Annotated in this window: 52 protein-coding genes and 1 tRNA gene (1 of these 53 only partly in view); 38 read left to right on the top strand and 15 right to left on the bottom strand. The window is 47.6% G+C overall.

The genetic code is table 11. The features are described from left to right. Positions 1-220: 220 nt before the first annotated feature. Positions 221-664 (top strand): hypothetical protein, encoded by a 444-nt coding sequence (locus ACO6VG_RS22050; protein ID WP_422475685.1) that lies wholly within the window; start codon positions 221-223, stop codon positions 662-664. A gap of 66 nt (positions 665-730) precedes the next feature. Here ACO6VG_RS22050 and ACO6VG_RS22045 read toward each other — a convergent pair whose 3' ends face one another. Then, a complete protein-coding gene (locus tag ACO6VG_RS22045; protein ID WP_422134261.1) occupies positions 731-1,261 on the bottom strand; it encodes a hypothetical protein in 531 nt (176 codons plus the stop codon). Positions 1,262-1,977: 716 nt separating this feature from the next. On the opposite strand from ACO6VG_RS22045, the gene ACO6VG_RS22040 reads away from it, so the two are divergent. Continuing rightward, positions 1,978-2,739 (top strand): DUF6309 family protein, encoded by a 762-nt coding sequence (locus ACO6VG_RS22040; RefSeq protein WP_422475683.1) that lies wholly within the window; start codon positions 1,978-1,980, stop codon positions 2,737-2,739. A gap of 71 nt (positions 2,740-2,810) precedes the next feature. Here the strand turns inward: ACO6VG_RS22040 and ACO6VG_RS22035 are convergent, their stop codons facing one another. After that, positions 2,811-3,389: a hypothetical protein gene (locus ACO6VG_RS22035; protein ID WP_422475681.1), complete on the bottom strand. Its 579-nt coding sequence runs from the start codon at positions 3,387-3,389 to the stop codon at positions 2,811-2,813. 501 nt (positions 3,390-3,890) lie between these two features. On the opposite strand from ACO6VG_RS22035, the gene ACO6VG_RS22030 reads away from it, so the two are divergent. Continuing rightward, positions 3,891-4,679 carry a hypothetical protein gene (locus ACO6VG_RS22030; RefSeq protein ID WP_422475679.1) on the top strand — a complete coding sequence of 263 codons (789 nt, stop codon included), beginning with the start codon at positions 3,891-3,893 and terminating at the stop codon, positions 4,677-4,679. Between the two features lie 129 nt (positions 4,680-4,808). On the opposite strand, the gene ACO6VG_RS22025 is transcribed toward ACO6VG_RS22030, so the two are convergent. The 8 genes from ACO6VG_RS22025 to ACO6VG_RS21990 form a co-directional block, all read right to left on the bottom strand. Then, a complete protein-coding gene (locus ACO6VG_RS22025; protein ID WP_422138315.1) occupies positions 4,809-5,669 on the bottom strand; it encodes a hypothetical protein in 861 nt (286 codons plus the stop codon). Positions 5,670-6,383: 714 nt separating this feature from the next. Continuing rightward, positions 6,384-7,559: a Wadjet anti-phage system protein JetD domain-containing protein gene (locus ACO6VG_RS22020; protein WP_422475677.1), complete on the bottom strand. Its 1,176-nt coding sequence runs from the start codon at positions 7,557-7,559 to the stop codon at positions 6,384-6,386. Then, complete coding sequence (locus tag ACO6VG_RS22015) at positions 7,543-10,959, bottom strand: ATP-binding protein (RefSeq protein WP_422475675.1); 3,417 nt, start codon at positions 10,957-10,959, stop codon at positions 7,543-7,545. Before ACO6VG_RS22015 ends, ACO6VG_RS22020 begins: the two co-directional genes overlap by 17 nt. Positions 10,960-10,962: 3 nt before the next feature. Continuing rightward, positions 10,963-11,709, bottom strand: a complete 747-nt coding sequence (locus tag ACO6VG_RS22010) for a DUF4194 domain-containing protein (RefSeq protein ID WP_422134254.1) — start codon at positions 11,707-11,709, stop codon at positions 10,963-10,965. A gap of 4 nt (positions 11,710-11,713) precedes the next feature. Beyond that, the gene (locus ACO6VG_RS22005) at positions 11,714-13,210 is read right to left on the bottom strand and encodes a DUF3375 domain-containing protein (protein ID WP_422475673.1); all 1,497 of its coding nucleotides are present in this window, start codon (positions 13,208-13,210) and stop codon (positions 11,714-11,716) included. Between the two features lie 258 nt (positions 13,211-13,468). Then, positions 13,469-13,702: a hypothetical protein gene (locus ACO6VG_RS22000; protein ID WP_422134252.1), complete on the bottom strand. Its 234-nt coding sequence runs from the start codon at positions 13,700-13,702 to the stop codon at positions 13,469-13,471. 666 nt (positions 13,703-14,368) lie between these two features. After that, the gene (locus ACO6VG_RS21995; protein WP_422475671.1) at positions 14,369-14,749 is read right to left on the bottom strand and encodes a hypothetical protein; all 381 of its coding nucleotides are present in this window, start codon (positions 14,747-14,749) and stop codon (positions 14,369-14,371) included. Next, on the bottom strand, positions 14,746-15,240 hold the full coding sequence (locus ACO6VG_RS21990; protein ID WP_422134250.1) for a hypothetical protein: 495 nt from the start codon (positions 15,238-15,240) through the stop codon (positions 14,746-14,748). Before ACO6VG_RS21990 ends, ACO6VG_RS21995 begins: the two co-directional genes overlap by 4 nt. Before the next feature lie 1,055 nt (positions 15,241-16,295). Between ACO6VG_RS21990 and ACO6VG_RS21985 the strand changes: the two genes are divergently transcribed. Next, positions 16,296-16,907 (top strand): hypothetical protein, encoded by a 612-nt coding sequence (locus tag ACO6VG_RS21985; protein WP_422134249.1) that lies wholly within the window; start codon positions 16,296-16,298, stop codon positions 16,905-16,907. Positions 16,908-17,016: 109 nt separating this feature from the next. Continuing rightward, a complete protein-coding gene (locus tag ACO6VG_RS21980; protein ID WP_422134248.1) occupies positions 17,017-17,529 on the top strand; it encodes a hypothetical protein in 513 nt (170 codons plus the stop codon). Between the two features lie 13 nt (positions 17,530-17,542). On the opposite strand, the gene ACO6VG_RS21975 is transcribed toward ACO6VG_RS21980, so the two are convergent. Then, positions 17,543-17,629, bottom strand: a tRNA-Leu gene (locus ACO6VG_RS21975). Between the two features lie 295 nt (positions 17,630-17,924). Here ACO6VG_RS21975 and queA point away from each other — a divergent pair. The 6 genes from queA to ACO6VG_RS21945 all read left to right on the top strand — a co-directional run bounded on the left by queA (position 17,925) and on the right by ACO6VG_RS21945 (position 24,391). After that, complete coding sequence (gene queA, locus ACO6VG_RS21970; protein ID WP_422134247.1) at positions 17,925-18,950, top strand: tRNA preQ1(34) S-adenosylmethionine ribosyltransferase-isomerase QueA; 1,026 nt, start codon at positions 17,925-17,927, stop codon at positions 18,948-18,950. Positions 18,951-19,090: 140 nt separating this feature from the next. Next, positions 19,091-20,203 (top strand): tRNA guanosine(34) transglycosylase Tgt, encoded by a 1,113-nt coding sequence (gene tgt, locus ACO6VG_RS21965; RefSeq protein ID WP_422137121.1) that lies wholly within the window; start codon positions 19,091-19,093, stop codon positions 20,201-20,203. Positions 20,204-20,270: 67 nt separating this feature from the next. After that, positions 20,271-20,609: a preprotein translocase subunit YajC gene (gene yajC, locus ACO6VG_RS21960; RefSeq protein WP_422134246.1), complete on the top strand. Its 339-nt coding sequence runs from the start codon at positions 20,271-20,273 to the stop codon at positions 20,607-20,609. Between the two features lie 219 nt (positions 20,610-20,828). Continuing rightward, positions 20,829-22,691: a protein translocase subunit SecD gene (secD, locus tag ACO6VG_RS21955; protein WP_422475669.1), complete on the top strand. Its 1,863-nt coding sequence runs from the start codon at positions 20,829-20,831 to the stop codon at positions 22,689-22,691. A gap of 10 nt (positions 22,692-22,701) precedes the next feature. Beyond that, positions 22,702-23,652 carry a protein translocase subunit SecF gene (gene secF, locus ACO6VG_RS21950; RefSeq protein ID WP_422134244.1) on the top strand — a complete coding sequence of 317 codons (951 nt, stop codon included), beginning with the start codon at positions 22,702-22,704 and terminating at the stop codon, positions 23,650-23,652. 199 nt (positions 23,653-23,851) lie between these two features. Beyond that, on the top strand, positions 23,852-24,391 hold the full coding sequence (locus ACO6VG_RS21945) for a hydrolase (RefSeq protein ID WP_422134243.1): 540 nt from the start codon (positions 23,852-23,854) through the stop codon (positions 24,389-24,391). A gap of 212 nt (positions 24,392-24,603) precedes the next feature. On the opposite strand, the gene ACO6VG_RS21940 is transcribed toward ACO6VG_RS21945, so the two are convergent. Further along, positions 24,604-25,419, bottom strand: a complete 816-nt coding sequence (locus ACO6VG_RS21940; protein WP_422134242.1) for an inositol monophosphatase family protein — start codon at positions 25,417-25,419, stop codon at positions 24,604-24,606. Positions 25,420-25,830: 411 nt separating this feature from the next. On the opposite strand from ACO6VG_RS21940, the gene trmJ reads away from it, so the two are divergent. The 10 genes from trmJ to iscX all read left to right on the top strand — a co-directional run bounded on the left by trmJ (position 25,831) and on the right by iscX (position 33,709). Continuing rightward, positions 25,831-26,631 carry a tRNA (cytosine(32)/uridine(32)-2'-O)-methyltransferase TrmJ gene (gene trmJ / locus ACO6VG_RS21935; RefSeq protein WP_422134241.1) on the top strand — a complete coding sequence of 267 codons (801 nt, stop codon included), beginning with the start codon at positions 25,831-25,833 and terminating at the stop codon, positions 26,629-26,631. A gap of 55 nt (positions 26,632-26,686) precedes the next feature. Further along, positions 26,687-27,493, top strand: coding sequence for a serine O-acetyltransferase (gene cysE, locus ACO6VG_RS21930; RefSeq protein ID WP_422475667.1), 807 nt, complete (start codon positions 26,687-26,689; stop codon positions 27,491-27,493). A 403-nt stretch (positions 27,494-27,896) separates the two neighbouring features. After that, entirely contained in the window at positions 27,897-28,373 is a 477-nt protein-coding gene (gene iscR, locus ACO6VG_RS21925) for a Fe-S cluster assembly transcriptional regulator IscR (protein ID WP_422134239.1), read from the top strand. 84 nt (positions 28,374-28,457) lie between these two features. Further along, the gene (locus ACO6VG_RS21920; RefSeq protein WP_422134238.1) at positions 28,458-29,672 is read left to right on the top strand and encodes an IscS subfamily cysteine desulfurase; all 1,215 of its coding nucleotides are present in this window, start codon (positions 28,458-28,460) and stop codon (positions 29,670-29,672) included. 27 nt (positions 29,673-29,699) lie between these two features. Beyond that, positions 29,700-30,086, top strand: coding sequence for a Fe-S cluster assembly scaffold IscU (iscU, locus tag ACO6VG_RS21915; RefSeq protein ID WP_422134237.1), 387 nt, complete (start codon positions 29,700-29,702; stop codon positions 30,084-30,086). A 54-nt stretch (positions 30,087-30,140) separates the two neighbouring features. Further along, complete coding sequence (iscA, locus tag ACO6VG_RS21910) at positions 30,141-30,464, top strand: iron-sulfur cluster assembly protein IscA (RefSeq protein WP_317142071.1); 324 nt, start codon at positions 30,141-30,143, stop codon at positions 30,462-30,464. Between the two features lie 207 nt (positions 30,465-30,671). After that, complete coding sequence (hscB, locus tag ACO6VG_RS21905; RefSeq protein WP_422475664.1) at positions 30,672-31,214, top strand: Fe-S protein assembly co-chaperone HscB; 543 nt, start codon at positions 30,672-30,674, stop codon at positions 31,212-31,214. A gap of 9 nt (positions 31,215-31,223) precedes the next feature. Further along, positions 31,224-33,089, top strand: a complete 1,866-nt coding sequence (gene hscA / locus ACO6VG_RS21900; protein WP_422134235.1) for a Fe-S protein assembly chaperone HscA — start codon at positions 31,224-31,226, stop codon at positions 33,087-33,089. Positions 33,090-33,092: 3 nt separating this feature from the next. Then, positions 33,093-33,431, top strand: coding sequence for an ISC system 2Fe-2S type ferredoxin (gene fdx, locus ACO6VG_RS21895; protein WP_422134234.1), 339 nt, complete (start codon positions 33,093-33,095; stop codon positions 33,429-33,431). 83 nt (positions 33,432-33,514) lie between these two features. Then, entirely contained in the window at positions 33,515-33,709 is a 195-nt protein-coding gene (iscX, locus tag ACO6VG_RS21890; protein ID WP_422413458.1) for a Fe-S cluster assembly protein IscX, read from the top strand. A gap of 43 nt (positions 33,710-33,752) precedes the next feature. On the opposite strand, the gene ACO6VG_RS21885 is transcribed toward iscX, so the two are convergent. Further along, positions 33,753-35,030: an IS4 family transposase gene (locus ACO6VG_RS21885; RefSeq protein WP_422476320.1), complete on the bottom strand. Its 1,278-nt coding sequence runs from the start codon at positions 35,028-35,030 to the stop codon at positions 33,753-33,755. 166 nt (positions 35,031-35,196) lie between these two features. Then, entirely contained in the window at positions 35,197-36,570 is a 1,374-nt protein-coding gene (locus tag ACO6VG_RS21880; RefSeq protein ID WP_422134232.1) for a serpin family protein, read from the bottom strand. Between the two features lie 317 nt (positions 36,571-36,887). Here ACO6VG_RS21880 and ndk point away from each other — a divergent pair, with 317 nt between their 5' ends. From ndk to ACO6VG_RS21820, 12 genes are all read left to right on the top strand, one after another. Next, positions 36,888-37,319 carry a nucleoside-diphosphate kinase gene (gene ndk, locus ACO6VG_RS21875; RefSeq protein WP_422134231.1) on the top strand — a complete coding sequence of 144 codons (432 nt, stop codon included), beginning with the start codon at positions 36,888-36,890 and terminating at the stop codon, positions 37,317-37,319. Positions 37,320-37,608: 289 nt separating this feature from the next. Continuing rightward, positions 37,609-38,757 carry a 23S rRNA (adenine(2503)-C(2))-methyltransferase RlmN gene (rlmN, locus tag ACO6VG_RS21870; RefSeq protein ID WP_422134230.1) on the top strand — a complete coding sequence of 383 codons (1,149 nt, stop codon included), beginning with the start codon at positions 37,609-37,611 and terminating at the stop codon, positions 38,755-38,757. A 143-nt stretch (positions 38,758-38,900) separates the two neighbouring features. Then, positions 38,901-39,659, top strand: a complete 759-nt coding sequence (pilW, locus tag ACO6VG_RS21865; RefSeq protein WP_422134229.1) for a type IV pilus biogenesis/stability protein PilW — start codon at positions 38,901-38,903, stop codon at positions 39,657-39,659. Beyond that, the gene (locus tag ACO6VG_RS21860; protein WP_422475662.1) at positions 39,649-40,623 is read left to right on the top strand and encodes a helix-turn-helix domain-containing protein; all 975 of its coding nucleotides are present in this window, start codon (positions 39,649-39,651) and stop codon (positions 40,621-40,623) included. Before pilW ends, ACO6VG_RS21860 begins: the two co-directional genes overlap by 11 nt. Positions 40,624-40,815: 192 nt before the next feature. Beyond that, a complete protein-coding gene (hisS, locus tag ACO6VG_RS21855; RefSeq protein WP_422138302.1) occupies positions 40,816-42,096 on the top strand; it encodes a histidine--tRNA ligase in 1,281 nt (426 codons plus the stop codon). A gap of 3 nt (positions 42,097-42,099) precedes the next feature. Continuing rightward, positions 42,100-42,765: a YfgM family protein gene (locus ACO6VG_RS21850; RefSeq protein WP_422413284.1), complete on the top strand. Its 666-nt coding sequence runs from the start codon at positions 42,100-42,102 to the stop codon at positions 42,763-42,765. A gap of 3 nt (positions 42,766-42,768) precedes the next feature. Continuing rightward, a complete protein-coding gene (gene bamB, locus ACO6VG_RS21845) occupies positions 42,769-43,923 on the top strand; it encodes an outer membrane protein assembly factor BamB (protein ID WP_422134225.1) in 1,155 nt (384 codons plus the stop codon). Between the two features lie 224 nt (positions 43,924-44,147). Next, positions 44,148-45,614, top strand: a complete 1,467-nt coding sequence (gene der, locus ACO6VG_RS21840) for a ribosome biogenesis GTPase Der (RefSeq protein WP_422134224.1) — start codon at positions 44,148-44,150, stop codon at positions 45,612-45,614. Between the two features lie 215 nt (positions 45,615-45,829). Beyond that, the gene (locus ACO6VG_RS21835; protein ID WP_422134223.1) at positions 45,830-46,291 is read left to right on the top strand and encodes a PaaI family thioesterase; all 462 of its coding nucleotides are present in this window, start codon (positions 45,830-45,832) and stop codon (positions 46,289-46,291) included. Continuing rightward, positions 46,288-46,737, top strand: a complete 450-nt coding sequence (locus ACO6VG_RS21830; RefSeq protein WP_422134222.1) for a PaaI family thioesterase — start codon at positions 46,288-46,290, stop codon at positions 46,735-46,737. The genes ACO6VG_RS21835 and ACO6VG_RS21830 overlap by 4 nt, the downstream gene beginning before the upstream one ends. A gap of 316 nt (positions 46,738-47,053) precedes the next feature. Continuing rightward, positions 47,054-48,061: an Asd/ArgC dimerization domain-containing protein gene (locus ACO6VG_RS21825; RefSeq protein WP_422134221.1), complete on the top strand. Its 1,008-nt coding sequence runs from the start codon at positions 47,054-47,056 to the stop codon at positions 48,059-48,061. Positions 48,062-48,462: 401 nt separating this feature from the next. Continuing rightward, a complete protein-coding gene (locus ACO6VG_RS21820; protein ID WP_422475659.1) occupies positions 48,463-50,871 on the top strand; it encodes a FimV/HubP family polar landmark protein in 2,409 nt (802 codons plus the stop codon). 271 nt (positions 50,872-51,142) lie between these two features. Here ACO6VG_RS21820 and ACO6VG_RS21815 read toward each other — a convergent pair whose 3' ends face one another. Continuing rightward, on the bottom strand, positions 51,143-52,414 hold the full coding sequence (locus ACO6VG_RS21815) for a hypothetical protein (protein ID WP_422475657.1): 1,272 nt from the start codon (positions 52,412-52,414) through the stop codon (positions 51,143-51,145). 380 nt (positions 52,415-52,794) lie between these two features. Here ACO6VG_RS21815 and truA point away from each other — a divergent pair, with 380 nt between their 5' ends. The 5 genes from truA to trpB form a co-directional block, all read left to right on the top strand. Then, positions 52,795-53,598, top strand: a complete 804-nt coding sequence (gene truA, locus ACO6VG_RS21810; protein WP_422134218.1) for a tRNA pseudouridine(38-40) synthase TruA — start codon at positions 52,795-52,797, stop codon at positions 53,596-53,598. 472 nt (positions 53,599-54,070) lie between these two features. Next, positions 54,071-55,243, top strand: a complete 1,173-nt coding sequence (locus ACO6VG_RS21805; RefSeq protein ID WP_422134217.1) for an RNA-guided endonuclease InsQ/TnpB family protein — start codon at positions 54,071-54,073, stop codon at positions 55,241-55,243. 458 nt (positions 55,244-55,701) lie between these two features. Continuing rightward, a complete protein-coding gene (locus ACO6VG_RS21800; RefSeq protein ID WP_422134216.1) occupies positions 55,702-55,836 on the top strand; it encodes a KTSC domain-containing protein in 135 nt (44 codons plus the stop codon). A gap of 269 nt (positions 55,837-56,105) precedes the next feature. Beyond that, entirely contained in the window at positions 56,106-56,717 is a 612-nt protein-coding gene (locus tag ACO6VG_RS21795; protein WP_422134215.1) for a phosphoribosylanthranilate isomerase, read from the top strand. Beyond that, a protein-coding gene (trpB, locus tag ACO6VG_RS21790; protein WP_422134214.1) for a tryptophan synthase subunit beta crosses the window boundary here: on the top strand, positions 56,714-57,671 show its 5' portion. Its footprint extends 257 nt past the window's final position; 958 of the gene's 1,215 nt are visible here — the first part of the coding sequence; the start codon lies at positions 56,714-56,716; its stop codon lies beyond the right edge, outside the window. Before ACO6VG_RS21795 ends, trpB begins: the two co-directional genes overlap by 4 nt.

The following is a 57,671-nucleotide window of genomic DNA, read 5'->3' as shown; positions in this document are numbered from 1 at the left end:
ATGCTGATCGCTCAATTGAAATCTGATTAGGCTCTACAAATGGTCAATATTCCTAACTATTTTGTTAGAAAAGGAACGAATCTGGAATGCAGCCATCTAACTATTCATTAAACCGGAGTTACGCAGATGAATTCTATGTGGAAAGTCGAATAAAGTCAGGATATTTGTCTAACTAAATTCCGAATCTGAAAATTATTGTTTTTAAGTCTTGGAGTACATAGTGGATAAACCGAGTTGTAGCTCTTCTTCCTCTCCTTACTATGGAGCACAAGAGCCTTATATCGTTGATCGCCCTGATGAGTCTAAATATCCTGATGATTCTAAATGTTTTGGAATGAAAATAGATGCAAAAACGACAAAAGTTAAGAAAAGAAAAGTAACAGAACAAGATAGACAAAAATATATTGAAGAAAGAAAAATAAAAAATAGAGTAGCAGCCGCATTGTCAAGAGGAAAGAAGGAAAAATACCTGGAAGGCTTGGAAAAAGAAGTTAAGACATTAACTCAAGAACTTAAAGAAAAGAATCAAAAAATACAATTATTATCTTGTGAATTGGAGGAGAAACATAAAAAAATTAATAGCCTTGAAGAAGAGTTAAAAAAGACTAGAGAAGAAAAGGAATATTTCAAAAATAACCTTTTTACATCTGCAAAAAATAAATAGAAAGTAAAATCAAAACCTTCTAACTGGTTTTCCTTTTGAAGGCGGCTCATAAGCTGGCTTTATGTTCTAATCAAATTCTGTGTTTCTATTTTGAGCCCAAGGCTGGGTGAATCGCGATATTGCCTCATCTAAGCCATATCGCTGGATCATATTGGAAAAAATAAAACCTATGGAAAAAGCACCAAACGCTGCTCCAAAAGTTGCCCCCAGAGTCCAACCAATTGATATTCCACTATCCAAAGTGCTGAGGGCAGCTGACATCTCAGATGATGTAGCAACAATAGATATTCCATAATCAGTGGCATGAATACCAAAACTATCTGAGGGCAATGAATTAAGAACATTAGCATCTTGAAGGAAACAGGCTCCTAAACCACCAAAAAAGCTACCCAATACTGCACCAGATAGTGTTACCGGTAAATTGTATGCTATTGCGGCCATCATCACTCGTGGAGTCAGTACATGACTAATGGGCACATCCCTCAGCACTAATAAGCGCCCTTCCTTTTTAAACACTTCTATGGCTGAACTTATGGGAACATATAGGGTATTTACTATGATCATTATTGCTAAAATGCATTTTAAATAAGTTTTCATATAAGAATTAATTATACTCTTTACCTACAACAAGTCTCAGTTTTAGCATAAAAAGTGCTTTCAGGTGAGGTCTTTGGTGACACCCACTGCAAATTTGAATCAAACGATATACGCTGCAAAATCATTCCTATGTATTTGGACTATTGTTATTCCTAATTTTTGGTTGTAACAGAGAATTTTCATGTGCAGTCGGTCGCTACGTAATTTTGTTCTATTCTCAACGTTGTCAATGCTTTGCATTTTAGGCAAGGCTGATATTCATGATATTTATATAAAGCACGGTTATAAAAATGTTCATTTATTTCATATCGTTCAATTTCCCTTCGTAAATGGTCTCATTGAATATTTAAATGTAATCTCCCACGACCTTTTGGTTCCAATGCTTGACTTTGTGGTTTCAAGTCAAACTGACCTCCGAGATCTGGAAGACTTAATCTATTTAGAAGAAGAACTTGCAACCACTTCCAGTGTTCACTCTGAAATACTTAGATGGCTTAATAAATGGTTGTTTTCTTATTAGTTTTGTTCCAGTCACGCATAATAAGCCCTCCATGAGGCTATAGCTGCGGGGCAGCCTCTGAAGGAGGCTTTATATTTTAAAAAAACAGGTAGATTAACATCGTCAATTGCAGTAACAATCTTGTCAGTTGTTTATGGAATAAATGAGAATATTTTGCATCTAAGCTATTAATAGTAAAATGAAAAGGAGATTGATTATGGATGCAATAAATTTATCTGGAATGAGTACGAATTGTCATTGCAATTCGAGTTTTTTGAAGCAGAAAGATAGCACCGAAAAACAAATCCCGAGCACTACTCGGTTGACTCAAAATAAACCGATCAGTGAATATTCAGTAGCCAAGGATTCAAAAGATTCCTTGTTTGGGGGGGCAAAAAGTGTCAGCTTTCAGGAAGTACTGGATAATTTTGAAAAAGAGCATGGACAATATGGTGATACTAACTTTATTGCCAAAAACTATATCAAGACAGCACACAGAGAAATTGTTTTACCAAATCATGGAGGTTGGCTATTCGCAGAACTTCCATTTGAAACAGCCATGAAAGTATTATTGCCAGGGCACACGCATGATGGTGAGCGAAAAACCCTTCTTCCAGAGTGTGGTCTAACAGCTAAAGATGCAGCAAATAGTTATAAAGTTTGGACTGAACAAGATAAGCATAATAATCCGTTATGCTCAGGGTCTCTAAATTATCATTTAGGAAAAGACCCTGCTGAAAAGCCAATCTTTTTAACAGTAGAGCCCATCGATATTCGTTACGATTATGGAAAAATCATAGACGATCCTAAACTTGCTGAGGGAAGATTAGTTCATCTGGATGGTTTGCATCGTTTGGTGTCATTAGCAATAAAAGATGACCCGAAAAGCACTATTCCTGCTTTTATTGCATGCAAAAAAACAGCAAAGAAAATTGATGGTTTAGGGGTAATTAGCGGAAGTGGTATCGAGAACAACTAATAAAACTTAATCTGACAAAGAATCTCAGAGGACTGCGCTTTCGGCGCAGTCCCTGAGTTCGGAATTATATTCTAAAGCTCATCTTTAAAGGGGGCATCTTTTTTCATTACAGTAAAGGGGTCATCTTTTTTCATTACAGTGCAGCTTTTATAACTCCCCTTTTTATACTCAATCATACCAATAGAATAAGTTTCATTAATTAACGGCTGAATATTTAAATTGTAAGCTGCTGTCAAAACCTTTGTAGGTAAGTCTTTATTATCAAATTCTTTAGAGTCATCTAAATCGGTTAATAGCAGCATTTTTTGTGTGCTGATTTTATCTTTTCGATCAATGGCATCTATATAAAACCATAATTTATAATACTGGTAATCAATTACTTTATTGTTAGCTTTATCAAAAATTTGCAAAGAATATTGCCCGTATTCACCCGAGCGAAATTTTTCAACAATAATACCCTCCGATAAAGGTACGTAAAAAAAATGATCTTGTGAATATTCAAGTTTGGATTGATATGTAAATAATACATTACAAAAAAAGTCAGTTTTATCTTCATGTCCTTGCCATTCTCCCATGAAAGAGGGTTCAGAGGAAAATGCAGAACAGCCAAAAAACAAAAGCGATAGTGCAGATACTTTTTTAGACAACATAATACACAAGCTCGTGTCAGTGAATTGTCAGTCTATATCCTGGAAAAACGAATATAGACATTGAGAGAATATATACGATATTTCGAGGTTGGTCTGTTATGCTTGGATTTTTTTAAACGACACTGGGTTGTTTGAAAGATGGTCTGACCAAGTAAGACAAAAAAGTCTACCTTAGAGTGTTACCAAACCTATGGATGTAGATTACGAAATGCTACTAATGCTTTCATTAGCCGCTTCGTTTTCCATCTCGATAATTACAAACATAGGTTCTATATAGTTATTGACTTTTTTGATTTTGGTTATATAAATTATTTTTATCCAGAAGAAAGGCCCGAGAGCATGAAGCGATTTATCTGGTTAGTGTCAGTCTTGTGTATATTGACACTGCCCCGTACAGTGTGTTCTGGAGATAACAGATTTTCCGATTTACTGCCTTTAACAGCATTCCAGCTCTCTCAAATGCTCCGAGTCTTTATAGAAGGAACATTACCGAGATACCTTTTGAATCTAAAACAGGTTAGAGTATGGTCGTTTAACAGGGATCACTACTCATCCGATGGCAGAGTTGACGAACAGACTGTAGATGGAGTTTTGACTGTGACTGCCAGCTTTCGAACTCCTCTGTTAGATGTTGATGTTGGTCCACAACCCCAGTCCTTAAAATCCTATGCTGTGAGTGCCATCATTAACGCCTCCTTTTTATCTATTTTGCCATTATTGACTGAGTATTTTAGAGTTCATTTTAACCCTGATAAAAATTACTATCTGGGCCGGGCCAATATTGAACGCAGCCAAGGATCAGCAGCGGACGCTGACCCTGACGATTCTGGTGATGAGTTTGATCAGAATCCTGATCTCAGCAATGATGAAGGCGAAGCTGCAGCTGCAGAAATAGATAATGGGGCCAGAGCAATCCGCCGAAAATGTGGATGTTTTGAATGTTCAAATACTGTTTGTGATCCTGTATTCGAATCTCCACAATATTGGCATGCTCATCTGCTCAGTGACAGGGAACAAGGCACTATCACCTATGAAGCCACATTCTATTATTCAGGGTTCCTTAAACCTGTCTCTATTGCAGAGTCGTGTGGAGAACCAGGCTCTAAACAAAAGGATCGAGACGAGTGGCAAAGTGAGGAAGATGACGAAGCCCTGATTACACAGACACGTCAATGTATTGATCTATATGATGAAGGTCTTGATAAAGGGCTGAGTAAGCATCTGTTTTCTAACTCTGACCCCTCATGTCAGGAAATATGTCACCCCTTTTTGATTCATGACTCCCAATAACAGAGAAAGGATTAGCGTAATTGTGTTAGCTGACAGCTAACTCAGTTAATCATGAATTTTTTCAGAACTTGCTTCGATCAGTTAAAGCCTCTTCATCACCATTGATCCAGGCACTTCAGGGCTTTAATGTTAGTTTATATAGGATGGTAGTTTTTTTGAATCTAGTTCCTGTTCTTCAAATCTGATCTGCGCTTCGTATGATTCGTACTCATCTTTAAACATCAGAGTTTGCAGAAAATAACTAAATATTTCTGTGCGATCTGATGATTTTGCTGTTCTTGAGTGGGTTAAAATATCTTTAGAAAAATCATCTAAATTCAACGATGAAATAAAATTTTCGATTTCAGACTCACTCATGTTTTGTATTAAACAACTCCAGGTTGGTGCCAACCTTACTAAACCAGCTCCCCATGCAGTAAAGCCGGTATAACAACATTCTGAATTAAAATAGAAGGCCGAGCCATCAATCAATTCACCAAATACATGCCATATGTTGTCAGCTCGTGGACCTATCCAAACATAAGAAATAACGAATTTTATGTTTTCTATTGCGATACTCACCAGAGGTTTATACTCAATCATTCCAGGCATTGGTACGCCCCTGATATGATCATTGATCTCCTGATCATCATCAAAGTCATCTTCATACTCACTAAACCAATATGTAAAAGCTCTGTAGTCATGCCAACCTTGTTCCTGGTCTTCGCACTCACGCCATAAAGCAGGAGGAATATAGTCAATATTTAAAGCATTAACTTTATCGCACAAATCGTTTTTTATATGCATACTAACGCTTTGATATACCCCAATATTAAGCGCTTCCATTAGAGATAAAAGATCTTTAGCAGAAAGATAACATAGGATTAATACCCTGATTTCATACAGGTTTAATATTCGAAGATCACCTGCATGAACCTTTGTTGTCGCATTTAAAGCTAAAGCTGTTGTAAGAATTACAAATATAAAATATGACCGTATATTAATAAGCATTATCATTATCCTTATTGAATTGAGCTTTCGAGTATAGCCTCCTAGTTAAGTGACTGGAGTAAATTCCACTCTGAAAGTCTTCAACCGACGCACCTGAGGGGCTCGGCTTGCCCTTTCGTTATGCTCTGGCATTGAAACTTCAGCTGAATAATACACTCTGATGATTTGGAATGGGTTGATCTATAATTGTTTCGTCAAACTTTAGGTTTAGTACCTTATTAGATACGTGGGTCTGTTTTATGAAAAAGCTAATTTCATGTCTATTCATTTCCGCCTTTCTTCTTACCGGTTGCAGTTCGAACAGCCCGGAAGAACAAGATTTCCAACCTTTGGTTGGATCTGATCGGGACGAGCACGGGTGCATTGGTTCTGCCGGCTATCTTTGGTGTAAGCGCACAAACAGCTGTGAGAGACCCTGGGAGCTCGCAAAAAAAGCTGGATTTGAAAACTCGGAAAAGGGCTTTTCAAACTATTGCAAACAGCCGCAAAATCAATAAATCTGAACTTGTCCGGAAATACCTGCGTTTTTCAAGATTAAGAGATACGCCACGAATAATGGTAACGTCCAGACACTCCGGCAGGTAGACCAATCTGCTGATGGTCCACCGACTTCGCCAATGAAGAGCAGAGTCAGACACTGACCAGGCAATCGAAGCTTGGCTGCGGGCCTGTCTGGGACAAATATCCTAACACAACCGGCACCCATGGTTAGTATTATTGACTTGAGGAGGATGCAAACTTTTCCTGGCTCGACAAGTGCCATTGACACAATGCCCTATGAACAATCTCCATAGGTATAAACTCCTGCTCAAGTCTCCCTTTTTCGTGGAGCCTGAGAGCTGTCAGGAATTTCTGTTCTTCATCCTTCAGTGCTGTAGAGTCTTCATTTACCGATGGGTTTGGCTCTGCAACTGCTTTATTTTCCTCGTACTGATTGAACAGCGCCTGATTCATTAAAATTGCCGAAAGCTCTGGATGATATTTGCGTGCCCTGGCCAGCATGGTCAGTCCCCAGGTGTCCATATCACCCCAGTAAGCCAGGGCTTTCGACGATAGCCAGGCAGCTTGCATCCATGACAGGTTAAGCCCTGCGCCCAGAATGGCAATGGTATTGGACAGTGCAGGTAACAGGTGCAGGCATTGTTCGTTTTCCACAATCAGGATATTGTCGGCCGGTAAAGGGGTGGTGACGAGTTCCTGATCTCTGACCCTCAGCTGTTTGAAAGGCAACAGTGCCCCATCAAGGTCTGCGATTAATAACCAATGGTGACTGTCGTCCGGAGCGTCAAGAAACTCCTCAAGCCCCAGTCTGCTTGCCAACCCATCAAACCGGATGTCCAGCAGTTGCCGGATCAGCAGGTGATTGCGCTCGAAAAATTTGGTGTCGGTATTGGCCACCCCGAGAGAGCGCAGTGGCACGCCCTGGGCAAAACCAGGTGTGAGGATCATGGCCAACCTGGCGGCTTTGATCACTTCGTCTGCCGGTTTGGCCAGCCAGCGTTTCTGGCGTACGAAGTATGGATGAAAAATCGGGTCTACCTGACTGATGATGGTCAGTAGTTGTTGATATTCATGTTTGCTGTTTTTACAACCACTTGCTTCAATCCATTCACTGGGTTTTGACAGCACCCAGTAGGCAGGAACCTCAATAGAGGCGGCAGCTCCCCGATAGTTAACCGGAGTCCACACTACTTCACCGATGTTTATTTGCCGCCATTGCTGGAAGTGCTGCCTGATTTTGTCCGGCTGCTGGTTGATGACCTGCGATGTTGGCCTGCCAATTCTGATTTTCAGGGGCCAGCTGTCCGCCATCAGCAGGCGTGTTTCCCTGATGTTGGCGTTATTCCACTGTCTGGTCAGCTCCCGAGCTATGTCATCTGTTGATTTCATGATTGGCTGGCTCATCTGTAGCAACAGGTGATTGGCTTGCGATCAGGCTTTTTTTGTTGGCGTGTTGTGCAAGGGTTTCCCAACGCATGGGCGTCAGCGTGGCTTTCATCCCTTTACGGTGAACCAGAATGGCTGATCGGGTATGTGCCCGTAGCAGGCGGATCTCTTTATTGGGTGTGACAAACAGTGGGTGAAGACCAAACTCATTGAGGGCAGAGATTATTCTGCCTGCCACTGCCTGGGAGCTTTTGGAGAAAGCTTCATCAAGTACAATTGTTCCAAATAATGGGCGAGCCGCACCTGCAGGACAGAGTGCATAGCTCAGGGAAGCGGTCAGAATGTAGCTGGCCAGGATTTCTTTTTCACCGCCACTGCCACTCTGGGAGCCTTTAAGCCGTTCAATAATGGTGTGATCCGTACGGTCGCATACTTCTACCGTGAACTGTAGCCGATAGCGGGGATCAAGCAGTGCCCGGGCCCCCAGAGTTCTACGATTGTCACTGGCCTCCCGCAGTAAACTCACCATGTTCACCAGGGCCTGGTAATGGCTTTCACCATCGTCGTCTTTCAGGGAGGCTGCCCGCAGATGGCGACGGGCCGACTCCAAAGTGCGCAGACTCTCATGGACGACGCGCTGGGGTTTTAACTGAAGATATTGCCCGGGCTTGAAATCCACCCGTTGCAGGGTACGGTTCAAGTCTTCAATGCGCTCTTCCACCTGACTGACTTCGTTATCAATAGCATTCAGCAGCTGTGTGACACCCTGATCAGAGGATTGGTTAAGGTAGTTTTTAAAACGCTTCTGTTTCTCTGGTAACGCTTCTTCGGTCAGAACTTTCAGTCGTTCGAGGTATTGAGGCATATCCATTAGCTCGGTGCCCGCTTCACTGAGGGCGCCGGTATCCTGTTTCTGGGCCTCGTTCATTTGCCGGATCAGTTTTCCTTCGGTGGTTTTTATTGTCTCCTGCAGCTCCTTAATTCGGGTCGTTGACTTGTTCTGGGCGTCTTTTTCCCGGTCGGGCAGGTCGTCAGGGTTAACTGCAGAGAGATCAGGCAGTCGTCTTGGGGCCAGTTCCATTTGCTCATTGGTCAGGCCAGGACCAATGGCCGAAAATGCTTTGCTCTTTTTCTGCTCGGCAGCGTTCAGTTGATTGTCCAGTGCACCCAGTTGTCGCCCTTTCGCATCTATTTGTGCCTGTACTTCCCTCTTTGCTGCTCTGACCTGATCCAGCTCCACTTTGGCTTTGGCGGCATCGGAATCGGGTGCTAACAGGGTGGCCAGCTGTTGCTTAAGATGGCTCAGTTGCTGTTCGTATTCCGGCAGGTTGATCTCTTCAAAGCTAATCTCTGATAGCCTGCTTAATAACTCTAGCTTTTGTTGTATCGCCTGTTTCTGCCCCTCGGCTTCTGTATATTTCTGATTGAAGTGCTTTTCTTCCTGCCGCAGTGTCTGAATTTCTGTCTCCAGACTGGCGAGACGATCGCGGTTGTCAAAGCCGGTCATCCAGTTCTCATGCAGGGAGCGTTGATCCTGCTTTTCATAGCGACCGCCGGAGCCAGACATCAAGCCCTGTTGGGTCATGGCGTGGGGGGTTATTTTTAACTGGTCCGGTGAGTCGACACAATGACGATCAATACTGGCCAGAAGCATTTTTAGTGCTTCCCGGTGAGAGTGGTCTTTAAAGTTGAGTTTGCGGGTAAAACCATCGTCATAAAACCGGGGTTGTGTATCCGGTTTCCTGGCATCCTGCAGTCGCACATGGACCCGGTTATGGCGACTGTTGATCCAGCGAAGTGCCGCTTTCATATGCTCTGAAGGGACCAGAATCCGCTCCCGATGGCTGCCAATGGCACGCTCAATCGCTCCGCGCCACGCTTTTTCTTCAGCCTTGACTTCTACCAGCTCTGCCACAAAAGGCAGGGATTCCTCTTGTAGCTGCAGTGCTTCAGCCAGATCGCTACGAAAGCTCTGCAGTGATCCCTTAATATTGGAGCCGGGTCTGGCTTTAACACTGTCGTATTCCTTACTGGCTTCTGTCAGCTGCTTTTCTCTGGATACCAGCTCAAATCCCAGTTCTTTTACTTCGTTTTCCCGTTGTTCTGCCTTTAACTGCAATTCTTGTTGCTGCTGGTCTATCTGCTGTTGGTTGGCGGTGAGTGCTTTTGCCGACAGGGTGTCATCAAGGTTGAGATTACGGGCCAGTTTCTGGTAATTGTTGGCTCGTTGACGACAATTGTCGGTCAGTCTTTCGTGCTGTTCAATTTCACGGCCTAAGGACTCGATGCTGGCCCCTCCCGCCTTCAGATAGACTTCATTTAACCGGTCTTCCTGATCCTGAAGCTGGTTATGTTGCTTCTGACCCGTTTCAATGGCGCTACGGACATCGGCTATTGATGTGTTCAATGCCTCAATCCTGGCTGTCCAGAGTTGGTGGCCTGCTATAGCAAACCAGATGGGAATAATGCCCGACAGTTCCTGCTGCTCGGATAGCTTAAGTGTCTGCTTCTGATAGTCTTTATTGAGACTCAACAAGGGCTGGAGTGAGCTCTGCTGACGGCGGGCAGTGTTCAGCTCTTCATGGATGATGGCAAGATCATCAAATTCCGTAGCCACTTCACCGGCCCGCACAAACATTGAACGGTCTTCAAGTACCAGCTCCCGGAATATCTCGTCAACGCTGTTCAGTTGTTTCAGACCTGCTGCGCGGTTCAGCAGCGGAAAGGCATTTTTACCCACTTCAAAAAAGCGCTGAATCTTATCCAGGTAAGCTCTTTTACTGTCAAACAGTTTTAGATCGGGCGTACTGCGCTCAAACTGCCTCAGTGCGCGTTTACCGCCTTCGTGCAGTCGGGTCAGCCACTCCTCCAGGGTTTGATCGTTGCGTTGGCTAAATAGCCAGAGTCTTTTCAGGTCTGTGGAAGCATTGCCTGGCACATCAATCCAGAACAGACCGCCAATCTGCACCACCTGATCGCGGTGTTCAAAGCGGGCTGCCAACCCGGTGATGGTCCTACCGGGGCGGGCGATATGGTTATTATCGCCAGAGTTGTTACCGGCACCTGTCACCCCGCGAACGTAGGAGATCAGATCCCGGTCGCTTTCGTGCCCGCCAGTGGAGGCCAGATTGTATTTGGGTTGAGCGACGATCAAGGTCATCAGGGCATCAACCAATGTGGTTTTACCACTGCCTGTTGGGCCAATAATAGCGGTGCCATTCAGGTCAAACGTAGCCTGGTTGTTTCCCTGGAACGGTCCCCAGTTATAGAGGCTCAGTTCCTTCAGAACAAAAGCGGTGTCCGGTTGATCTGTTGCTTGAAAAAGATCAATGCTTTTTGTCGGGCTATTCTTGTTTTTCGGTGGAAGAGCGTCGTCGTGTTGTGAATTGTTAAGGTCACTCATGGCTTACTGCTCTGCCTCATCACGGACAATGGTCGTGGAAACGTCATCAGACGGACTGTGTAATTGTTTGAAGTGGTTCAACAAGGTTTGTAGGCTCTCAGGATTCGCCAGATGTGTGATGATGGGTCGAATGGTTACTGTTTGCTGTTTGTCGTCTACTGAAACCAGTCCGTGGATGGAGAGTTTGTCCAGCAGATTATCCAGTCGCTTGCGTTCACGGGAGTCGCTCCCCATATCACCCAGGTAGACCTGAAGCTGGGAAAGCAGTTCTTCAATGTCAACCCGTGCATCACTGGCACCAATCCCGGCTTCTTGTTCATGGGCGATATACTGTTGTCGCAGTATGGCGATCAGGAGAGATTGTTCCATAGTAATCCGTTGTCGCCTGACCAGTGGATGTGTCCATTCATCACTGTCTGCCCCGTCTTCTTCCTGGTTTTGCCAGAGGTCGCTAACCACCAGAAATGCAAGGCCACGGATATCATCAATGGTGAGTTTCAGATCCAGAGGTTCCAGAATTTGATTGATCTGCTCCCGGGAGACGACGGACTGTTGATAGAGATTGGGTCGACGGCTGGCTTCAAGATAACCGAATTTCATCAGCTCCTGTACAGCCTTCTTTATGTTTTTAGCCGTTACTGTGGTGGAGTTTTCATGCTGCTGGCTGGTGGACTGGTCTTCTGGAACATCTGCCGGGGGCTGCTGTTTCTGCGTCCCGGAAGCAATCAGTTGGTCAAAAAAATCGCTCATAGTTTTACAGTTCCCAATTAATGGCGGACAGGGTTTCCCCTTCCAGATTAGCTTTTGGCAGATAGAATCGGAGCCAATGTCCATCGCGGTCCTGAATATCCAGTTGCTCCTCATCCTGATCGATAATCAGTTCCGCTTCCCTGGCCATGCTTAACCAGAGTGCCAGGGTTTCCAGGTCGTGCGTCGGGGGCAGGTGTTCTGCCAGCTCGGCGATGGTCATGGGGGTGCCCCGGCGCTTTAACAGGGCAATGGTCTGTTCCAGAAGGGCTTCTCTGTCCAGACCATCAAAGGCGTCCCAGAAATCATCGTCCAGTTCATTCAGATCGACGGCACCTTGAGTGAGCAATAGCTCCCGGGACTCCAGCTGCTCAAGGGATTTGAACGTCAGTCGTTCAATCAGAGGCAGTCCGGATAGGGGGATTGCCAGCGGCTTGAATGGCGCGGGGGCGCGTCGTAATTTCTGGCTCTGCCAATCCAGATTCAATGCGCTTTCCATAATGTCATTCAGCAGTTGGCCCACACGATGATGCTCGGCTGCCAGTCCGGATTTCAGAAAACCTTTCACATCCCGTTCGCTGCGGGCCCTGGCACGAATTACATATTCGGACTCCCGGACCAGGCCGGAGGTGAGCCAGCGCAGTTCAGTGGACTGCTGTTGCGTCAGGGCCTTGCGGCAGGGGGCACTGCCAAGAATACTCCGTAATTGATGCTTCATATTCTCCAGCTCAACCGAGTGGCTTAGCTGCTGATAAAAGCCGTGGAAAACCTGGCCTTCGGGTGTGTTAAGGAGATGGTCGTGGCTATCGAGCAGGCGGTCGACGATCTCTCCCCGGTGGTGCTGTTCACTGATAATGGATTGGCGGAGGTGACGATCTGCCTCCCGATAGGAATCTTCAACTCTGCGAAAGTCCGACTTCAGTGTCATGGCCAGGTTATAAACTTCCCGTATATTTTCCACTGCAGATGGCCCGTCAAGCACTTTAAACTCACCACGATTAACCCGTTCCAGCTCCTGTTGCAGTGCCTCGATCTGTCGTTTCAGTGCATTTGCCCGGCTTTTCTGATCGGGGTTCAGCTTGGCTTCAAGATTATCGATCTCCCGTTGGACAGTGGCCAGACGGGAAGCAGTAGACGTCATAATGCGGTTATCCATGCCGTCAATAAACTCCATGGCCTGTTGCAGGGCGTCCGTAGCAAACAGCTGACCTTCCCGTTCTACGATCAGCTTGCGTCGACGCCACTCTCTCATCTCCTTTTTGGCTAACAACAGAAAGTCTTCGGTATCGATATCGAACTCATCGTGATTGACAAACTGGCTGAGAATTTCGGCCAGAACGTGGAGGGCTTCTTCTTCTGAAACTGCCTCCCGTTCCTGCTCGAACAGAGTCTTAAGGCAACTGATCATCAAGGGGCCACGTCGGGATGCCAGCAGCTGCCAGGCTGGATTCTGGTTGCGGGCCAGCACAAGGTCGTTGCTGAGTTTACTATCGGGGGAGAGCATTTTTGTAGTCCCGTCAGGTGCTGGAATAGGGGCTGTTTTTATGATAGTTGGCGATATTATCGGACTACAGAACTTTTTAAAAGCTCATCGTCTTGATATGTCCTTTCCCTTTCCTTGACGATAGTTGCTAACAAAAGCCCTGAATTTTGATGCGGAGTTTTTCAACAAGGTTTGCAGGTTCTCGGGATTCGCTCCCCATATCCTTTAAATCAGTGGTTGCCGACAGGCAATCCACTGGTTTTGTTGTTAAGTGGCGTGTTACTTGCTGGCCAGGTGGTTCACGATCTGGATCAGAAGTTCTTCGCTCTTGTCGAAACGACGATCAACCGCTTTGAACTTCTCATCAACCGCTTTGAACTTCTCCCGTTGTTCATTGAGGATCAGAGAGACAACCCCGTGAGTAGTTTCAAGAGTTTTGTTGTTTTCTCGGAAGGCATACTCAAGGTGTTCAACCTTTTGCTCTAGCCTGGTAACTCTTGCCTCTAGCGACATAGGTACTACCCATTTTTATTGAATGAGCCATCAGAATAGCAGACTTTGAGAGATGGTACAGAGACACCTGACATCCAGACAGACTTGAAACTGGGAAAGCAGTTTTTCAATATCAATCTGTGCATCACTGGCACTAATTCCGGTTTCTTGGCCCGTATAAAACTGTCGAGTAGGCTAATTTTGATCACATGTATGCCTATTCATCAAACAAAGCATTCTTAAGTCATCAGTTAGCTGGTGATATATGACTTATCAATCCTTTGAAAATGACCAGATCATTGATACCGAACGGGGCGCATAATTGTTCCGTTCCACCTGCCATAATTCAGGGTATCTTGAACGGTAGCCAGAACACTACATGAGATTCATGGATTCATACTTCCCAATCAGTTCATTAATATTATTATGTTTCCAATAGTCATTACCAATATGGAGTTTTATTGAATTAGATCCAAGATCACCTGTAAACGTAATGATCGTTTCTCCATTTTTCGACTCCATTTTAACCCTGCCATTCTTTGAACTGGCCAAGGGAATAAGTACTCAACCATACGAAATCATATTTTCTGACTCATTGTTCAGGCACTCGCGGCAACTGCTCCTGCGTTGCTCTAGCTCCTGCATCCATGCAGTCGTGATGCGTTGCAACTCTGGTCACATAGCTTGCTATGTTGCCGTCGTTGCGCCTTGCAGAGCACCTGCCCAATAAGCCAGAAATATTCGATTCCGTATGGCTGAGTACTTAATACTAACACCAACAAATTCTGTGGTTGGGATAATATTGATGCGGCATTTCAACAAATCTTTAAAAACCAGACATCCGACAATTTTATTTTTTGTATCGCTGGCATCCACTTTCAGGCGCACAGAAGGGTGATGTATTTTTTCCAAACGAGCTATCCTTGCACCTTTGAAGTCGAAAGAGTAAGGCGGTTTTCTATGCTTGTTAACTGTAAAGCCCCGGAGATCGGAATGCCCTTCATGGCGAATGGATTTCAAGGTTGATGGCTGGGTGTCCTGATTTTGCACTTCATAAATATCATTCATTCGTCCTCCAGTTCCCACCCTGTATCATATCTATCCAGCGTATCAAGGTATTGTCTCAGCTCGGAGATTTTTTGTTCAATTGCTTCTCTTTCACTGGGGAATTTTTCTTTGTACCTAGGAAGATGTGCCAATGTAAAGTGTGTCACAGCTTGAATTGTAACTTTATCGCCTTTTGACCAGTTATTGTTGAGGGGATGGGTGAGTAAGTCATTAGCGACTTGCAGCACTTCATCGAGGCTCAGTGAGAGACAACCAGGAGCCTGCTTCTTCATCTGATTAACATGATCCCCGTAATACAAACTAACGGTTCTTTCCTGAAAAGACCGAAGACAATACCCCCTGTTTTCTGGCCAGCAATGAGAAAGTTTGTTACTAATATCACTGGTTTTAACCTCCATGCTACCAGCAAAAGCATGTCCGGCTTCTTCAGCAGTTGACTGGGGTACATCCACTTCTTGAGGTGGAGTATTGGTTCGAAATAAGCTAATCATTCCTGTTCTCCTCTTTGTCAGCGTATAAATTTGAGATTTTCTAACACATATATATTTTGACCAAGAAATCAGAAAATAGTTCAAGTGACCCACCTGAATGCTCAAGAAATTACTGAACATCTAAAGAATCTAGAGCCAGAATAACCAGACCGGCTTCTATCAGCAGCTGAGCCACTCGATTGAGCTGGAAAATATGAACCATCAATTACGGAGTATTCTTGGCAATTCCGCCTCCCGCAAGACCCTGACACAACAGCAGTCCGCCGAACTGTGCTGGCTCATCTCCAGCCTGGTCCGGGAGTCCGAATAGGTGATTCGTGCCAGGGCCCGCAGCGAACGGGATATGAAAAGGTTTCTGAAATCCGGACTGGCAGCCGAGCATCATCCTGTGGGACAACTGCTGAATGACATTTTGTAAAGCGCATTGAATCTGGATTGGGCGAGCCAGTAATTACGACGCAGCCTCGCGCCGTTCAAACCGCTGGCTATCCCCTCATCCGAACTGCCCCTGATCGAAAGACTGACGTTCAAATCCCTTGAACAGCTGGAGTCCCGGGAGCTTATGCTCACTCAAAGTGCCGTAGATCTGAATGAACTGGACGATGATTTCTGGGACGCCTTTGATGGTCTTGACAGAAAAGCGTTACTGTGAAGGGACCATTGCCTTCTTAAAGCGTAGGGGCACATCCATGACCATCGCTGAACAGGCGGAACACCAGCCCCCAACTCACGACCTGGAAACCCTGGCACTCTGGTTAAGCATGACAAGGAAGCGGAACTGATTATCGATCAGGATTAAGCATTTAGAAGTCATTCTCGATAGATTGCAGGCTTTCGATAAAATTCCACGGTCTATGGTAATGATCGATAGTGAGTATTTGATGAGTGCCGAGGTAGTTACCGAAAGTGATGAAAAGAAGATCAATAAATATTGAACTTTCAGTCAATTTACTTGCTCAATGTTTATTGAACTGAATGTTGTCAAAATTAAATCTTAAATAGGACTCTCACCCCATTGGCTGATATTGGGTAAGTAATGAAAAGTAGTATTATCAATGAATCCACTTAGTAATAGTGTTGGCCAGTCCGGTTGCAGTGGTGGTTATAGCAATTCAGATGACGGATTGCCCCATAAAAATGAAAGCGCAGGCTCATACGTCAATCGCTCCGTTTCTCGTCAAAATCAGGACATCCAGCCTTCAATACAGAAACCCACTGGGCATGAAGAGCATTCTGATCGAGAGGGCTATTCCGATGCCGGAGGCTTTAGTGTTTTCAAGCATGAAGCACCACCTCTCTATTTTGGACACGACATAGTCAGAGCGGCAAGGATAGCTCGTTTGGAAAAATTACATCACCCTTCTGTACATCTGAAAGTGGATAGCTATCTTAAAAAGACAGTTGTCGGATGTCTGGATTTTAAAGAATTGTTGAAAGGCCGCATCGAAATTCTCCCAACCATATCAGGTTCTGGATTTAATGCTCATCCTTTGGGCGGTTCAAAGGATCGCAAGGTTGAAATGCAGTGGGGAAATGGTGAAACGATTATTAAGTTTATAGGTGACCATGGAATTGAGCCAACAAAGCTCCATATTGGTAATGACTATTGGAAGTATAATGACATTAAATTACTGATTGAAACGTATAAATCCAAGAACCTCATGTAGTTTTCTGGACCATCCAGTAGGTCATTTGAACTATTTTCTGATTTATTGGTCGAAACAACAGAGTTTAGAAAATCTCTAATTTATACAATCAAAAAAGGGAAAAAAAGGAATGAACAGTATACCTCAAATCAGTACTGCAACTTCAGCAGTAAGCGGTTTGCCGCCAACAGATGATGAAGAAGTCGTCCGTGCTTTTGATGATAACAAGGAGGTTAAACCCAGTGATATTGGTAATGAACTTTCTCAACGTTGGCCAGAAAATGCAGGGTGTCTTCTTCAGGAAAGAAGCGTTGCTTTGTTTTGTGGGGATCGGGTCAAACAGATGCGTAGAGAAATCGAAGCTTTCTTGAGGTCTCTCGACTCTAATCATCATGGTTACTTTACAACCAAGTTCTATGATTTGCTAAAAGTTGCTGATGACACACTCTCTCACCCCCTCAACCAGGACTGGTCAAAGATTGATGCAGATATGATGAGTGGCCTGGCACATATGATAATTGCCCATCTTATTCATTATGGCAACGAACTCCCTAGTGAAAGAGTAATCATTGAACATAAAATAGAAGAGCTGAGACAATACATTGATACGATAAAACGTAACACTGTTGAAACCAGTGTATGAATGGGCTTACTTCTGGTACCGGTGGGCGGACTCGAACCGCCACGCCCGCAAAGGCGGGGGATTTTGAATCCCCTATGTCTACCAATTCCATCACACCGGCACTGTTTTCAGGACTGGGCTGTCCCGAGAAGATGTGGCGTAGTATACATAAGCCCGAATCGTTTTCAACAGCCGTTTTGCCCTGAGAGCTGGTATTCGGTATTTCTGATTATTTTTTCTTCCTTACGTAGTAACTGAAACCAAAGTGCATAGAATGTCGCCTGACAGAGTTGGAGTTTTACAGTATATTGTCCTGCTTTTTTTGAGAAATGGCCCTGTTTGCCCGTACTCGTGATTCGAATCGGTTGAGCTGTCTAAGGCTGTTTAGTTTTCAAGTACCAGGTCACACACCCACTATGCGCGTCAGTGATTTTGATTTTGAGCTGCCCGACGAACAGATTGCCCGGTTTCCTGCCAGGGAACGAACCGGTAGTCGTCTGTTGCGGCTTGATGGTCCGACAGAAACCATTACCCATGGGCAGTTTGCCGATGTAGAAAGTCTTCTGGAGCCCGGCGATCTACTGGTTATGAACAACACCCGGGTGATTCCTGCGAGGCTGTTTGGCCAAAAGGAGACCGGTGGTAAACTGGAAGTTTTGATAGAACGTGTTTTGGAAGAACGAAAAGTTTTAGCGCACATACGTTCCAGTAAAGCGCCTAAGCCCGGCAGCCGTATCTTTCTGGCTGATGGTTGTGTGCAAGCAGAAGTGACAGGTCGGCAGGGGGCTCTGTTTCTCATTGACTTTGATATGCCCGTGCTGCCTCAGTTACAAGAGCATGGTCATATGCCGCTTCCTCCCTACATCGACCGTGAAGATGGTAGTGCGGATCGTCTGAGGTACCAGACGGTGTTTGCTCAAAAAGACGGTGCTGTGGCAGCGCCAACGGCCGGCCTGCATTTTGACGAAGCCATGTTACAACGCCTGAAAAATAAAGGTGTTGAGCAGGCTTTTGTTACTTTACACGTAGGTTCTGGCACTTTTCAGCCAGTGCGGGTTGAGCATATCGCCGACCATGAAATGCATTCTGAGTACATAGAGGTGCCGGAAGAAGTCTGCGAAGCAGTCAATGCCGCTCGTGCCCGGGGTAGCAAAGTGGTGGCTGTAGGGACTACATCGGTACGTTCCCTGGAGTCAGCGTCCAGAGATGGGGAAATCAAACCCTTCTTCGGTGATACCGATATCTTTATTTTCCCGGGTTATGAATTCCGTTCTGTAGATGCAATGATCACGAACTTCCACCTTCCACAGTCAACATTGCTGATGCTGGTCAGTGCCTTTTCAGGCAAAGACGCCATACTTCGGGCTTATAACGAGGCGGTGAAAGAAGGCTATCGATTCTTCAGTTATGGCGATGCCATGTGGCTGACCCGCAAAGCCTGAATATGAAAGTCGGTCGTCGGGCTTGAAAAAAACGGATCCGTTCCCACCTTAAACTTGATTTTATTTTAGATATGACTCCGACGAATGCAGTCTGCTGTGTCGTCTGAATTGAGAGGCTCATGAGTAGAGAAGAGTGCTTCATGCAGTTCCAGGAGCTCGCCACTGATGGTGAAGCTCGACGTGGACGGCTGACCTTTCCCCGTGGCACGGTTGAAACGCCCTGTTTTATGCCCGTTGGTACCTATGGCACCGTTAAAGGTATGATGCCCAGGGATATTGCCGACACCGGCGCGGAGATTATTCTCGGGAATACTTTCCATCTGATGTTGCGTCCCGGCACTGAAATTATCCGTGAGCATGGGGATCTGCACGATTTCAATCAATGGCAGGGGCCGATTCTGACCGACTCGGGTGGTTTTCAGGTTTTCAGTCTGGGCAAATTGCGCAAGATCACTGAAGAAGGTGTTTCTTTCAAGTCGCCTGTGGATGGTTCTCCTGTATTCCTGAGCCCGGAAGTCTCTATGCAGGTTCAGCGTGAGCTGGGTTCAGATATTGTCATGATCTTTGACGAGTGTACCGATGGCGAGGCTTCTGAAAAGGAAGCAGAAGCGTCCATGGAGTTGTCCCTTCGTTGGGCCAAGCGCTCCAAACAGGCTCATGGCGACAGTCCTTCGGCTCTGTTTGGGATTATCCAGGGCGGCATGTTTGAGCATCTGCGCGATCGTTCTCTGGAAGGGTTGACCGAGATTGGCTTCGATGGTTATGCCATTGGCGGTCTATCTGTGGGTGAGACCAAGGCGGATATGATGCGTATTCTGTCGCATATTACCAATAAGGTGCCCGAAGGTTATCCACGTTACCTGATGGGCGTAGGCAAGCCGGAAGATATTGTTGAAGCCGTACGCCGTGGTGTGGATATGTTTGACTGTGTGATGCCGACCCGAAATGCCCGCAACGGCCATCTTTTTGTAGACGAAGGTGTCATTAAAATTCGTAATGCCGTTCATAAGCGGGATAACCGGTCATTGGAAGAGGGTTGCGACTGCTATACTTGCCAGAATTTCAGTCGCTCCTATCTGCATCATCTGGACAAATGTGGCGAGATCCTGGGCTGTATGCTCAATACAATCCACAATCTTCGCTACTACCAGAGGGTCATGGCAGGTTTGCGAGACGCCATTGAACAAGGTAAATTGGACGACTTTGTCGAAGAGTTCTACCGAAAGCGTGGTCAGGCAGTGCCGGTACTTTAATTGGTCGGTAGGATCCTGTTTTTGATCTAACGGAATTTAACTGTGTATTGTTTTAAGGAGCATTTGAATGATCCCATTCATCAGTCCGGCATTTGCTGAAGCAGCTGGAGCAGCCCCAGCGGGTCCTGGCATGTACGGTCAGCTGATCATGCTGGGTGGTTTTGTCCTGATTTTCTGGCTGCTGATCTGGCGCCCACAGTCCAAGCGGGCCAAGGAGCACAAAAACCTGCTCAGCAATCTGTCAAAGGGGGATGAGGTCGTGACCACTGGTGGTATCGTTGGTAAGGTCGTAAACACTACCGATGAGTTTATTACCTTGAAGGTTGCTGAGAACATCGAACTGAATTTCCAAAAATCTTCAGTAGCTGCTTCTCTACCCAAGGGCACTATTAAAGCTATTCAGTGATAGTTATGAGCTAATTAACAGCCATGAGCTGTGGAAATTGTTTTTCTGAATCGTTGATGATGAAAAATTTTTTCAAGATAAAAAGCGTGACCGGGAATCGAGGATGGTTTCCGGTTATTTCTGGAGAAACGGACTTTGCCTGAGCATCAGGGAGAGTTTTGTTCCTTGAACAGGCTTCTGATCCAGGCATTTAAAATTTAGAACAGGAACCGGTGGGCCATGCTCAATCGATATCCGCTGTGGAAGTACCTGCTGATTGCAATCATCGTTGCCCTTGGCTTTGTGTACGCTCTGCCCAACTTGTACCCCGATGACCCTGCTATTCAGATATCGGGCGCCAGTTCATCTGAAACCATCAATGCTGGTGTGCAGGATAAGGCACAAAAAGCGCTTGCTGAGGCCAATATTGAGGTTAAGGCCAGTGATAATAATAACGATGCCTTGTTGATTCGACTGAAGCATGCTGATCAGCAGCAGTTGGCTAAATCGGTGATTAAGGATGCCCTGGGCGATGACTACATCGTAGCGCTCAATCTGGCTCCGACGACACCAGAATGGCTGACATCCATGGGCGCCTACCCCATGAAGCTGGGTCTCGATTTGTCTGGCGGTGTGCATTTCCAGCTGGAGGTGGATACGGATCGGGCTGTTAAGACCAAGCTGGATATTTCCAATACTGAAATTCGTGCACTGCTCCGAAAGGAAAGGTTGCGCTATCGCACTATGCCTGATCGTGTTGACGGTGCCCGTCAGCTGGCATTCCTGGATGAAGCAACCCGTGACAAGGCAGAGCGTCTGATCAAGCGCGAGTTTCCTGATTTGCTGGTAGAGGCTGAAGACCTGGGGGAGCGTTATGCTGTTTCCTATCGCTACTCCGAACAGTATATTCGTGAACTGGAGGATTATGCGGTCAAGCAAAACCTGACGACTGTTCGTAACCGTGTTAACGAGTTGGGTGTTTCTGAACCTCTGGTGCAGCGTCAGGGGCGTAATAGCATTGTTGTTGAGCTTCCGGGTGTTCAGGACACCGCAGAAGCCAAGCGTATTCTCGGTAAAACCGCTAACCTCGAGTTTCGTCTTGAGGCGCTGCCAAATGCTTCCCGCAGTAATTCGGAGGCTTTCAATTACCAGGGGCGTACTGTTAACCTGGAGCGCGACATAATTATCACCGGTGAGCGAGTTTCCAGTGCTCAGTCGAACTTTGATACCGAAAGTGGTCAGCCTCAGGTAAATATTAGTCTGGACAGTACCGGTGGCAAGAAGATGAATAACGCCACGCGGAATAATGTCGGGCGCAGCATGGCGGTCATCTTTATTGAGCAGAAGCCTGTCACTCGAACCGAATCCCGTGAAATTGACGGAAACCTGATCAAAGTTAAAGTGCCCGGTTTCCGTGAAGAAAAACGAGTGATCAGTCTGGCTACTATTCAGTCGGCACTGGGTAACCAGTTCCGTATTACTGGTCTGGATTCTTCGGGTGAAGCCTCTGAGCTGGCCCTGTTACTGAGAGCTGGCTCCCTGGCGGCGCCAATGTATTTTGTTGAAGAGCGAACAGTCGGCCCAAGCCTGGGTGCCGAGAATATCAAAATGGGGTTGGACTCCACTCTGATGGGATTGGGTCTTGTCGTCATGTTTATGGTGGTGGTCTACCGGGTTTTTGGTTTGCTGGCGAATATTGCCCTGGCAATCAACCTGATGCTGTTGATTGCTGTCATGAGTATCTTTGGTGCTACCCTGACAATGCCCGGTATTGCCGGTATCGTTCTGACACTGGGTATGGCGGTGGATGCCAACGTGCTGGTGTTCTCGCGTATTCGAGAGGAGATTAAGCTGGGGCGTCCGGTACAGCGTGCGATTCATGATGGTTATGACCGTGCTTTTGTATCAATTTTTGATGGTAATATTACTACGCTTTTGGTCGGTCTGATTCTCTTTGCCGTGGGAACCGGTCCAATCAAGGGCTTCGCTGTGACTCTGTCTATCGGTATCGTCACATCCATGTTCACCGCGATTATGGTGACCCGCTCACTGGTGAATCTGGTGTACGGCGGACGTCGTGATCTGAAGAAACTGAGTATCTGAGGTGGTCACAATGGCAGACAAGAAAGCAGCCTTGAGCGAAAAAGCAGCCTTGAGCGATAAAACCATTAATTTTATGAAGTTGCGTACCTACGCAACTATTCTTTCCGTTGTGATGATCCTGGGCTCCCTGGCTTCCCTGGCCACTAAAGGAATTAACTGGGGTCTGGATTTTACCGGCGGTACCTTGATCGAGCTGGTTTATGATCAGCCTGCTAACACGGAAGAGATTCGTAACCAGCTGGGTGAGGCTGGTTATAATGACGCCGTCGTGCAGGAGTTCGGTTCTGTACGTGACATTCTGGTTCGTATTCCCGGTGATGATCCGGCTCTGGGCCATAATATTGCCAGGCTGCTGGATCAGAATCACGATGGTAGCGTTGTCGTCAAGCGAGTAGAGTTTGTTGGTCCTCAGGTAGGTGAGAGACTGAGAGAGCAGGGTGGCCTGGGGATGCTGATGGCTCTGGGTATGGTTATGCTTTATATCGCTTTTCGATTCCAGTTCAAATTTTCTGTCGGTGCCGTTCTGGCGTTGACCCATGACACCATTATCGTTCTGGGATTGTTCTCCTTTATGCAATTGCAGTTCGACCTCACCGTTCTGGCGGCGATACTGGCGGTTATTGGTTACTCGTTGAACGATACCATTATTGTGTACGACAGAATTCGTGAAAACTTCAGGAAACTGAGGAAGGGTGATGCGGATGAAATCATCAATGTTTCCCTGACTCAGACACTGGGCCGGACATTAGCAACCTCGGGTACTACCTTGATGGTACTGCTCTCGCTGTACCTGTTTGGTGGTGAGATGATCAATGGTTTTGCCACAGCGCTGATTGTAGGTATTGGTGTGGGTACTTATTCCTCCATCTATATTGCCTCCAATCTGCTGATCTACATGAAGATCAGTCGTGAAGACCTGATTGTTCCTGTTAAGGAAGATGACGCTGATCACAGACCCTGATGGTTGTCGTCAACAGGTGTCTTTATTGAGACACCTGTCAGTCTGATGAAGAACCGGCCGTATAAAGGCCGGTTTTTTTTGCGCTCTGACTCAATATTTTAAATCTTGTCACGCTGCATAAAAAGCAATCTGTGCAATGGCTTTGGTTCAGGTCCCAAATATTATTAAACTGTTTGTACTACCGCGTTGAGGTGTCAGTATGCTGAGTCAGAATAATACTGCTCTGGTTGTTGTTGATGTTCAGGGTAAGCTTGCCACATTGATGTATAAGCAGGAGAAAATGCATGACGCTCTGGTGAAAATGATCAAAGGGGTTCGAATGCTGAATTTGCCTGTTTTATGGCTGGAGCAGTTGCCCGAAAAATTGGGACGAACGACTCCAGAAATTGCAGATGAGTTGGAGGGTGTGGCCCCCATAGCCAAGACAACATTCAGTGGTTGTGGGCAGCAAAAGTTTATGGATTCATTGATGGCAACTGGAAAAACATGCATTTTACTGGCAGGTATTGAGACTCATATTTGTGTCTATCAGACGGCTCTGGATTTAATGGCTTCAGGCTACGAAGTCGAAATAGTGGCTGATGCGACTTCATCCAGATCTAAGCACAGCAAGCGACTGGCGTTAGATAAATTGGCACGCAAGGGTGTTGAGATGACCAATGTTGAAATGGCACTGTTTGAACTGATGAAAACCGCCGGGAGTGATGTTTTTCGAGACGTGGCGAAACTGGTGAAATGACTTTGCCTGAAAAGCGAGCCTTAGCCCGGAAGGGTAAGGCTCTAGGAGCCTGACCGAGAATAGCGCCCGTAGCGAGGACGGCAGAAAATTGAGGATGAAAATTCGGTTTTGTGAGGAGAATAGCGAGCTATTTGACGAACAAAAGCGGATTTTCAGACCAATTTGCTGCCGCCGCAGTAGGGCAGACTATTCTCGGTCAGGCTCCTAGGAGGTTAGCGTCCCATGTTTTCGTGGGCAAATGGGCGAATACGTTGCAGTACTTCCTTGAAGCATTTGGGGTTGGCGGCAACGACCTGTCCCTTGTCCAGGAAGTCGTGTCTGCCATTGAAATCGCTGCACAGACCACCGGCTTCCTGGATTAATAGTATGCCAGCTGCCATGTCATATTTCTGCAGACCGAATTCCCAGAATGCGTCCAGACGGCCGCAGGCAACGTAGGCCAGATCCAGTGCAGCAGCCCCTGCGCGACGAATGCCGGCGGTATCGCCCAGTAAGGTGCGCATCATGTTCAGGTAGCCATCCAGATAGTTCAGGTTGTTGCCGGAGAAAGGGATGCCTGTCCCGATTAATGCACCTTCAAGGCTTTTGCGACTGCTTACGCGAATGCGTTTGCTGTTCATTGTGGCGCCTTGTCCACGACTCGCGCAAAATGCTTCGTCACGAATGGGGTCAAGCACAACAGCGTGTTCAATGCGGCCGCGATATTGACAGGCGATGGAAATAGCAAAAGTGGGGATGCCACGGATGAAGTTGGTGGTGCCATCCAGTGGGTCAATGATCCAGAGGTAGTCCTTACCTTCACCTTTTCCTTCAATAGTACCGGACTCTTCACCAAAGAATCCGTGGTCGGGGTACGCCTTCTTTAATGCGCCGATAATGGTTTTCTCGGAAGCTCTGTCGACTTCAGTGACAAAGTCGTTCCGGTCTTTTGCCTGCACCTTGAGACTCTCGAGGTCTTGATGGGCGTGAAGGATGATTTCGGCGGCCGAGCGAGCTGCTCGCAAGGCCATATTCACCATGGGTTGCATAGGCTGGACTACGTCTGACTGTGAAAGATCGAAATGCTGACCGAGGGGGTCGGCAGCCTGGTACAGACTGGTTTCCTACACGGAAAATAAAGTTCCGGGTATTGGGCCAGTGACTGGGAAAACAAGCGGTGGAGTATAACAGTGTTATTTAAGGCTGGAAACCTTTCATTGTGCTTGTGTGTAGTCTCTGATTTAACGCTGATGATCAGGATGGAGGTATTGGTTGTTAACTATATCGGTTTTAAGGCCAATCGAAGCTTCCCTTACGTGGCTGTCAGTCATTGTTTGGGTTAAACTCGTCGGCTTGATCGTATATATCATAAAAATCATCCGTTACAGATTTTGGATGGGTTTTATGGCATTTAATGAGCTTCTGGCTCCTTGTTTTTGGTGCAAACGAGATATCCCCCAGTGAGTGACGCAGTCGCAATTGAGCCTTTGGTGCTCGACAATATTTCCATTGTTCTGATTAATACCACTCATCCCGGTAATATCGGGGCGGCAGCAAGGGCTATGAAGACCATGGGGCTTAGTAAGCTGGTGTTGGTGGAGCCGCAGGAGTTTCCTTCAGACAAGGCTAGTGCGCTGGCTTCCGGAGCGGATGATCTGCTGGCTCATGCCAGCGTGGTGAGTACTTTGGAAGAGGCAGTAGCTGACTGTCACTTTGTGGTCGGTACCAGTGCCAGAGTCAGAGGGGTGTCACTCCCTCTCGTTGATCCACGCGCCTGCGCTAACCAGATTCTTTCTGAAGCGAGTTCAGGAAATATTGCTATGGTTTTTGGCAGGGAGGATCGCGGAATGACTAATGAAGAATTACAGATGTGTCATCTTCAGGTGCATGTTCCGACCAATCCGGATTTCAGCTCGCTGAACCTCGGAGCTGCTGTCCAGGTTATGACCTATGAGTTGAGAATGGCATGGCTGGCTATAACTCGGGGTGAAGTTCCGCTACCTTCACCGCGAACCCATGAGCTGGCATCCCAGGATGATGTAGAGCGTTTTTATGAGCATTTATATAAGACGCTGATTCAAATCGGCTTTCTTGAGCACAGTAGTCATGAGAAGATTATGGCCAAGCTCAGGCGAATGTACGGTCGCATTCGTCCAGATCGCGTCGAGCTGAGTATCCTTAGAGGCATTTTGTCAGAGACCGGGAAGTTTGCAGGTTGTTCCGGCAGAACTGAAGAGGCTGAGGAGACTCAAAAGAAGTAAAAATGTACATTCAATAATAACAACAGCACCCAGAAAACAAGTGACGAATTGACCCATGTTTGAACGTTTAAAAGAAGACATAAGAACGGTCATGGTGCGTGATCCGGCTGCCCGGAGCACCTTTGAAGTTCTTACCAACTATCCGGGGCTTCATGCTTTGTTGTTGCATCGTGCAGCGCATAAAATCTGGAAGTCCGGTTTCTGCTGGTTGGGCCGATCGCTGTCTACATTCAGTCGCTGGTTAACTGGTATAGAAATACATCCTGGTGCCAGCATTGGTCGACGTTTTTTTATAGATCATGGAATGGGTGTGGTGATCGGCGAAACGGCCATCATTCATGACGATGTGACTCTCTATCACGGTGTGACGCTGGGAGGGACTTCGCCGAATAGAGGTAAAAATCACCCTTCGAATCAGGGTAAGCGTCATCCGACACTTATGGAGGGAGTTGTGGTTGGTGCAGGTGCCAAGGTGTTGGGTCCCTTTATTGTTGGCGCAAATGCCAAAATTGGTTCCAACTCGGTGGTGGTTCGTGAAGTGCCTGAAGGTGCTACGGTGGTTGGCATACCGGGGCGTATCGTCAAAAAGCGTGAAGAAGTGGATTCTCGGCGCCAGAAAATGGCGGAAAAGATAGGTTTTGATGCCTATGCAGTGACAGAAGATATGCCGGATCCTACCGCAAACGCTATATCTGCGATGCTGGATCATATGCAGGCAGTGGATAGTCGTATAGAAGAGCTCTGTATGACGCTCAGGGAGCGTGGGCTTGATTGTGGTGACAAGCAGCTGCCTGAATTAAGAAAAGAAGATTTTGCCAGCGTAAAATCAGGCACGGAGGGTGAAGTGCTTACGCATCCATAATTTGCTTGGATGCGGGGTGCTGCTTGTATACAATAGCGTCGGCTTGCAGGTCGCTGAGTTTTTTTAATGGTGCTTTCGTTAGTAACGTTTCCAGATGGTTGAGCAACAGGTCCTTAATTCAGATGATCTTTTTCGGTTGGCTTGATCTCGACTTCGCCTGATCCCTCTCTGAACCCCTCTCCTCGCAATGGCTGGCTTAAGGCCAAAGCAGGGCTCTCGGACTATTATTTATAATACTTGACTAAATTACTAGGGTATTTCATAATTCGCACGAATACTGATCCTGTGATGGTTTTATTGCGTATGCAGGATAGAGCTGCTGTCTGGACAAGCAGCAAAAACAGTAGATTGGATTCTTTTGATAACACCGGCTCTGGTCGGCTAGTTCGGAGATATTGCCAGCATGCGATTAACAACGAAAGGGCGTTATGCCGTGACCGCTATGTTGGATCTGGCTCTTCATGCTGGAGAAGGGCCTATAGCACTGGCTGATATTTCCGATCGTCAGGGTATCTCTCTATCCTACCTGGAGCAGCTGTTTTCTCGTCTCCGTAAGGGAGACCTGGTATTCAGTGTTCGGGGGCCCGGAGGTGGTTACCGCCTGAGTCGTGATATTGATGAAATCTATGTGGCAGAAGTGATTGATGCGGTTAATGAGTCGGTTGATGCCACACGATGTCATGGCAGTGGTTCCTGCCAGAAAGGGGCTAAATGCCTTACCCATGACCTCTGGCATGATCTTAGCCAGCAGATCCACGAATTCCTCAGTGGTATCAGTCTTGCTGAACTCGTAGCCAGACGTGAAGTTCAGAGTGTTGCGATCCGTCAGGATGAGCAGCAGGGACTGAAAAACAAGAGCGCGATCAATAGCCTTCTTTGATGAGGGAGGGCAGTTGATCGCAGGGACAAACAGCCTTGAGTGACTCGAACAACACCAATGTCCGAGCGCCTGGAGATGTACGGGATGAAACTACCTATATACCTGGATTATTCAGCAACAACACCCTGTGATCCGCGTGTTGCTGAGAAGATGAGTCAATGCCTGTTGTCTGAAGGCAATTTCGGTAATCCTGCATCCCGTTCACATGTATTTGGCTGGAAGGCAGAAGAAGCCGTTGAAAATGCTCGTAGACAGGTTGCGGATCTGTTGAATGCTGACCCCCGTGAAATTGTCTGGACTTCAGGTGCCACAGAGTCTGACAATCTCGCCATTAAAGGCGTAGCGCACTTTTACAGCAAGAAGGGTAAGCACGTCATTACTTCCAGGATTGAACACAAGGCGGTTCTGGATGCCTGTCGTCAGTTAGAGCGTGAAGGCTATGAGGTGACTTACCTCGAGCCAGATTCTCAGGGGATGATTACACCCGAGCAGGTAAGCAGTGCATTGCGTGAAGACACTGTTCTGGTCAGTCTCATGCACGTCAATAATGAAATTGGTGTGGTCACAGATATCGCAGCCATTGGCGAAATTACCCGAGCCAACAAGGTTTTGTTCCACGTTGATGCTTCGCAGAGTGCGGGTAAGCTGCCTATTGACCTGGCCAGTCTCAAAGTGGATCTGATGTCTTTATCGGCTCACAAAATGTATGGCCCTAAAGGTGTGGGCGTGCTGTACGTGCGTCGTAAGCCGCGCGTTCGTATCGAGGCTCAAATTCATGGTGGCGGTCATGAGCGTGGAATGCGTTCAGGTACTCTTGCTACACACCAGCTCGTCGGCATGGGTGAAGCTTGTCGTATCGCCAAAGAAGAGATGGCTGTTGATAACGAGCACAGCCTGAAGCTGCGTCAGCGCTTTATGAACAGTATTGCAGATATGGAAGAAGTCCATGTCAATGGCAGTCTTGAACACCGTGTTGCCGGTAATCTCAATATCAGCTTTGCCTTCGTAGAAGGTGAGTCCCTGATTATGTCTCTGAAAGATATTGCTGTCTCTTCCGGGTCGGCCTGTACTTCAGCCAGTCTGGAACCGTCTTATGTGCTGCGTGCGCTGGGCGTCAGCGATGAGCTGGCACACAGTTCCCTGCGTTTCAGCTTTGGTCGTTTCACAACCGCTGAAGAGGTAGATCATGCCGTTGCCCAGGTAAGAGAGGCTGTAGGAAAACTGCGTGAACTTTCACCTCTTTGGGACATGTACAAGGATGGCGTAGATCTGAGCACTGTTCAGTGGGTAGCACACTAATATCGAACCGGGTGGGAGGAAAATATCATGGCATACAGTGAAAAAGTAATCGATCACTACGAGAATCCCCGTAATGTCGGCAAACTAGACGACAAATCTGACAAGGTAGGTACGGGTATGGTCGGTGCGCCCGCCTGTGGTGATGTAATGCGTCTTCAGATTCAGGTTAGCGATGAGGGTGTGATTGAAGATGCTCGCTTCAAAACCTATGGATGTGGTTCTGCTATTGCCTCCAGCTCTCTGGCAACAGAGTGGATGAAAGGCAAGACGCTGGATCAGGCAGCAGAAATTAGAAACACAGATATTGCTGAAGAGTTGGCGCTTCCCCCTGTGAAGATCCACTGTTCAGTGTTGGCTGAAGATGCAATCAAGGCTGCAATCGACGATTATCGTACCAAACACGGCGGGTCATAAGGTTGGTGATATTCCATTGACCTGCTGGATTTATGTATTGAGTTGGAGTATTTCATGGCGATCACCATGACGAAAGCCGCAGCCCGGCATGTAAGGGATCAGCTGAAGAAGCGCGGCAGGGGTCTCGGTATTCGTGTAGCGGTGCGAACTTCTGGCTGTTCGGGCATGGCTTATGTGCTGGAGTTCGTGGATGAAACTGCCAAAGACGAGCTGTCTTTTAAAAGTCAGGGTGTCTACATATACTCGGATCAGAAGAGTCTGGTCTACCTTGATGGCACTGAGCTTGATTTTGTCAGGGAAGGTTTGAACGAGGGTTTTCAATTCAACAACCCCAATGCAGCCAGCGAGTGTGGTTGTGGTGAGAGCTTTAACGTTTGAACTTTGACGTACAGTGATACCCATGCAGCCTGACCCTCGTTCCTTTTACAATGCATTAAAAAGTCTTTTATCACGTGAGTGGTGAAAGACTTTTTGACATTGAGAGAGAGTTGTAATAAAGGCTGCGTAATGAATAAGTTTCGGGATTTCTGGTATTTTATTTGTTGATGGAATTCCGGCCTTCACCTATTTGGAATGTTCGGTATCGTGGTCGATTTAACCAAGAATTTTTTCGAGTTGTTTCAGTTGCCTGTCGAATTTCAGGTCGATCAGGCGTTGTTATCCGAGCGATATCGCGAATTGCAAAAGTCGGTTCATCCTGACCGGTTTGCCGGGGAAGATGAGCGTCAGCAAAGGTTGGCGGTTCAGTATGCGGCCTATGTTAATGAAGGGCTCGAAACACTGAAGTTGCCTCTCAATCGCTCACTTTACCTACTGGATCTGGCTGGCCATTCTGTTGATCTTGAAAATAATACGATTATGGACACGGCCTTCCTGATGGAGCAGATGGAGCTGAGAGAAGCTGTCAGCGAAATTCGTGAACATCAGGATCCTAAGTCTGAACTGGATCGGCTGATGGCTCAGGTGGACCAATCTGTAACGGATTATCAAAACGAATTTGCCTCTCTCTGGCAAAAGGGCGATGAGGCTTCTCTGGAGCAGGCTGCGGCTGTCGTTCAAAAAATGCAATTCATGGTTAAGCTGTCTATCGAACTGGAACAGCTGGAAGCCGAGCTCCTGGATGATTGAGAATCGAATATGGCACTTCTTCAGATATCTGAACCCGGGCAGGCTCCGGAACCTCATCAGCAAAAACGTGCAGTAGGCATCGATCTGGGAACGACCAACTCCCTGGTAGCGACCATTCGATCCGGCTCTGTGGAAACATTACCGGATCACGAAGGCCATCATATTCTGCCCTCAATAGTCCGATACGCAGACCAGGGTATCGAGGTGGGGCTGGCTGCGAAACCCTACGTCGTAGAGGATTCCCTGAATACCATTGTCTCAGTTAAGCGACTGATGGGGCGCGGTCTGGAAGATGTCAGCACACTGGGTGAGGTGATGCCTTATCACTTCACACAATCAGAAAGCAGTATGCCTTTGATAGAAACCCGTCGGGGTGCTGTCAGTCCGGTTGAAGTGTCTGCTGAAATTCTTCGTTCATTATCAGAGCGTGCCAGGGAAAGCCTGGGTGGTGAGCTGGATGGTGCGGTCATTACCGTGCCTGCTTATTTTGATGATGCACAACGACAGGCAACTAAATATGCAGCCAGGCTGGCAGGTTTACATGTATACCGTCTTTTGAATGAGCCCACTGCAGCTGCTGTTGCCTACGGACTGGATGACGGGGCTGAAGGGGTTATTGCTGTCTTTGACCTGGGTGGTGGTACCTTCGATATTTCTGTTCTCAGGTTGAAGAAAGGCGTGTTTGAAGTCATGGCTACGGGTGGAGATACAGCCCTGGGTGGTGATGATTTTGACAAAGCCGTTGCCCATTGGATTCTGGAGTCTGCTTCTGTTTCTGAAGCGGAACTTGACAGCGGGCTTTTCAGGGCCGTAATGACAGAGGCCTGCAGGGCTAAAGAAGCCCTGACTGACCTGGATAGCGTCCCCGTCGCCTTTGCTGGCTGGCAGGGTGAGCTGAGCCGTGTTCAGTTTAATGGGCTGGTTAAGCCACTGGTTTCCAGAACCATCAGAGCATTCAAACGAACCCTGCGTGATGCAGGCGTTAAGGCGGCTGACATTCGTGAAGTGGTTATGGTGGGTGGTTCTACCCGTGTACCCTTTGTTCGAGAGTCTGTGGCTGAATTTGTCGGCAAGCAACCCCTGACGTCTATTGATCCGGATCGGGTTGTAGCAATGGGCGCTGCGCAACAGGCCAATGTTCTGGCAGGGAACAAGTCTGCTGAAGAAATGTTGCTGCTGGATGTTATTCCTCTTTCGCTCGGTCTGGAGACCATGGGCGGATTGATGGAAAAAGTCATTCACAGAAATACCACTATTCCGGTCAGTAGGGCCCAGGAGTTTACAACCTATAAAGAAGGCCAGGCCGCAATGGCCATACAGGTTCTGCAAGGTGAGCGGGAGCTGGTGAGTGATAATCGTTCGCTGGCTCGCTTCGAGTTGCGCGGTATTCCACCACTGCCTGCCGGTGCTGCCAAGATTCGTGTGACTTTCCAGGTTGACGCGGACGGCCTGCTGGATGTTTCAGCGGAAGAAATGGCTACGGGTGTTAAAAGCAGTGTACAGGTCAAGCCCTCATTTGGTCTGACCGATGATGAAATCGCCCGTATGCTGAAAGAGTCCGTGAGTAGTGCTGTTGAAGACAGGGATGCCAGAAAACTGAGGGAGCAGGAAGTAGAGGCTGATCGTTTGACAGAAGCTCTGACAACGGCACTTAAAGCCGACGGGCGTGAACTGCTGAGTGAAGATGAATTTAACCGCCTGGTGGCTGATCTGGAACAACTCGGAACTGTAAGGCGTCTGGGGGATGCCGATGCCATCAAGCTTGAAATAGAACGTATCAGTAAGGCCACTGATGAGTTTGCTGCCCGTCGAATGAATTCGGGTATACGAAAAGCACTCTCGGGTCATAAGATTGACGAATTCAAGGAGTCCTGAACAATGCCGCAAATCGTATTTCTGCCCCATGATGAAATCTGTCCGGAAGGGGCTGTGATTGAAGCTGAGGCGGGGGTGACCGTATGTGATGCGGCTCTGGCTAATGGTATTGAGATTGAGCATGCCTGCGAAAAGTCCTGTGCCTGTACCACCTGTCATGTTGTTGTTCGTGAAGGTTTTGACAGTATGGAAGAAGCTGATGAGCTGGAAGAAGATCTGCTCGACAAGGCCTGGGGTCTGGAGCCTGAATCTCGTTTGAGCTGTCAGGCGGTGGTTGCTGAAGAGGATCTGGTGGTAGAAATACCCAGGTACACGCTAAACCAGGTGTCAGAGAAACACTGATCCTGATGTGTTTTCGCTACAGAGGCTCCAATGAGTCTCTTTCTTTCCATAGAGTGGATCATCGAATAGGAGGAAGAAAGGCAATGAGATGGACAGATGTTTTCGACATTGCTGCTGAGCTGGTCGATGCCCATCCGGATGTTGATCCAAAATTTGTCAATTTTGTTGATCTGAGAGGCTGGGTGATGGCTCTGGAAGATTTTGATGATGATCCAGAGCGTTGTGGGGAAAAGATTCTGGAAGCAATTCAGGCGGCCTGGATAGAAGAGCATGAGTGATCAGCCCGATGAGAGCTTTTAGCAATGATTCTTAGGGTAGACATTAAGCCCCACCCACAGCACAAAGTCCTAATCTTGTACGCCCCGAACAACCATCTCGTGCAGGGTGTTCACGTCTCGCATTATCTGCCCAGAAGTCCAGCAGCTTCCTTGTATGTGAGAGCAGAGACTTTCCTGCATTCATCAGGGATAAAATGACATTACCAAACAGCCGGGTTCCACTTTTCATCGCCTTATGCGTCGAGATTTCTTCAATGGCTCCACTTTCGTAGAGGTTCGCCTGAGCAGCATGGGCAAGATACCTTTTCAACGTCACAACCACGAAGGACATCAGAATCAGGCTAAACACCAGTGTCGCTGATTTAGTGTTAAAACGATGCCACCCTGAATAGGACTTGATCTCTTTGAAGATAAGCTCTATTTGCCATCGTAGACGATAGGCCTGAAGTACTTCACTCAGGGTGAACTCAACCCGGTTAAGGTTGCTTACAACGAATACCCATTTCAGTTTCCTGTCATTCCAGCGGACAACCAAACGATATGGCCAGGCTTTGAATCCTGGCCATTCTACATCCAGGTCGAGGCATTGATCTTTAGGGAAGCCAGACAACACCTCCTTAAGTTTTTTCCCTTTGTAGCGATTGAGATTTTTGCCATCCTCCCGTACTGCGCTGAGTATCGTCGGGTTGATACTCTGAGGTGCCTTGCAGATAAAAGACCCCTCCCGATCATCAATGGCAGCAAAGCGTTCCAACTCAAAATAACCGGCATCGATCAGCATCAGGATATTGGCCATGGAGGTTGGCAGTGGTGGCAGACAGTCTCTTTCTGAACGGGTATCTTCAGTGAGCTGCACGCGCACCAGATTGTTGGTAAGAAGATCCATTGTCGTATGAAGTTCGACAGCAGCAGGACTGACCGTTGAGAACCTGCCGGGAAATGTTTCCTTTAGGGCATCGTAGACAGCTTGCGATGAGCCGTCATGAATCAGAATGTGCTCAAACTCTGAAAATGGACTGTCCTCATCAAACGCCATGACTTTGCGCGAAAAGATTTCCAGACACTGCAACCATAGCCAGAGGACAAGAGCAGGCATCGCGTCTTTTTTAGCTTGATTTGCCCAGGAACGATAGGAGACATTCAGCCCCGTCAACTCATTAAATTTTCGGTGGAGATCGGCTTGAGTATCGCAGCTTCCATCACCAGCGAGGGCAGCAATCAGTGAAAGGATAAAGTCCAAGGGGCGGATATCTCGCTGTCGTATAGTAAAACCAAGCTGCTCCGCCATGCTGAGGAGTTCAGACCGGTCGAAACACGTCAGCAGTTTTTTTCAACTAGTCTACTATTTGCGATACTCATCTTGTTCAGCCTTGATACTTTTCGCGAAGCTTTATTTTGGCTGTTCAAGGTGAGTTCTGCCGCTAGAAATGAATCTTTTTTGAGCTTAATGTCTACCCTAAGAGCAATGATTGATTCTATTCTTCCAGTTAACGATAGTTAAGGTCTTCAGGGTGAAGTATCTGCCCGATAAAGAGTATTCTCTCTGTTTTCTTATGTCGTAATATATAAAGAAATGGCCTGTTAAAATTAATTTTGATATTATTTCTGATACCATCGACAAACATAGTTTGAGTGACTGCTGAAGCTTCAGTTCCTAATTCGTTGACTTTTATGGCGCAATTTTGTTGAACACCGCTTAAAAAGATCTCTTTCGAAGAACCCACTAGCATGCCACCTAAATTGACTCTGCCTTGCTCAAACAAACATCCCAGACCCGTGTTTTGTAAGGCGGAATACAAGTCACTTTTGGAACGGGTCTCAAAAGCGGGTAAAGTAAGATCCACTTCTGGTACAGTTTGTATTGACGCAAGTAAATTGGCCATTAATCCAGTGGATATTCCTGAAACTGCTGTTCCTTCCGGGGGTAAAACCAGAACCATTTCATAGTTACCCCGGTAGGGAACCGTTACTGCTTGCCACTCATTGTGGGTAGCGTACCCTGTGTGTTGTATTTCCTGATGTAAAACTCTTCTGAGATGCACTCTTCCGTTTGCTAAAGTAAACATTCCTCCTTCCTGTTTACGATAAAAAGGTTGTTTCCACAGCCCTCTGAAGTAAACAGAATTGATGAGAATAAGTGCAGTCTCTGTGTTCCAATCATCAGCATTGCAAAAAGATCGAATCATGCCATGGGTTAAATAGCAGAACTCTTCGTTAAGATACCTTGCGAGTGCTTTCACGGATGGTCTGTTAGTAAAGTCTATATTCTCATGAACAATCGTATTCATCTTTTCAGCTTCCCTTCGATAGGTATCCTGAAGCTGGTGTCGGGAGGCCAATAATAAAGCGTTAGCTACAGAATAGACCTCGCCTCGCCCTGAACCGGCACATGGTTCTTCTGTTGTGGTGGGGAAAGCACAGCTTTCCAGAAATTTTGCGAGCAACTCCCGGGTGGTACCAGAGGCTCCCGCGAGTAGGGCCGACAGGGCGTGAAAAAGGCTGTCAGGGGAAAAAACAAAATTTGAATCTGGATGGGCCTGAGCTGCCAACATAAAAAGTCGCATCACCACTTCCACTTGTTGGGAGTGTTGTGTTGCTGGTTGAGTTACTGGATCTGGTGTCGTGCAGCTGGCGATAGGCGGATTGGCAGTTGGCAAGGACTTAGCTGGATAGTTAGCTGCCGGGTGGCAAACTGGGCAGACCAGAAAGACATCATCATTGAAAGCAGACATACACTCCTCGCATGTTTGGGGGGCGGCCCGAAGCGGAGGTGATGTTAATAAGAAACACAATGTCAATAGTGAAAGCTGTATTGCAGCGCATCGAGAGGAACGGTTGCTCAACTTATTTGTTAAAGTCAATTTTATGCCTGCCTTAGTGAGTGAGTTATTAAGCTTGAATAAATAGAAATGTTATGGCACTTGCGGGAGTGCGTAAGAATTGTAGACACACATTAGCTGCACTGCTGATCTCTCAAATGAGACAAGCGTGGTATTGGCGTTTTGAAATGCAATGATATGAGTTTGTTTTTTCTCTTGTATGATTTTTACGGATATGACTGACACAGGGATAGTGATCGTTTACAATGCCGACCAAGCTTCCCCAATGACTGGAGGTGGCGCATTGAATTATAAACTTGACCCTTAATGGGCCAATAAAAGAACATTTGGAGAGTGTAATGGCCGTAGAGCGCACTTTATCAATTATCAAGCCTGATGCCGTTGCTAAAAATGTCATCGGCGAGATATTTAGCCGCTTTGAAAAAGCCGGCCTGAAAGTTGTCGGAACCTGCATGGTTCATCTGAGCAAAGAGAAGGCAGAAGGTTTTTATGCAGAGCATAAAGAGCGTCCTTTCTTTAAGGATCTGGTCGCTTTCATGACGTCGGGTCCGGTCGTTGTGTCGGTTCTGGAAGGTGAGAATGCGGTCGCTCATCACCGTGAGCTGATGGGCGCTACCAACCCGGCCGAAGCCGCTGCGGGAACTATCCGTGCCGATTTTGCTCAGACTATTGATGAAAATGCAGTGCATGGTTCGGATTCTCCGGCTTCTGCTGCCAGAGAAGTGTCCTACTTCTTTGAAGATGCAGACGTTTGTCCTCGCACCCGATAATGACATAACGGGGCATTCTTTCTGCAACCTGAAATCAGGGGTAGGCGTATGCCCTGTATTTTTATCTATAAAAATGCCGTGGCTATTGTGGTTTAATAGCGCTCATGTTTTTATCGTGAATCATTTTTCATTGGCTCAGTGTCGACGACTTTTCTCTATAGTCAATCATGGCAGTTAGTGAGAATGCAGCCATTTCAGGTTTGCATTAAATTCCGGCGAGGGATAATGCGAGTCCACCCCATGGCTGTTGGGCGGCTTATAGCGCTCATGGCTTTTTGAGGTATTAAGAATGTCAGAATTAATCACCGTAAGCGCTGAGGCCGGTGAGGTTCAAAACACACCTGTTAACCTGTTGGATCTGTCCCGCAGCAAGATGGTGGATTTTTTTCTCAGCATAGGTGAAAAGAAGTTTCGTGCTGAGCAGATGCTCAAGTGGATTCACCACTTCGGCGTCGATAATTTTGATGAAATGACCAATATCAGCAAAACTCTCAGGCAAAAGCTGAAAGAGGTGGCTGAAATTCGTGGTCCCCAAGTCGTCAGTAGCCAGTTTTCTGAAGATGGTACCTGCAAGTGGGTGGTCAGAGTCGCTTCGGGCAGTTGTGTCGAGACAGTCTATATACCGGAAGGAAAGCGCGGCACCCTCTGTGTATCCTCCCAGGCAGGGTGTTCACTGGACTGCAGTTTCTGCTCCACCGGTAAACAGGGTTTTAACTCCGATCTCACTGTGGCGGAAATTATCGGTCAGGTCTGGATTGCCGCGCGTCACTTTAATAATGTTCCCGCAAAGAAAGATCGTTCTATCACCAACGTCGTAATGATGGGGATGGGTGAGCCTCTGATGAACTTTGACAATGTCGTTGATGCCATGAACCTGATGATGGATGACCTGGGTTATGGCCTGTCCAAGCGCAGAGTAACACTGAGTACTTCGGGGGTTGTTCCCGCCCTGCGTAAACTGGGTGAGGTGACCGATGTGTCACTGGCAGTGTCGCTTCATGCAGCTAACGATGAATTGAGAAATGTGCTGGTTCCGATTAACCGTAAGTATCCGTTGTCAGACTTGCTGGATGCGATCGAGCAATATATGAGTGGGCTTCCAGACAAACGTGTCGTAACCATTGAATATACGCTGCTGGCGGGAGTGAATGATCAGCCTGAGCATTCCATTGAGCTGATTCAGTTGTTGAAGAATGTCCCCTGTAAAATCAACCTGATCCCCTTTAATCCGTTCCCGCATTCCGGTTATGAACGCCCCAGCAACAATGCTGTACGTCGCTTCCAGGAACAACTTCAGGAAGCCGGCTTTAATGTCACCGTGCGCAAGACTCGTGGTGACGATATTGATGCTGCCTGTGGCCAGCTGGTGGGGCAGGTTGCAGACAAAACACGAAGAAGTGAACGCTATATCGCTGCTCGTCAGGTAAATGTTGGCTGATCAGAGTATCCGGTTTCCAATTCATTGATTCTGGTAAAAGCCTGTTTGAGCTGAAAATTATGACCGCAGGGGCCAGATTTCTGTGGCCTCGACTATCCCGGTTCACTTACTATGTTCAAAATAATTAAAAAACGGGGAGAAGTATGATCGCAAAACTGGGAATCAGTGCAGTTTTGTTCAGTATCATCCTGAGTGGTTGTGTGACAACCGGCGGGCCTGAACCCGTCAATGAAGGTGAAGCTGTCCGTAGCTACCTTGAACTGGCCAGGGGGTATGTGCAACAGGGTCTAACCGAAAAGGCAGTCAAGCCGATTAATCGGGCGTTGGAGATCCAGCCCCGATCAGCCGATGCCTTCGGCATGCTTGGGTTGGTTTATCAGCTTCAGGGAGAAGCCAGCCTGGCAGAGACATCTTTCAGGAAAGCCCTGTCTTTTAATCCTGACTCTTCTGAAATCCACAATAACTTTGGTGTATTTCTCTTCAGTCAGAACCGCCTGAGTGAGGCTTACCGTGAATTTGAGCAAGCCGCCGGTGACGTTCGTTACAGTAGCCGCAGCCGAGCTTATGAAAACCTGGGGCTGGTGGCATTAAAACAAGGCCGACGATCTCTGGCTGCAGAGCATTTTGACAAAGCTCTGAAACTGAACAGTAATTTACCTCGTGCAAGTCTGGAATTAGCGGCGATACTTGAAGAGCAAGGCCAGTTTCGTGAAGCCTGGAAGTACTATCAGGTCTTTACCCGTCTTTCCCGTCAGAATGAGCGATCCCTGAGGCTGGGGGTTCGCTTGGCCAGAGTTAATGGCGATCAGGATGCTGCAGCCAGTTATTCTTTGCAATTAGGGCGTTTATTCCCTTCTTCCACTGGAGAGGGAGTGCGGAGTAGAAGCGGTTATGAGTACTGATGAGCAAAACAGCCAGGAAGACCAGGAGGAGGCTTCTGCTGTCGCTCCTGGTCAGTTACTGAGTGCTGGAAGGCAAAAAGCAGGTCTTTCAATAGGTGAGACAGCAGACCTTTTGAAATTGCCAGAGTCTTATATTCTGGCGTTGGAAAGTAATGAGTTTGAGACACTGCCAGGTCTGGTTTTTGCCCGGGGGTACGTCAGACGCTATGCCCGGGCTCTAGGATTGGATGGTGATGAACTGGTGGATCACTTTGATCGTTTCACCGGGCACAGTGGCGCCGAAACCCCTCATTTGAAAGCAGGTGCTCCATTGACAACCTGGCGTCCAATGTCTTCTTTTTTTGCCTGGGGAGCAAGCCTTCTCACGGTTATTCTGGTGGGGGCGGGCAGTTATTATGGATGGAATCTGGACAAACGTTCTGCTTCGCAATCGGAAGTGATTTTTCGGCAGCAGCCCTCCGTTGTTATCGAGTCGTCAGAAGATGTTTCTGAAGCAGAAAAAGTGATGCCCGTGCAGGTTGACTTTGATGATTCTGAAATGGAAGTGACAGAGCCTGAGAACGAATCAGAAAATGATGATATACCTGCGGTTGGTCAGGACAGTGAAGAACCTCTTGGTCAAACTGAACGGGTTCTTCCCGAAGTAGGCAGTTCTCTTTCCGATGTTGACGGCTCTCTCTCTGGTGCTGAGGGCTCTCTCTCCGACAATGGCTCCCCTGTCAGGCTGGCTATTGACTTTGTTGAGGACTGCTGGATTGAAGTCAAGGATATGAGTGGTCGTGCTCTCTATACCGATGTTCAGAGGGCAGGCTCAAACCTGGAGCTTGAAGTACCCTCATCCGTTCAGGTCCGCTTTGGGAATGTGAAAGGTGTGGCGGATCTAAAATTTGATGGCAAAAAAGTCGCGGTCAAGACGTCTGGCTCGGGTCGCAGGGTAGCAAGCCTGTTACTGAAAGCTGGCTGATTGAGAATCCGGTTCTGCGACAAGCCAGTCTGCCTATACTCAGGGCCCCGGAAAAGTTATAGTTGGCGCTTTTGTCGTTGGAATAAGCCTTTTTGAGCAATTCTTGCCGGTTGATAGTAATGCTTCAGGCATTATCTGCCATTATTACCTGCTCACCAACGTTCATTTAGAGGATTGAGAGGGCGTCAGAACTTGGCAAAGCAACTTCAAGCCATTCGCGGGATGAATGACATCCTGCCAGATCAGAGTCCTGCCTGGCAGTACCTGGAGTCCAGACTCCGTAACCTGATGGCGACTTACAGTTATCGCGAAATCAGGATGCCTGTGGTTGAGCCCGGTCCACTATTTAGCCGGGGCATCGGTGCAGGTACAGATATTGTAGAAAAGGAAATGTACACCTTCGAGGACCGCAACGGCGAGAGTCTCTCTCTGCGTCCCGAGGGGACAGCCGGTTGTGTTCGAGCCGGTATCCAGCACGGTTTGCTCTATAACCAGACACAAAGACTCTGGACTATGGGGCCTATGTTCCGTTATGAGCGTCCACAGAAAGGTCGTTATCGTCAGTTTCATCAGTTTAGTGTTGAAACCTTCGGCATGGCTGGCCCCGACATTGACTCGGAACTTATATTGTTGACTGCCAGACTCTGGAAAGAGTTGGGTATTGATCAGCATGTGCGTCTGGAACTCAATACTCTGGGTACGTTGGAAGCTCGGCAGAATTATCGTGAGGCTCTGGTCGAGTATTTATCCCGCTTCGAACAGGAATTGGATGAAGACAGTCGGAATCGTCTGGGTATCAATCCTCTGAGAATTCTGGACAGTAAAGATAAACGCACCCGGGAAATTGTTGCGGATGCACCGGTATTGCACGATTATCTGGACGCTGAATCGGCCGAACATTTTGAAACCCTGAAAAGTATTCTTGATGCGGCAGGGATTTCTTATGTCGTTAATCCACGTCTGGTGCGCGGGCTGGATTACTATAGCCGGACCGTGTTTGAATGGATAACAGACAGTCTTGGCGCACAGGGAACCGTTTGCGGTGGTGGCCGTTACGATGCTCTGGTTGAACTGCTGGGTGGCAAGCCAACCCCGGCAGTAGGATTTGCCATGGGGCTGGAACGCCTGGTACTGATGCTGGAAACGTTGAATCTGATTCCCGAGTCGGTTCAAAAGACAGTTGATGTCGCTGTGGTCACCCGTGGAGAGGGTGTCAGTGCTAAAGCTCTGCCCCTGATTGAGCAAATAAGAACAGCGGTTCCGGATGTGCGCATTCTGGTCAATTGCGGTGGAGGCTTTAAAGGACAGATGAAAAGGGCCTTTAACAGCGGAGCTGACTTCGCCTTCATCATTGGAGAAGATGAGTTGGCCAGTCAGTCGGTAACCGTTAAGTCTCTGTCAATAGATGGTGAGCAGGAAAGCATGGATATTCCTGCTGTGGTTGAATTTTTGAAAAAGCGAATTCAGGAGTAAAGAGTGAGCCGTACAGATGAAGAAGAAGTAGAACTGCTTAAGAACCTCTGGCAGGAATACGGCAAGCCGGTTGTTGCTGGCGTTGCTATCACTGTCGTAGCTATTTTCGGCTACAAGGCTTACCAGAAGAATCAGCTGGAAACGGCAGCTGCTTCATCACAGCTTTATCAGAGCCTTCTGGAAGTCACTACTCAGGGGCAGTCGCTGTCAGAGCAACAGAAATCCACCGTTAAACACGTGGTGGAAACTCTGCAGTCTGATTACGAGAGCTCTGATTATGCGGCTCTTGCAACACTGCTTCAGGCCCGTGAACAGGTTCTGGATAATGATCTTGATGGTGCCCGTTCTTCCCTTGAATGGGTGCTGGCTCAAAAGCCCGATCTGGAAATTGAGCTGGTGACTCGTGCCCGACTGGCGCGAGTGATGCTGAGCCAGTCTGACGATAACGCACAAGCGGCGCTGGATGTTTTGGCCAAAGCCGATTCGGAAGCCGGTTTTGTAGCGACTATCGAGTCCGTTCGAGGCGATGCACATCTGGCAATGGGTCAGAGAGACAAAGCACGTGAATCCTATGAAAAGGCACTGGAAGCTGCCCGTACTAACGGAGAGTCCCGGCCTCTGCTGCAGTTCAAACTGGATGATCTGGCAGCTAACGTAAAAGAGGGCTAATGGATGGAGAGGATAATAAGATCACTGCTGATCGTTTCCCTGACGCTGGGGCTGGCTTCCTGTAGCCTGTTTTCCGATGACGAGGATATAGTACGCAAACCAAAGACCCTCACCGGGTTTGAGCCGGATATTGAATTGCAAGAGGTCTGGTCCAGAAGTATCGGTAAAGGTGTCGAAGACAGCTATGAGCGACTGGTGCCTTCTGTGTCAGGCGATGTGATTTATGCTGCAGGCGCTCAGGGTGATGTCATTGCCCTGAACCTTGAGACTGGTAAGGAGATTTGGAAGAAAAGTCTGGAATTAGCTGTCGGTGGTGGCATTACTGCTGACTTCGGGATACTGCTTCTGGGAACCCTGGATGGGCATGTCATTGCCCTGAAAGAGGAAGATGGCAGTGAGCTCTGGAAAGCCAGAGTAAGCAGTGAAGTGATTTCTTCTCCCCAAACCAACGGTCGTGTCGTCATGGTTCAGAGTATTGACGATACGATTACGGCTCTCGATGCTGAAACCGGCAAGGAGCTTTGGCATCAGGAAAACCTGCAACCTGCACTGACTTTGAGAGGCTCCAGTACGCCGCTTATTGAAGGCGAAGCGGTGTTTGTTGGGCTCTCCAATGGTGAGGCGAAGGCATTCAGGGTGAATGATGGTGGTCCTCTCTGGAACAGTCGGGTTTCTATTCCGAAAGGTTCTTCCGAGCTGGAAAGAATGGTCGACATTAAGGCGGAGCCACTGATCGTAGGTGACAACCTGTTTATGGTCAGCTTTCAGGGTAATGTAGCTGCCATGGATATGTACAGTGGCCGTGTACGCTGGAGTCGGGAATTATCCAGCTACAAGTCGATTGCAGAAGGTTTCGGCTCCCTGTATCTGACGGATGACAGCAGTTATGTCAGTTCTCTGGATCAGCGCAGTGGTGCGGTCAGCTGGAGGCAGGATAAGCTGGAATATCGTTTGCTGACAGCGCCAACGACATACAGCAGCTATGTAGCTGTGGCTGATCTGGAAGGCTATGTTCATCTATTGTCTCAGGTTGATGGTGTTATGGCAGGTCGGTTCAAGGCCAGTTCATCAGCGATCAAAGCCCCTCCTGTGGTATCGGGTGACTTCCTCTTTGTGCTCAGTGCCGAAGGTACTTTGACTGCGCTCAACCAAAAATAATTTGCTGAATCAAACAGTGACTTTGGCAAAGGATTAAAGTCGGGCTGAATCTTGGAAGGTTCAGCCCTTTTTCTGTTATTTGAATGCTGGGAATCTGTTGCAATTGACCCGTCAAGGTCTGTCAGGACAGATTTCATGACAGACTGCTCCCACTTAAACGGCAGTTTGTCTGTAACTGGTTTAAAGTTTTGGGGGTATTCAATAGCCCCAGTGGAATGAAGTGTATGGTTCCTGTAATTGCCCTGGTGGGGCGTCCCAATGTTGGCAAGTCTACGCTGTTTAATCGTCTGACTCGCTCTCGTGATGCTCTGGTTGCCAATGTAGCCGGTCTTACCCGTGATCGTAAATACGGGGAAGGCAGAATGGGCTCCAGACCTTATATTGTTGTTGATACCGGTGGAATCAGCGGTGATGAGGAAGGCATTGATTCAGCTATGGCTGAACAGTCCCTGGCGGCCATCCGGGAAGCTGATATTGTTCTGTTCCTGGTCGATGCCAGAGCCGGATTGACTGCCGCTGATGAAATGATTGCTGGTCATCTGCGTAAGCAGAACAAGCAGTACCATCTGGTGCTTAACAAGACGGATACCGTTGATGCTGATCAGGCAGAAGCCGATTTTGCCATTCTTGGCTTTGGTGAAGCCTTCCATATTGCTGCTGTTCATGGCCGTGGTGTCAAAGGCATGATTGAAGGCGTTCTCGAAGAAGTGATGGGGCCAGAGTCCGATGAGTTTGAAGAAGATGAAGACGACCCGGAAACGGTCAAGGCCAGAGGTATCAGGATTGGCATTGTAGGACGACCCAATGTGGGTAAGTCGACACTGGTCAATCGTTTGCTGGGGGAAGAACGTGTTGTCGTTTATGATCAGGCCGGAACAACCCGCGACAGTGTTTACATACCTTATGAACGCTGGGGTCAGGATTACACTTTGATCGATACGGCAGGTGTTCGCCGCCGTGGTAAAGTCCATGAAGTGGCTGAAAAGTTCTCAGTAATTAAAACCCTTCAGGCTATTGAAGATGCCAATGTTGTGGTACTGGTTGTGGATGCCAGAGAAGGAATTGTGGAACAGGATCTGCATCTGCTGGGCTTTGTGCTGGAAGCTGGTCGTGCCGTTGTGATAGCCGTAAACAAGTGGGACGGCATGAAAGAAGAAGAGCGAAAAAAGGTTAAAGAAGAACTGTCCAGAAGGTTGGAGTTCATCAATTTTGCCCGTATTCACATGATCTCTGCCAAGCACGGAACCAATGTCGGTCATCTCTATGATTCTATTGATGAAGCCTATGAGTGTGCTACTCGCAAGCTGTCCACCAACCAGCTTACCCGAATTTTGGAAGATGCGACCAAGATTCACCAGCCACCGATGGTTCGAAACCGTCGTATCAAATTAAGGTACTGTCATGCGGGTGCCATGAATCCACCGACTATCATTATTCATGGTAATCAGACGGAAGAAGTTCCTGCTTCCTATAAGCGCTATTTGGAAAATACCTTCAGAAAGGTGCTAAAGATCATGGGAACACCCATTCGGATTGAATTCCGTTCTTCAGAAAACCCTTATGCAGAACGCAAAGCGGTTCACAAGAAGAGCTCTGGGGGTGAGCGGAAGGTAACTCACAAGCGTCGTGTTATTGAACTGAAAGGCAAGAGGAAGGATGATAAAAAGAAAAAACAAAAATCTCGCCGCTAGATAGACTACGTGGGCTGATAAAAAGCTGGGTGCAAGCGTTGCACTCAGGCCCATTCTCTTCAGTATTAAATGGATTTGCATCTGTAACATTCCGATTAACGACGATTTTCTCTCCTTTAGGGGGGCAAATCTTATAGCTGCCAGTAAATTAAACAGTTGTTTGAAAATGGTTATGCTGTACATTGGTACTTACTATGATTTGAGATTGCATTGACATGAATAGCGATGAGCAGATAGTAAGCATTGTTCAGCAGTTTTTCCAAGCAGTTCCCCATTGTCGTGTATTGGAGATGAAGCCGGAGCATGCCTCTTCTGAAGGTGTTGTCATTAACATGCCGTTTAGTGACGAACTGGAAGCCAACCCGGGAAGTGGAATCATTCATTCAGGTGCGATAACAACCCTGATGGATAGCGCTTTCGGTATAGCCGCCTGTATAAGTCTGCCAGGCTTTGAGACTTGTCCTACCATTGACCTGCGAATTGATCATCTGGGTTTTCCGGCTCCTTTCAAGCCGGTTCGCTGCTTTGCTGAAGCCTATCGGGTTACTAAAACCGTTGTCTTTACAAGAGGGGTAGTCTATCAGGGCAATCGTGACGAGCCTTTTGCGCACGGCGTGGGAACCTTTATGAGATCCGGGCGAACCTTGAGCCAAATGGCTAAGGGGTTGGCAAAATGAAGATTCAGAACGACTTTCGTGAGGTTCTGCTTCAGGCCAGAGCGACCAGTGATTACAGTTATCTGACGGAGCTCTTGCCCTACGCCAGGAAAATTGGCATGAGTTGCCAGTCTCTGGGTGATGATGCCCTTTTTGTTCTGCCTGAAAACAGAGATAACACGGGTAATCCGGTGTTACCAGCACTCCATGGTGGTGTGCTGGGTGGTTTTATGGAAATGTCGGCAGCCATTCACTTGATGTTGTTTATGGATGAGCCAAAAATTGCCAAGATTGTGGATTTTTCTATTGATTATTTAAGAAGCGCAAAAATTCAGGATGTTTTTGCAGAATGCGATGTGGTGAGACAGGGTAGCCGGATCGCCAATGTTGCGATCACCGCCTGGCAGAGCCGCAGGGAAATACCGGTGGCAACAGCAAGAGCACACTTTCGGCTTGATAGCTTATAAGTACTCAACCATACGAAATCATATTTTCTGACTTATTGTTCAGGCACTCGCGGCAACTGCTCCTGCGTTGCTCTAGCTCCTGCATCCATGCAGTCGTGATGCGTTGCAACTCTGGTCACATAGCATGCTATGTTCCCGTCGTTGCGCCTTGCAGAGCACCTACCCAATAAGCCAGAAATATTCGATTCCGTATGGCCGAGTATTTAGAACCTGATCTCATGAGCTCGGGCATGACTGCAATTCATGCCTGAGTGATGCTTTCCTGAATACTTCCTGATACATTTCCCGACAATTTTGTACAGATGCAGAGAAGCTCATGAGCGGAACCTTTGATTTAGCGATTTATGATGCACAGAGTCTTGCCGGGGAAGCAGTCTTGGCTATTCTGGAAGAGAGCCATTTAACCCCCGGAGTTGTCTATCCGCTGACAGGGCCTGAAGAGTCCAATACGCCTGGAGATGAGACTACAGTAGCTTTCAAAGGCGCTGAAGTCGATGTGATTAGTGCGTTGACGTTTCATTATGCCGATGCCGATCTTCTGATTATACCCGCTGGCTCACAAATTAATCCTGAGGTTCTGAATCTGGCCAGTGAGTGTGGCTGTCGTGTAGTTAATGGTGCTATTGGTGCCGAGGCCGAGATGTACCTGCCGGGTCTGTCTGATGCTGCGGAACTGTCAGGCTTGCAGGAGATCGCAATTCCTGCCAGTCCTGCTGCCCTGATGCTTCAGGTCATGAAGCCGCTTCAAGATGCAGTCGGCATTGATTCTATCAATGTCATGGCCAGCCTTTCACTGGCTGAAACTGGTCAGAGAGGGATTGAAGAATTGCGTGGGCAAACAATTGATTTGCTCAGTGGCAAGCCGGTGAAGAAAAAGCTTTTTGAGCAGCGAATTGCTTTCAATGTCCTGCCGCACGTGGGTGTCGTCACTGAGGCAGGTTTTACATTACCGGAGCGAATGATTGCTAAAGAACTCATGAAAGGGCTGGATCAGGATGATCTCAGGGTCAGTGCTACCTGTGTGCGTGTGCCTGTATTCTTTGGTGACAGCCTCGCAGTTCACCTGGATCTGGACCGTCCAGTTGATGAGCAGACTGTCAGGGATCTCCTTGCAGGGGTTGCTGGTATTGAGTTGGCGGCCGATGATGAAATGCCTTCTGTTGAAACCGTGGCAGGAAAAGATGCCATTGTCGTTGGTCGGATTCGTCAAAATCCGGATCATGCCGATCAAATATGTCTCTGGATTGTTGCTGATCCGGTGCGATGTGGCGCATTTCAGGCATTGGCAGTGGCAGAGATATTGCTAAAAGACTTTTTAAAATGATAACTTAGCTTAGAATAGTGACAGTTCCTTATTGAAATTGTCAGAATAATAAAAATTTTATCCTGAAGCCTTGCTTTGACTAGAGCAGCGTGGGGCTTCAGGTAATCAGGAACTGTTAGCCGTACCGGTTTTATGGCTATGAGTGATCATAGCTTTTGGTGTATTCCATGTTGGAGTACAGATTGGGCACCTGTCTTCTGTTTGAGGGTGCAGCACACATCTGGAAAGCTGTTTGTTATAAAAAGTGTCGTCAAAGAAAACCTCATGCCCCGAAAGGCGGGGGTTGAGAATAGTTGACGACCTGAATTGTTCAGTTTTTAACTCGGTTCTGCTTCTGGCTGTCGATGTAAGGTGTGTTTACGGGCGGGTTTTCTGATTCGTGCAGATAACAAGGACTCATAATGAAACTGCAAAAGCTTGTAGCAGCTATGGTCATATCAGGAGCAATGGGTTCCGGTCTGGCGAATGCACTGGGGTTGGGTGAAGTGCGCTTGAATTCTGCGCTCAATCAACCGCTGGATGCCGAGATTGAATTGCTGCAAGTCAGAGAGTTGACCCGGAACGAGATTCTGCCCAATCTTGCCAGTCGTGCAGATTTTCAACGGGCGGGGCTCGACAGGCCTTTCAGTCTGACTGGCCTGAATTTTAAAACCATTCTGAGAGAGGACGGTACGGGCTATATTCATGTCACCAGCAGTCAGGCGGTTCGTGAGCCCTTCCTTAATTTTCTGCTGGAAGTGCACTGGCCCAGTGGTCGCTTGCTCCGGGAATACACCATGCTGCTGGATCCGCCTGCCTTTAGCCAGGAGGTAGCGGCTCCGGTAAATCCTGCTTCTACCCAGACATACAACAGTGGTTTTCCTGAGCCTTCACGTGGTCAGAGTGTGAATCCGTTCGATCAGAGAGGGTACTCTGAGAGTCAATCTTCATCCTACCAGCCAGAAGAATCATCCAGGCCGATCCAGGTCAATCCGGTCAGGGAAGAGCCTGTTCGCACCGGTGTCCGTAGCTATTCTGGACCAGGCCAGCGAGATACTTATGAAGTGCAGCCTAATGATAGTCTCTGGAATATTGCCAGAAGTGTCAGGCCTGCCAGTGATCTGAGTATTCAGCAGACGATGCTGGCTCTGCAGAAAAAGAATTCACAAGCCTTTGTTCAAAATAACATCAACCGTCTTAAAAAAGGACAGGTGTTGCGCTTGCCTGACAGAGATGAAATTGCACAAGTGAGCTTTCAGGATGCTGTTAGTGAAGTGGCTCGACAGAATCGTGAGTGGCAGGCTCGTCTGGAGCAACTGGATGCAACACGACGCAGCTCAGCCGAGTCGGGTGGAGAAGGTGCTGGAAACAATGGGCGTTTGTCGATTGTTGCCACAGATAATAGCTCCGGTGCGGGCAGTGATCTGGGAAGAGGGTCTGCAGACACGGCAACCACGGCGCTTCAGAATGAGTTGGCAATGACTCGTGAGAAGATGGATAACCTGACTCGCGAGAATGAAGAGCTTAAAAGCCGTTTAAAAGATCTCGACGATCAGATCAGTACCCTGAAAAGACTGATAGATCTGAAAGATGATCAGATGGCCGCACTGACACAACAGCCTGCCGGGACACCGGCGCAAATAGCGCCGGAAACCAGGCCGCTTCCTGTGGCTGAGCAACCAGTACCAGAATCTGAGCCTGGCTTCCTGAGCTTCCTGTTTGGTCACCCTCTTTATCTGGTCTTGTCAGCTCTGCTGCCATTAGGTCTGATTGCGGCCCTGTTAGTTTACCGACGTCGCAAGCAGGAAGAAGAGGACGAGATCGAAGTTGAGGAAGCGTCCAGCCTGGAGCCGATGTCGCTGATTCCTGATGAACCTCAACAGGATGATCAGGAAGAGTTCGAGCTGGATGAGACACTCGAAATCGATGAAGACAGTCTGCTTGAAGATGAAGAGCCAGAAGAGACGACTCAGCAGACCGAGGATGCAATCAGTGAAGCCGATATCTATATTGCCTACGGCAGATTTCCGCAAGCTGTTGAGCTTCTGGAAAAAGCCATTGCAAATGAGCCGGATCGTTCGGATCTGAGACTCAAGCTGCTGGAAGTTCATGCTGAAAATAATGATCTGGATAACTTTAAGGCAGCTCTGGCAGGTGTTGAGTCGCTGGATGATCAGGATGCCCTGCGTCAGGCTGATGCCTATAAAGCCCGGTTCCCGGCTGAAGCTTTCTTTGGAGATGTTACTCAACAAGCGGCTACTGAAGAGGCAGATGACGATTTTGAGCAATTCGACCTGAATGAAGCACTCAACGATGAAAGCGATGTTGATTCTGATGGCGAGCTGGGTGATTTGGAGTTTGATCTGGATGACCTGGAGTTCAATGATGAGCCTGCTGAGTCGGCTGATGATCTGGACTTCCAGCTGGATGATCTTGATCTGGAGCCAGAACAGGGCGAAGACGATACTTCTGAGGCACTTGAAGAACTGGAGCTGCCTTCAGAATCGGACGTAGCTGCTCAGGAAGCGGTTCCTGCTCCAGGCGATAATCTTGATGATCTGGAGCTTGAACTGGATGAACGCTATGCCGATGATGACGAACAGTCGCTGAGCTTCGATGATGGCCTGCCTGACCTGGAGTCGGTTCTGGAAGACGATGATCTGGAGTTCCTTTCTGATGACGATGAAGCAGCAACCAAGTTGGATTTGGCAAGGGCCTACATTGACATGGGTGATATAGAAGGTGCCAGGGACATTCTGCAGGAGGTGCTTGAGTCTGGCTCTGATGAGCAGAAGCAGGAAGCTCAGGCACTGATGGAGCATGCGGTTTAACATTCCCCAGCCTCAATTCAATAAGTACCTGGCCAGAATATGCGAAACCAACTGGTTAGGTACTTAAAGCCCGGAATGGTTCACATCGGGCTTTTTTTTAGCCATCGGAATCAGGGTTGAAGCAACAGGCGACGAGTGTCTGTCAGAAGTTTAACCAGCATTGCAGCAAAGGCAAAAAAACAGACATTTTTTGCCCTGTTAAAAAATCCAGATAATATTTGAGCTGCCTGTTCATTCTGGAAGTGTCTTTTAATAGAGGCTGAAAGCTGGATCACTCTTTGCTTTCTTCTGAAGGGTTTAAGTCATTTTCATTCTGCTTTGTATCAGGAAGTTGCTTGCCTTTTCGATGCGCTTCTGTCTGATAGGGCAGCTGTTCACAGTTCTCGAAGGTTGTTCCACATGACTGTTGTTGATCATCCTCTCCGAGCGCTGGCTCATCATAAGTTTGTGACCCTGTGTGGAATCTTTTTTTGTGACGCTTGAGGGCTGAAGCGCTGACTGAGACCCGATCGCATCGGTGCTCCTTGCCATCCGCCCTGACCACTGTCTCATTACAATGGTGTTGCTCGAAGAGACTGGATCTTCTTCTATTCAGACTGCTGACGGTGCTATGTAAGCGCTTGGGTTGCTTCTTGTAGGCTCTTCTTTGCTCCTGCGGTTCATTTTCCGGCTTGATAAACGATGCTGTAAGGGCGTACGGCTGAAGATCGTGCAGGGCTTGAATGAGATCACCCATTCGTGCGTATTGCTTGCTTTGTTCTGGTGTCACTGCAGTTTGGTTTGTTGGAGTTTCTGCGGCATTCAGCGACCTCTCTTCTGATGACTCGCCGCTATCAGATGATTGTCGTAGTTTACAAACGCCATTACAGGAGTCGACGTGACAATTTAAACCCAAAGTGTGCTGTTGTTGTTCGGGGCCTTTGTTGCCGTCACCGGAGCCCGAACGGTAGGTGAGAGTGGCTTTAAGCAGCGTGGTTGAATGAGAGGCTTGCTGACCGGGTGATGCTGATGGCTGGTTTGGTTCCTGGCTTTTTTGTTGACTTTGTTGTTGACCACGTCCGGGGAGCATCATCGTGGTGATCACAAACGGATCATCCTGACTTGCCTGCAGTTGCCCTATCGGATTGAATAGCGGTGAATCGGTGTTCCAATAGCTTTGCAAAAGTGAGCCGACAGCGACAAGCGCTTCTGCAGGTACCCCTGAATAAGGTTTGGCGCTCAGCATAGCATCACTGGTGGTTATAATCAGTTCGTAAGCAACCAGAAAATGAGTGGCGTAAATCAATTTCCACGAGATCGACTCAAATAAGGAGGTTTTTACCCCGCAGCCAAGTCTGTCTGCTTTCTCTTCTGGCGGCAAAATTGCTTCTGCATAGTCGTTTATATCAGTAAGGTATGACGGGGTGCTCATTAAGGTGTGCGGGTCTTGCAGTATAGAAAAGCTGCCTGTTGGAGAGCTTTCATCCTGCTGCAACTCGACAACAAAGCCTCTTTTAAATGATTCGGCCTGGCAAATAGCGGGCAATGAGAGTAACAGCAGCATAAGACCTGCAGAGAGTGGTTTTCTGAAAACTCTGTCATTGCATCTATTGGAGAGTAGGTTCTTCAAAAATCTATCCTTACATCTATTTGTGTTTTTGTAGGGAGTAAAGATAGACCAGGAAAGTGACGCATCTGGAAAAGAAACGTGTTTTTCATTCGAGTACCAAAAATTGCGTCTCAGTGTCTAAAAACCAGGCGGACCCTATGTTTATTCGGCTTGCTGCCCTACCAATTGTTTCTGCCTCCTGATAAATTTCCCTCCTTTTAGTGGCTGTTGTAAAACTCTGGCACCTATGCTCAAAGGCTCTCCTGGTCCCAGCGTGGAAATGAGTTATTGGAGTTTTGCAGCAGCCTCTTTAATGGATGGAGTGAGTATTTTTCATGCCGCGATTAGCTGCCAGTGTTCAATACGATGGTTCCCGTTACCATGGTTGGCAGAGTCTGAAGTCAGGGCTTCCCTCGGTTCAGGCTGCTGTAGAAAAGGCGTTGTCGAACGTAGCCAATCATCCTGTCTCTGTCGTTTGTGCAGGAAGGACGGATGCCGGGGTGCATGGTTGCAACCAGATTATTCATTTTGATACTGAGTCCGTTCGTAGTGGTTATGGTTGGACATTTGGAGGGAATACCAACCTGCCGGATGACATCTCCTTCAACTGGGTTCAGCCTGTCAGTGAAGACTTTCATGCCCGCTATTCTGCACTGTGGCGCAGATATCGCTATGTGATTCTTAATCGACCGGTGAGACCCGCTCACCTGCCTAAAGGTGTCACCTTTTACTACCGGCCACTGGATGTAGAGTTGATGAATATTGCCGGGCAGCAGCTTATTGGTGAGCATGATTTTGATGCTTATCGGGCGGTACAGTGTCAGGCGAAACATGCGGTTCGTGAAATTCAGCATCTGAATGTCTACAGACATGGCGATATGGTGGTGATTGATGTCAGGGCGAATGCTTTTCTTCATCATATGGTAAGAAACATCACGGGTGTTCTTCTGGAAATTGGTGCGGGCAGAAAACCACCGGTCTGGGCAAAAGAAGTGCTGGAGGCCCGAAAACGTTCTGAAGGAGGTACTACAGCCAAGCCCCATGGTCTTTATTTTGTTGATGTGGGTTATCCGGCAGATTTCGAATTGCCAAAAAGTGAACCGAATCCTTTCTTCGTAGCCTCGACGCTGCCCTGGTGACCTGAAAGTCACTTGACAATCGGGCTGGCAAGAGGTCTTTTTATTATATAAAGCATTTGTCTTTATCGATTGATATTTTTATAGCCAAGGAAATAGGCAACCAGGGATGGATTATGAGAAAACGACATCGGTCTACAGCAGGCTTTATCGTCTGTGTTTTAGCAAAATCGTCGTAAACCCTCGCCCAATCGAGGGTGTCGCAAAAGGGTATGGTCAGCAGGATATATCAAGATTGTCGTTCCCGCGCAGGCGGGAACCCACCACGAGCAGTGGATCTCCGCCTTCGCGGAGATGACGGTTTGAAGCTTGAAGCGTTTTAATTGACCTTTTGCGACACCCTCAATCGGGTGGGGATATAAGACGGGAACTCAGAGCGTTCCGCCTGCAAGCTGGTACGCAGTCAATTGAAATAACCTGTAATAAGTATATTATTTCAGGCATTGTAATAATGAGCACTTACTTGTAAAGAGTTATGTTGAAAGCCACTAAAGTACGCATCTACCCAACACCAGAGCAGGCGGATTTTTTAAACCGTCAATTTGGTGCTGTGCGTAAGGTTTGGAATAAAGCTCTGGTCATCAAGAATCATTACTACAAGGTGCGAGAGCAGAACCTTGCCCCGAAAAAAGACTTGAAACCCTTGTTGGTAATTGCCAAGAAAAGCCGAAAGTACTCATGGTTGAAAGAAGCTGATTCGGTTGCCTTGCAGCAGTCCATTATCAATCTGGACAAGGCATTTCAGAACTTCTTTAATCCGAAGCTGCAAGCTCGTTTTCCTCGTTTCAAGTCAAAGCATGGTAAGCAAAGCAGCTACCATTGCACTTCTGTTTCCACAGGTGACGACTGGATCAAAGTACCCAAGTGCGCGCCAATTAAAGCAAGGATACACCGGGAGATTAACGGACAAATCAAGTCGATTACCCTAAGCAAAACACCGACAGGTAAGTTTTACGCTTCTGTACTGGCTGAAGATGCTAAGCCTGAAACAAAACCAATAACCGATCTTCAAGGCTCTCACATAGTTGGTGTAGACGTCGGTTTGACAGACATTGCCATTACCAGCACTGGGTCAAAAATCAGTAATCCACGGTTCATAGAAAAGGCCCAACGCAACCTGAAGCGAAAACAGAAAAAACTATCACGATGCAAAAGAGGCTCTAAAGGCAGAGCCAAAGCCAGATTATTGGTAGCAAAAGCGCATGAGCGTGTCACTTTTGCCCGTAATGATTTTCAGCACAAACTGTCCAGACAACTCATTGACGAAAACCAAGCGGTGATTGTGGAGACGCTGAAGGTCAAGAACATGCTCAAGAACCATTGCCTTGCCCGATCCATTGCTGATGCAGGTTGGCACTCCCTTGTGACTAAGCTCGACTACAAAGCAAAACAGGCCGGTAAACATCTGGTGAAAATTGACCAGTGGTTTGCCTCATCAAAAACCTGTTCCTGCTGCGGTCGCAAGCGAGAGGAAATGCCGCTCAAAACTAGATCATGGACGTGTGAATGCGGTGCTTCCCATGATCGGGATATTAACGCCGCTATCAACATAAAACATCAAGGCATTTTGAAGTTAAAGGCGGAAGGTCTGTCCGTCTCTGCTGATGGAGGCAAGCGTAAATCCGGCACATTGCTGGTTGCTGCCTGAGAAGTCAGAAGCCTCGCCCGACAGGGCGGGGAGCAGTCACCAGTGGAAGGATGGTCTATTCCCGTTCTTGTGATCAGAGCAGACTGCAGGACTGGGAGGTAGATGAAGAGGAGGTGGTTTCTCTAGAAGGCAGAACGCTGAATGTTTTCAGATGGCGCAAAGAGTTCTATCCGGTAGCGTCTGAGCGCAGATTCGGAATACTTTATCCTGTTCAGTACCTGCAGCAACGTTTGAGTTTTCAGTTTCGAGGTAGTCGCTACTGTCTGATATTGAACAATAACAAGCGCTTTGAAAGTCTTTCCTGGGAGCAATGTCTGCAATCTGTCGAAACCCGCTGGTTATTTGATCTGCCACCCTATCCTGGTGAGGATGTCTTGGTAGGTTTAGCAGGAACAGTAATCAAGATGGTGTTCGTGATGATATTGAGCGGTTTATTGAGAAAGCATTAAATCCAGTTTGTGGGTAGTGACAGTCTCTATCGATATTATGATGTACCTGAGAGCGTTTACCAGGATTTGCTGTCTGCCGAATCTGTCGGTCGCTATTACAATCTGGCCATCAGAGGACAGTACCCTTCCAGGCGTTTGAATTGAAATAAGCTTTACTCTTGATTTGGCTCTTGTCTCTTCACTATGAGACAAGGGTCGGCTGTTTCTGCTAACATCCACGTTCTGCTTTCTGATCCTGTTTAATTTCCTTCTCCTTGAGGAGGGGTATGGAAGCATCCTGTTCAATGACTCCCATCGCTCACTCATCAAAGAAGCCGTATTTAACCGGTTTGTCTGATGACCGGGAGAGTTCACTGTTATCGAATGCTTTAGGCGTTCTTTACTGGAAATAGGCACATACGGGAGAGGTATCGTTGAAGACTCGGATCAAGGTCTGTGGAGTCACCTCTGTAGAAGAAGCACTTGAAGCGGTTAATGCGGGTGCCGATGCATTGGGTTTGGTGTTTTATGCACCCAGCAAGCGGTTTGTGTCCGTTGGTAAGGCTCGAGAAATTGCCAGTGCGGTCCCACCCTTCATCACTCTGGTGGGTTTGTTTGTTGACGCTGAGGAAGCGGTTATCCGGAACGTTCTGGATCAGGTCCCCCTGGATCTGTTGCAGTTTCATGGCAATGAGACCGATCAGGAGTGTGAGCGATGGCGAAGAAGATATATCAAGGCACTCAGAGTACGTCCCGGGACGTCTGTTGAGGAAAGTGCTGCCGCTTATCCCGGTGCCAGTGGTCTGCTTTTGGATTCTTATCGTAAAGGTATACCCGGTGGAACCGGTGAGGCCTTCGACTGGCAGCTGATACCCGACAGTCTGGATAAGCCTGTTATTCTGGCGGGTGGCCTGAATCCTGAGAACGTTTCGCAAGCCATAGAACAGGTTGCGCCCTTTGCTGTCGATGTCAGCAGTGGTGTAGAGAATGACAGGGGTAAAGACCCCGAAAAGATGAAAGCCTTTGTCGAGGCGGTAAAACAATGACTGTAGATTATAAAAAGTTGCACGAACTGCCGGATGAATCCGGCCATTTTGGTCGTTTTGGTGGACGTTATGTGGCTGAAACGCTCATGTGTGTCCTTGAAGAGCTGGAATCGACCTACAAGAAGCTTTGGAATGATCCGGATTTTCAGGCTGATTTTGACCGTGATCTGGCTCATTACGTAGGCAGGCCTTCACCGCTCTATCATGCTGAGCGGTGGTCTGAAAGTCTGGGTGGTGCTCAAATCTACCTGAAACGTGAAGATCTGAATCATACCGGTGCCCACAAGATCAATCATGCCATTGGTCAGGCTCTGCTGGCCAAACATATGGGAAAAAAGCGGATTATTGCTGAAACCGGTGCCGGTCAGCACGGTGTGGCTACCGCTACTGTTGCTGCCAGACTGGGTCTGGAGTGCATCGTTTACATGGGCGCTAAAGACGTAAAACGACAGGCGCTGAATGTCTACCGAATGAAGCTGCTTGGGGCCACTGTGGTACCGGTCGAGAGCGGCTCTCAAACACTGAAAGATGCCATCAACGAAGCACTGCGTGACTGGGTAACCCGTCCTGAAGAAACCTTCTATATTCTGGGAACGGTTTGTGGTCCACATCCGTATCCGGAAATGGTGCGTAATTTTCAGAGTGTTATTGGTCGTGAGGCTCGCAGGCAATGTCTGGAAATGACTCAGCGTCTGCCTGATGCGCTGGTGGCCTGTGTGGGGGGTGGCTCTAATGCTATGGGATTGTTCTATGAATTCCTGCCGGATGAAGACGTCAAAATCTACGGTGTTGAGGCCGGTGGTCACGGTGTTGAGTCTGGAGAGCATGCCGCAAGAATGTCTGGTGAAAGACAGGGCGTTTTCCAGGGGCAGCGCAGTTTCCTGATGTGTGACGACGATGGTCAGATAACTGAGAGCTATTCTGTATCGGCTGGACTGGATTATCCGGGAGTAG

The organism is Endozoicomonas sp. ALB032, assembly GCF_049310125.1.
GTDB lineage: Bacteria > Pseudomonadota > Gammaproteobacteria > Pseudomonadales > Endozoicomonadaceae > Endozoicomonas_A.
The sequence above is the reverse complement of the archived record's forward strand: the minus strand, read 5'-3'. Positions and strand labels throughout refer to the sequence as shown.

Coding starts and splice junctions, on each gene's coding strand:
- tgt (WP_422137121.1), top strand. CDS start 19,091: ATGCAGTTCCAGGAGCTCGCCACTGATGGTGAAGCTCGACGTGGACGG.
- secF (WP_422134244.1), top strand. CDS start 22,702: ATGGCAGACAAGAAAGCAGCCTTGAGCGAAAAAGCAGCCTTGAGCGAT.
- ACO6VG_RS21980 (WP_422134248.1), top strand. CDS start 17,017: ATGAACAGTATACCTCAAATCAGTACTGCAACTTCAGCAGTAAGCGGT.
- iscR (WP_422134239.1), top strand. CDS start 27,897: ATGCGATTAACAACGAAAGGGCGTTATGCCGTGACCGCTATGTTGGAT.
- pilW (WP_422134229.1), top strand. CDS start 38,901: ATGATCGCAAAACTGGGAATCAGTGCAGTTTTGTTCAGTATCATCCTG.
- ACO6VG_RS21940 (WP_422134242.1), bottom strand. CDS start 25,419: ATGCAACCCATGGTGAATATGGCCTTGCGAGCAGCTCGCTCGGCCGCC.
- hscA (WP_422134235.1), top strand. CDS start 31,224: ATGGCACTTCTTCAGATATCTGAACCCGGGCAGGCTCCGGAACCTCAT.
- der (WP_422134224.1), top strand. CDS start 44,148: ATGGTTCCTGTAATTGCCCTGGTGGGGCGTCCCAATGTTGGCAAGTCT.
- ACO6VG_RS21985 (WP_422134249.1), top strand. CDS start 16,296: ATGAATCCACTTAGTAATAGTGTTGGCCAGTCCGGTTGCAGTGGTGGT.
- ACO6VG_RS22040 (WP_422475683.1), top strand. CDS start 1,978: ATGGATGCAATAAATTTATCTGGAATGAGTACGAATTGTCATTGCAAT.
- ACO6VG_RS21830 (WP_422134222.1), top strand. CDS start 46,288: ATGAAGATTCAGAACGACTTTCGTGAGGTTCTGCTTCAGGCCAGAGCG.
- ACO6VG_RS21835 (WP_422134223.1), top strand. CDS start 45,830: ATGAATAGCGATGAGCAGATAGTAAGCATTGTTCAGCAGTTTTTCCAA.
- ACO6VG_RS21815 (WP_422475657.1), bottom strand. CDS start 52,414: ATGCTGCTGTTACTCTCATTGCCCGCTATTTGCCAGGCCGAATCATTT.
- ACO6VG_RS21990 (WP_422134250.1), bottom strand. CDS start 15,240: ATGATTAGCTTATTTCGAACCAATACTCCACCTCAAGAAGTGGATGTA.
- ACO6VG_RS22020 (WP_422475677.1), bottom strand. CDS start 7,559: ATGAAATCAACAGATGACATAGCTCGGGAGCTGACCAGACAGTGGAAT.
- ACO6VG_RS22000 (WP_422134252.1), bottom strand. CDS start 13,702: ATGTCGCTAGAGGCAAGAGTTACCAGGCTAGAGCAAAAGGTTGAACAC.
- ACO6VG_RS22045 (WP_422134261.1), bottom strand. CDS start 1,261: ATGAAAACTTATTTAAAATGCATTTTAGCAATAATGATCATAGTAAAT.
- bamB (WP_422134225.1), top strand. CDS start 42,769: ATGGAGAGGATAATAAGATCACTGCTGATCGTTTCCCTGACGCTGGGG.
- ACO6VG_RS22015 (WP_422475675.1), bottom strand. CDS start 10,959: ATGAGTGACCTTAACAATTCACAACACGACGACGCTCTTCCACCGAAA.
- secD (WP_422475669.1), top strand. CDS start 20,829: ATGCTCAATCGATATCCGCTGTGGAAGTACCTGCTGATTGCAATCATC.
- iscU (WP_422134237.1), top strand. CDS start 29,700: ATGGCATACAGTGAAAAAGTAATCGATCACTACGAGAATCCCCGTAAT.
- truA (WP_422134218.1), top strand. CDS start 52,795: ATGCCGCGATTAGCTGCCAGTGTTCAATACGATGGTTCCCGTTACCAT.
- ACO6VG_RS21820 (WP_422475659.1), top strand. CDS start 48,463: ATGAAACTGCAAAAGCTTGTAGCAGCTATGGTCATATCAGGAGCAATG.
- iscX (WP_422413458.1), top strand. CDS start 33,515: ATGAGATGGACAGATGTTTTCGACATTGCTGCTGAGCTGGTCGATGCC.
- yajC (WP_422134246.1), top strand. CDS start 20,271: ATGATCCCATTCATCAGTCCGGCATTTGCTGAAGCAGCTGGAGCAGCC.
- ACO6VG_RS21920 (WP_422134238.1), top strand. CDS start 28,458: ATGAAACTACCTATATACCTGGATTATTCAGCAACAACACCCTGTGAT.
- queA (WP_422134247.1), top strand. CDS start 17,925: ATGCGCGTCAGTGATTTTGATTTTGAGCTGCCCGACGAACAGATTGCC.
- ACO6VG_RS22005 (WP_422475673.1), bottom strand. CDS start 13,210: ATGCTCTCCCCCGATAGTAAACTCAGCAACGACCTTGTGCTGGCCCGC.
- ACO6VG_RS21805 (WP_422134217.1), top strand. CDS start 54,071: ATGTTGAAAGCCACTAAAGTACGCATCTACCCAACACCAGAGCAGGCG.
- fdx (WP_422134234.1), top strand. CDS start 33,093: ATGCCGCAAATCGTATTTCTGCCCCATGATGAAATCTGTCCGGAAGGG.
- ACO6VG_RS21995 (WP_422475671.1), bottom strand. CDS start 14,749: ATGAATGATATTTATGAAGTGCAAAATCAGGACACCCAGCCATCAACC.
- rlmN (WP_422134230.1), top strand. CDS start 37,609: ATGTCAGAATTAATCACCGTAAGCGCTGAGGCCGGTGAGGTTCAAAAC.
- ACO6VG_RS21860 (WP_422475662.1), top strand. CDS start 39,649: ATGAGTACTGATGAGCAAAACAGCCAGGAAGACCAGGAGGAGGCTTCT.
- iscA (WP_317142071.1), top strand. CDS start 30,141: ATGGCGATCACCATGACGAAAGCCGCAGCCCGGCATGTAAGGGATCAG.
- ACO6VG_RS22035 (WP_422475681.1), bottom strand. CDS start 3,389: ATGTTGTCTAAAAAAGTATCTGCACTATCGCTTTTGTTTTTTGGCTGT.
- ACO6VG_RS22025 (WP_422138315.1), bottom strand. CDS start 5,669: ATGCTTATTAATATACGGTCATATTTTATATTTGTAATTCTTACAACA.
- ACO6VG_RS21825 (WP_422134221.1), top strand. CDS start 47,054: ATGAGCGGAACCTTTGATTTAGCGATTTATGATGCACAGAGTCTTGCC.
- ndk (WP_422134231.1), top strand. CDS start 36,888: ATGGCCGTAGAGCGCACTTTATCAATTATCAAGCCTGATGCCGTTGCT.
- ACO6VG_RS21945 (WP_422134243.1), top strand. CDS start 23,852: ATGCTGAGTCAGAATAATACTGCTCTGGTTGTTGTTGATGTTCAGGGT.
- cysE (WP_422475667.1), top strand. CDS start 26,687: ATGTTTGAACGTTTAAAAGAAGACATAAGAACGGTCATGGTGCGTGAT.
- ACO6VG_RS22010 (WP_422134254.1), bottom strand. CDS start 11,709: ATGAGCGATTTTTTTGACCAACTGATTGCTTCCGGGACGCAGAAACAG.